51 protein-coding genes (2 of these 51 cut by a window edge) are annotated in these 57,671 nt (G+C 61.5%); 24 read left to right on the forward strand and 27 right to left on the reverse strand.

Features of this window, described 5'->3' with window-relative positions; all coding sequences use genetic code 11:
- On the forward strand, nt 1-130 hold the 3' end of the coding sequence (gene metK, locus BG455_RS02450) for a methionine adenosyltransferase (protein ID WP_071468380.1). Its footprint begins 1,037 nt before the window's first position; 130 of the gene's 1,167 nt are visible here — the last part of the coding sequence; its start codon lies beyond the left edge, outside the window; it ends in the stop codon at nt 128-130.
- Nucleotides 131-241: 111 nt separating this feature from the next.
- Here metK and BG455_RS02455 read toward each other — a convergent pair whose 3' ends face one another.
- A complete protein-coding gene (locus BG455_RS02455) occupies nt 242-448 on the reverse strand; it encodes a YgaP family membrane protein (protein WP_071468381.1) in 207 nt (68 codons plus the stop codon).
- A gap of 166 nt (nt 449-614) precedes the next feature.
- Here BG455_RS02455 and copM point away from each other — a divergent pair, with 166 nt between their 5' ends.
- The gene (copM, locus tag BG455_RS02460; protein ID WP_071468382.1) at nt 615-1,013 is read left to right on the forward strand and encodes a CopM family metallochaperone; all 399 of its coding nucleotides are present in this window, start codon (nt 615-617) and stop codon (nt 1,011-1,013) included.
- A 185-nt stretch (nt 1,014-1,198) separates the two neighbouring features.
- On the opposite strand, the gene BG455_RS02465 is transcribed toward copM, so the two are convergent.
- Both BG455_RS02465 and BG455_RS02470 read right to left on the reverse strand, forming a co-directional pair.
- Entirely contained in the window at nt 1,199-1,873 is a 675-nt protein-coding gene (locus BG455_RS02465; RefSeq protein ID WP_071468383.1) for an NnrU family protein, read from the reverse strand.
- The gene (locus BG455_RS02470) at nt 1,870-3,078 is read right to left on the reverse strand and encodes an NnrS family protein (protein ID WP_071468384.1); all 1,209 of its coding nucleotides are present in this window, start codon (nt 3,076-3,078) and stop codon (nt 1,870-1,872) included. Before BG455_RS02470 ends, BG455_RS02465 begins: the two co-directional genes overlap by 4 nt.
- A 90-nt stretch (nt 3,079-3,168) precedes the next feature.
- Between BG455_RS02470 and BG455_RS02475 the strand changes: the two genes are divergently transcribed.
- Complete coding sequence (locus tag BG455_RS02475; RefSeq protein ID WP_071468385.1) at nt 3,169-3,582, forward strand: RrF2 family transcriptional regulator; 414 nt, start codon at nt 3,169-3,171, stop codon at nt 3,580-3,582.
- Between the two features lie 104 nt (nt 3,583-3,686).
- On the opposite strand, the gene BG455_RS02480 is transcribed toward BG455_RS02475, so the two are convergent.
- Genes BG455_RS02480 through cysG form a run of 5 tightly spaced genes read right to left on the reverse strand, consistent with a single transcriptional unit; the run spans nt 3,687 to nt 8,244 of the window.
- Entirely contained in the window at nt 3,687-4,133 is a 447-nt protein-coding gene (locus BG455_RS02480; protein WP_071468386.1) for a DUF934 domain-containing protein, read from the reverse strand.
- Nucleotides 4,130-4,861 carry a phosphoadenylyl-sulfate reductase gene (locus BG455_RS02485; protein WP_071468387.1) on the reverse strand — a complete coding sequence of 244 codons (732 nt, stop codon included), beginning with the start codon at nt 4,859-4,861 and terminating at the stop codon, nt 4,130-4,132. The genes BG455_RS02480 and BG455_RS02485 overlap by 4 nt, the downstream gene beginning before the upstream one ends.
- The gene (locus BG455_RS02490) at nt 4,851-6,512 is read right to left on the reverse strand and encodes a nitrite/sulfite reductase (protein WP_071468388.1); all 1,662 of its coding nucleotides are present in this window, start codon (nt 6,510-6,512) and stop codon (nt 4,851-4,853) included. Before BG455_RS02490 ends, BG455_RS02485 begins: the two co-directional genes overlap by 11 nt.
- Before the next feature lie 44 nt (nt 6,513-6,556).
- Nucleotides 6,557-6,868 (reverse strand): DUF2849 domain-containing protein, encoded by a 312-nt coding sequence (locus BG455_RS02495; protein ID WP_071468389.1) that lies wholly within the window; start codon nt 6,866-6,868, stop codon nt 6,557-6,559.
- Nucleotides 6,865-8,244 (reverse strand): siroheme synthase CysG, encoded by a 1,380-nt coding sequence (gene cysG, locus BG455_RS02500; RefSeq protein WP_071468390.1) that lies wholly within the window; start codon nt 8,242-8,244, stop codon nt 6,865-6,867. The genes BG455_RS02495 and cysG overlap by 4 nt, the downstream gene beginning before the upstream one ends.
- A 495-nt stretch (nt 8,245-8,739) precedes the next feature.
- Between cysG and BG455_RS02505 the strand changes: the two genes are divergently transcribed.
- The 3 genes from BG455_RS02505 to BG455_RS02515 all read left to right on the forward strand — a co-directional run bounded on the left by BG455_RS02505 (nt 8,740) and on the right by BG455_RS02515 (nt 11,842).
- On the forward strand, nt 8,740-9,756 hold the full coding sequence (locus BG455_RS02505; RefSeq protein WP_071468391.1) for an AI-2E family transporter: 1,017 nt from the start codon (nt 8,740-8,742) through the stop codon (nt 9,754-9,756).
- 34 nt (nt 9,757-9,790) lie between these two features.
- Nucleotides 9,791-10,954: an LBF_2804 family protein gene (locus tag BG455_RS02510; protein ID WP_071468392.1), complete on the forward strand. Its 1,164-nt coding sequence runs from the start codon at nt 9,791-9,793 to the stop codon at nt 10,952-10,954.
- Nucleotides 10,955-11,065: 111 nt separating this feature from the next.
- The gene (locus tag BG455_RS02515; RefSeq protein ID WP_071468393.1) at nt 11,066-11,842 is read left to right on the forward strand and encodes a DeoR/GlpR family DNA-binding transcription regulator; all 777 of its coding nucleotides are present in this window, start codon (nt 11,066-11,068) and stop codon (nt 11,840-11,842) included.
- Between the two features lie 57 nt (nt 11,843-11,899).
- On the opposite strand, the gene BG455_RS02520 is transcribed toward BG455_RS02515, so the two are convergent.
- From BG455_RS02520 to BG455_RS02535, 4 genes are all read right to left on the reverse strand, one after another.
- The gene (locus BG455_RS02520; protein WP_071468394.1) at nt 11,900-14,386 is read right to left on the reverse strand and encodes a GcvT family protein; all 2,487 of its coding nucleotides are present in this window, start codon (nt 14,384-14,386) and stop codon (nt 11,900-11,902) included.
- A 224-nt stretch (nt 14,387-14,610) separates the two neighbouring features.
- Nucleotides 14,611-16,629, reverse strand: a complete 2,019-nt coding sequence (locus tag BG455_RS02525; RefSeq protein ID WP_071468479.1) for an NADPH-dependent 2,4-dienoyl-CoA reductase — start codon at nt 16,627-16,629, stop codon at nt 14,611-14,613.
- A 426-nt stretch (nt 16,630-17,055) separates the two neighbouring features.
- Entirely contained in the window at nt 17,056-18,549 is a 1,494-nt protein-coding gene (locus BG455_RS02530; protein WP_071468395.1) for a CRTAC1 family protein, read from the reverse strand.
- Nucleotides 18,546-19,841 (reverse strand): ROK family protein, encoded by a 1,296-nt coding sequence (locus BG455_RS02535; protein WP_071468396.1) that lies wholly within the window; start codon nt 19,839-19,841, stop codon nt 18,546-18,548. The genes BG455_RS02530 and BG455_RS02535 overlap by 4 nt, the downstream gene beginning before the upstream one ends.
- A 213-nt stretch (nt 19,842-20,054) precedes the next feature.
- On the opposite strand from BG455_RS02535, the gene xylF reads away from it, so the two are divergent.
- The 6 genes from xylF (at nt 20,055) to BG455_RS02565 (ending at nt 27,307) form a co-directional block, all read left to right on the forward strand.
- Entirely contained in the window at nt 20,055-21,080 is a 1,026-nt protein-coding gene (xylF, locus tag BG455_RS02540) for a D-xylose ABC transporter substrate-binding protein (protein WP_071468397.1), read from the forward strand.
- 170 nt (nt 21,081-21,250) lie between these two features.
- Nucleotides 21,251-22,498 carry a sugar ABC transporter permease gene (locus BG455_RS02545; RefSeq protein WP_111361296.1) on the forward strand — a complete coding sequence of 416 codons (1,248 nt, stop codon included), beginning with the start codon at nt 21,251-21,253 and terminating at the stop codon, nt 22,496-22,498.
- Between the two features lie 3 nt (nt 22,499-22,501).
- Nucleotides 22,502-23,248 (forward strand): ATP-binding cassette domain-containing protein, encoded by a 747-nt coding sequence (locus BG455_RS02550; protein ID WP_071468399.1) that lies wholly within the window; start codon nt 22,502-22,504, stop codon nt 23,246-23,248.
- On the forward strand, nt 23,248-24,687 hold the full coding sequence (gene xylB / locus BG455_RS02555) for a xylulokinase (protein WP_071468400.1): 1,440 nt from the start codon (nt 23,248-23,250) through the stop codon (nt 24,685-24,687). Before BG455_RS02550 ends, xylB begins: the two co-directional genes overlap by 1 nt.
- On the forward strand, nt 24,684-25,985 hold the full coding sequence (gene xylA / locus BG455_RS02560) for a xylose isomerase (protein WP_071468401.1): 1,302 nt from the start codon (nt 24,684-24,686) through the stop codon (nt 25,983-25,985). Before xylB ends, xylA begins: the two co-directional genes overlap by 4 nt.
- Nucleotides 25,986-26,281: 296 nt before the next feature.
- Nucleotides 26,282-27,307, forward strand: a complete 1,026-nt coding sequence (locus BG455_RS02565; protein ID WP_071468402.1) for a fatty acid desaturase — start codon at nt 26,282-26,284, stop codon at nt 27,305-27,307.
- 58 nt (nt 27,308-27,365) lie between these two features.
- On the opposite strand, the gene BG455_RS02570 is transcribed toward BG455_RS02565, so the two are convergent.
- A complete protein-coding gene (locus BG455_RS02570) occupies nt 27,366-28,304 on the reverse strand; it encodes a LysR family transcriptional regulator (RefSeq protein ID WP_071468403.1) in 939 nt (312 codons plus the stop codon).
- Nucleotides 28,305-28,454: 150 nt separating this feature from the next.
- Between BG455_RS02570 and xdhA the strand changes: the two genes are divergently transcribed.
- The 5 genes from xdhA to BG455_RS02595 all read left to right on the forward strand — a co-directional run bounded on the left by xdhA (nt 28,455) and on the right by BG455_RS02595 (nt 35,324).
- Nucleotides 28,455-29,906, forward strand: coding sequence for a xanthine dehydrogenase small subunit (gene xdhA / locus BG455_RS02575; protein ID WP_071468404.1), 1,452 nt, complete (start codon nt 28,455-28,457; stop codon nt 29,904-29,906).
- Entirely contained in the window at nt 29,903-32,212 is a 2,310-nt protein-coding gene (gene xdhB, locus BG455_RS02580; RefSeq protein ID WP_071468405.1) for a xanthine dehydrogenase molybdopterin binding subunit, read from the forward strand. The genes xdhA and xdhB overlap by 4 nt, the downstream gene beginning before the upstream one ends.
- Nucleotides 32,209-33,027: a xanthine dehydrogenase accessory protein XdhC gene (gene xdhC / locus BG455_RS02585; protein ID WP_071468406.1), complete on the forward strand. Its 819-nt coding sequence runs from the start codon at nt 32,209-32,211 to the stop codon at nt 33,025-33,027. Before xdhB ends, xdhC begins: the two co-directional genes overlap by 4 nt.
- Before the next feature lie 10 nt (nt 33,028-33,037).
- Nucleotides 33,038-34,336 carry a guanine deaminase gene (gene guaD / locus BG455_RS02590; RefSeq protein ID WP_071468407.1) on the forward strand — a complete coding sequence of 433 codons (1,299 nt, stop codon included), beginning with the start codon at nt 33,038-33,040 and terminating at the stop codon, nt 34,334-34,336.
- 205 nt (nt 34,337-34,541) lie between these two features.
- On the forward strand, nt 34,542-35,324 hold the full coding sequence (locus tag BG455_RS02595) for a hypothetical protein (RefSeq protein ID WP_143079866.1): 783 nt from the start codon (nt 34,542-34,544) through the stop codon (nt 35,322-35,324).
- Nucleotides 35,325-35,370: 46 nt separating this feature from the next.
- On the opposite strand, the gene BG455_RS02600 is transcribed toward BG455_RS02595, so the two are convergent.
- From BG455_RS02600 to BG455_RS02630, 7 genes are all read right to left on the reverse strand, one after another.
- Nucleotides 35,371-37,650 carry a PAS-domain containing protein gene (locus tag BG455_RS02600; RefSeq protein WP_071468409.1) on the reverse strand — a complete coding sequence of 760 codons (2,280 nt, stop codon included), beginning with the start codon at nt 37,648-37,650 and terminating at the stop codon, nt 35,371-35,373.
- Nucleotides 37,643-38,845, reverse strand: coding sequence for an FIST N-terminal domain-containing protein (locus tag BG455_RS02605; RefSeq protein ID WP_071468410.1), 1,203 nt, complete (start codon nt 38,843-38,845; stop codon nt 37,643-37,645). The genes BG455_RS02600 and BG455_RS02605 overlap by 8 nt, the downstream gene beginning before the upstream one ends.
- A 101-nt stretch (nt 38,846-38,946) precedes the next feature.
- Nucleotides 38,947-39,648 (reverse strand): response regulator, encoded by a 702-nt coding sequence (locus BG455_RS02610; RefSeq protein ID WP_084386099.1) that lies wholly within the window; start codon nt 39,646-39,648, stop codon nt 38,947-38,949.
- Between the two features lie 96 nt (nt 39,649-39,744).
- Nucleotides 39,745-40,185 carry a type II 3-dehydroquinate dehydratase gene (gene aroQ, locus BG455_RS02615; protein ID WP_084386100.1) on the reverse strand — a complete coding sequence of 147 codons (441 nt, stop codon included), beginning with the start codon at nt 40,183-40,185 and terminating at the stop codon, nt 39,745-39,747.
- Between the two features lie 41 nt (nt 40,186-40,226).
- On the reverse strand, nt 40,227-40,967 hold the full coding sequence (locus BG455_RS02620) for a lysophospholipid acyltransferase family protein (RefSeq protein WP_071468411.1): 741 nt from the start codon (nt 40,965-40,967) through the stop codon (nt 40,227-40,229).
- Nucleotides 40,967-41,839 carry a cell division protein FtsX gene (locus BG455_RS02625; protein ID WP_245735450.1) on the reverse strand — a complete coding sequence of 291 codons (873 nt, stop codon included), beginning with the start codon at nt 41,837-41,839 and terminating at the stop codon, nt 40,967-40,969. Before BG455_RS02625 ends, BG455_RS02620 begins: the two co-directional genes overlap by 1 nt.
- Complete coding sequence (locus tag BG455_RS02630) at nt 41,836-42,507, reverse strand: cell division ATP-binding protein FtsE (protein ID WP_071468413.1); 672 nt, start codon at nt 42,505-42,507, stop codon at nt 41,836-41,838. Before BG455_RS02630 ends, BG455_RS02625 begins: the two co-directional genes overlap by 4 nt.
- Before the next feature lie 182 nt (nt 42,508-42,689).
- Here BG455_RS02630 and BG455_RS02635 point away from each other — a divergent pair, with 182 nt between their 5' ends.
- Entirely contained in the window at nt 42,690-43,391 is a 702-nt protein-coding gene (locus BG455_RS02635) for a zinc-ribbon domain-containing protein (protein WP_071468414.1), read from the forward strand.
- A gap of 44 nt (nt 43,392-43,435) precedes the next feature.
- Here BG455_RS02635 and BG455_RS02640 read toward each other — a convergent pair whose 3' ends face one another.
- Nucleotides 43,436-45,616, reverse strand: coding sequence for a transglycosylase domain-containing protein (locus BG455_RS02640; protein WP_071468415.1), 2,181 nt, complete (start codon nt 45,614-45,616; stop codon nt 43,436-43,438).
- A gap of 303 nt (nt 45,617-45,919) precedes the next feature.
- On the opposite strand from BG455_RS02640, the gene BG455_RS02645 reads away from it, so the two are divergent.
- The gene (locus tag BG455_RS02645; RefSeq protein WP_071468416.1) at nt 45,920-46,258 is read left to right on the forward strand and encodes a P-II family nitrogen regulator; all 339 of its coding nucleotides are present in this window, start codon (nt 45,920-45,922) and stop codon (nt 46,256-46,258) included.
- Nucleotides 46,259-46,295: 37 nt separating this feature from the next.
- The gene (locus BG455_RS02650; protein WP_071468482.1) at nt 46,296-47,645 is read left to right on the forward strand and encodes an ammonium transporter; all 1,350 of its coding nucleotides are present in this window, start codon (nt 46,296-46,298) and stop codon (nt 47,643-47,645) included.
- A gap of 63 nt (nt 47,646-47,708) precedes the next feature.
- Here BG455_RS02650 and BG455_RS02655 read toward each other — a convergent pair whose 3' ends face one another.
- The 3 genes from BG455_RS02655 to BG455_RS02665 form a co-directional block, all read right to left on the reverse strand.
- Nucleotides 47,709-48,962, reverse strand: a complete 1,254-nt coding sequence (locus BG455_RS02655) for a DNA polymerase IV (RefSeq protein ID WP_071468417.1) — start codon at nt 48,960-48,962, stop codon at nt 47,709-47,711.
- A 44-nt stretch (nt 48,963-49,006) separates the two neighbouring features.
- A complete protein-coding gene (locus tag BG455_RS02660) occupies nt 49,007-50,938 on the reverse strand; it encodes a D-alanyl-D-alanine carboxypeptidase family protein (RefSeq protein ID WP_425438710.1) in 1,932 nt (643 codons plus the stop codon).
- A gap of 197 nt (nt 50,939-51,135) precedes the next feature.
- Nucleotides 51,136-51,840, reverse strand: coding sequence for an HAD family hydrolase (locus tag BG455_RS02665; protein ID WP_071468419.1), 705 nt, complete (start codon nt 51,838-51,840; stop codon nt 51,136-51,138).
- Between the two features lie 98 nt (nt 51,841-51,938).
- On the opposite strand from BG455_RS02665, the gene clpS reads away from it, so the two are divergent.
- Genes clpS through BG455_RS02680 form a run of 3 tightly spaced genes read left to right on the forward strand, consistent with a single transcriptional unit; the run spans nt 51,939 to nt 54,166 of the window.
- Nucleotides 51,939-52,280, forward strand: a complete 342-nt coding sequence (gene clpS, locus BG455_RS02670; RefSeq protein WP_084386106.1) for an ATP-dependent Clp protease adapter ClpS — start codon at nt 51,939-51,941, stop codon at nt 52,278-52,280.
- A 16-nt stretch (nt 52,281-52,296) separates the two neighbouring features.
- Complete coding sequence (locus BG455_RS02675) at nt 52,297-53,346, forward strand: class I SAM-dependent methyltransferase (protein ID WP_071468420.1); 1,050 nt, start codon at nt 52,297-52,299, stop codon at nt 53,344-53,346.
- A gap of 10 nt (nt 53,347-53,356) precedes the next feature.
- Nucleotides 53,357-54,166 carry an SDR family NAD(P)-dependent oxidoreductase gene (locus tag BG455_RS02680; protein WP_071468421.1) on the forward strand — a complete coding sequence of 270 codons (810 nt, stop codon included), beginning with the start codon at nt 53,357-53,359 and terminating at the stop codon, nt 54,164-54,166.
- A gap of 5 nt (nt 54,167-54,171) precedes the next feature.
- Here the strand turns inward: BG455_RS02680 and BG455_RS02685 are convergent, their stop codons facing one another.
- From BG455_RS02685 to BG455_RS02695, 3 genes are all read right to left on the reverse strand, one after another.
- Complete coding sequence (locus tag BG455_RS02685) at nt 54,172-54,540, reverse strand: hypothetical protein (protein WP_143079867.1); 369 nt, start codon at nt 54,538-54,540, stop codon at nt 54,172-54,174.
- 404 nt (nt 54,541-54,944) lie between these two features.
- Nucleotides 54,945-55,502, reverse strand: coding sequence for an ActR/PrrA/RegA family redox response regulator transcription factor (locus tag BG455_RS02690; protein WP_071468423.1), 558 nt, complete (start codon nt 55,500-55,502; stop codon nt 54,945-54,947).
- Between the two features lie 67 nt (nt 55,503-55,569).
- Complete coding sequence (locus BG455_RS02695) at nt 55,570-56,190, reverse strand: SCO family protein (RefSeq protein WP_071468424.1); 621 nt, start codon at nt 56,188-56,190, stop codon at nt 55,570-55,572.
- 115 nt (nt 56,191-56,305) lie between these two features.
- Here BG455_RS02695 and regB point away from each other — a divergent pair, with 115 nt between their 5' ends.
- On the forward strand, nt 56,306-57,671 hold the 5' portion of the coding sequence (regB, locus tag BG455_RS02700; RefSeq protein ID WP_071468425.1) for a sensor histidine kinase RegB. It continues 23 nt past the right edge of the window; only the first 1,366 of its 1,389 coding nucleotides appear in the window; its start codon is at nt 56,306-56,308; its stop codon lies off the right edge, out of view.

Below are 57,671 nucleotides of genomic sequence, written 5' to 3' on the forward strand. Positions count from 1 at the left end.
TCTGGGCCTGAACCGCCCCATCTATGCGCGCACGGCTGCATATGGCCATTTTGGCCGCGCGCCAGAGGCGGATGGCGGCTTTTCGTGGGAACGTACCGATCTGATCGAGGCGCTGAAAAAGGCCGTCTAAGGCCCTGCCCCTCTGCCCTGCACCTGTGATGCGGGGATAAATGAACTAAGCCAAACGCCGCGGGCAATGCCTGCGGCGTTTGCCATTCATGTCAACCGACTTGCGCCGCCGTCACGCTTTGGCGGTGCCATCGTCCTTCAGGCCAAGCTTGCGAAACACCATCGCAGCGGGGCAAAGCCCTGTAAACGCGGATTGAAACATGTTCAGCGCGATGAACACGGTAAACCAGATGAAAAGGGGCGAGATGAACGTGGTCAGCAAAACGCTGATCAACACCATGACACCTGCAAAAGCGAGAACGGCACGATCGACTGTCATTAGAAGCACTCCAATATAATTTCGAGCATCATGGCACGCCGCCCAAATAAATTCAAGTATGCGTATGTGTGTATTTCATCAGACTCCCTACCCATCACGCGCTCGTGACTTCCCTTCCAGTAACTGGAGCATCGTACCAGATGCAAAACAACCACAGGAGAGCTTGATGAAACCCGCCATTCTTGCAGTCAGCCTTGTCTTTGCCGCGGCCATTGGTGCGGGCGGCTACGCAGTCGCATCGAACCACGGCCATATGAATCATGGCGGACATGCCGGCCACGGCGATCATGCCGCCACAGATGCAGATGTCTCTCCCGCGACCCGCGCCTTTATGGATGCCAATGATGCCATGCATGCAGACATGATGATCGAATTCACCGGCGATGCCGATGTCGATTTCATCCGGGGCATGATCCCGCATCACGAAGGTGCCGTTCTGATGGCCGAGATTGTTCTTGAACATGGCACGGATGCAGAAGTTGCCGAATTGGCGCGCGAGATCATTGCCGCGCAAAAAGAAGAAATCGACTGGATGCGCGCCTGGCTTGCAGAGCGCGGACACTAATGTTCTTCAAGCGGCACACATTACCCAGATGAGGGGGCCAAGTGTCGGGCTGCACCGCGGCCCGACACTGCATGGCTTAACACTCTAGAATAAGAGCGTCCGTAAAGCCCGTTGCAACCAAGCCCAAAACTGCTGCCTGACCGCTTTCGCGGCGGCAGCAGGGGATATGTATCAGGTGGCGCGGATCATGGCAGGAAGCGCGGCCAGATTGCCACGCCGGACAGCCCCTGATGGCCCGCAATCAAAGCGCCCAGACAGAGCAGCCCAATCGCAAGACGCAGTGTCGCATTCGGTGGCATGCAAAGCCGTGCATGGCGGCAGCGCGCGCGCAGGGCGTGCCAGTCGGCAAGGCCCATTTCACGTTGTTTGCGCCGGTCGATCAGCACCATGCCAAGCCCTGCAAACCCGGCAAAGCCTGCAAACATCAGCCCATGCGCAAGATCACCATTTGCGATCAGATGTACGCCTGCCCATAACCCAAGCGCCACAAGCACAGGGTGGCGCAGCCATCCTGTCAGCTCGGGCCGGTCAGGGTCGAAGCGGTGGTTGCCTGCGCCACCGAAAGAAAAGGGGTTGGGCCGCCCGAGTGTCAGGCTAAGCAGCACCACCGCAGGCACCATACCTGCAAGCACGATCCAATGCGCGCTTGCGGGCATTGGCCAAAGGGGCACATGCGGCGCATGCGCCGCTGCGATGAACAGCAACGCCAGTACCGCCAGCGACAGGGCGGAATAGGCCCAACCGAAGCCTGTCTGGCCCAGTGTTGCAACCAGCCACGGCTTCACAGGCGCGCGCACAGGCACAGAATGGCTTAGCACAAACAGCGCCCATGCGCCCGCATACAGGCCCCAGCCGCTCATGCAGGGCGCGCGGCGCTCACCGCTTTGGCGGCGCGTTTGGGGCGTGTCAGAATGGGCCAGTACAGGACAGAGAACCCGCCAAAGGCCACAATCCACAATGTGGCGGACAGGTGCAGCAGCCACCCCTCGCCCGGCCAGACCCCGGCCAGCAGGCGCGCGAGTGTCGCGGCGATCAGTGCCAGATACAGGGCTGCGACAGGGCGCGTGGCGGTCAGGGGCAGGCCCGCATGGCCAAGGCTGGCGCGGGTCATCACTGCCAGTGTCATCAGCCCGATGGCACCTGCCAGCCAGACATGGCGCGCGCCCGAATGGGGCAACAGGGCGAATGCGGCGGCCCCCACTGTCACAAACCCCAGTGCAAGCATCGCATAGGCTGCATGCAACACCCAGACCAGCGGTTCGGCACGGGTCTGGTGCCCTTGCCAGCGCGACAGCCGCCAGAAATTCGCACCACCCGCCGCAAGGCACAGACTGGCCGTCAGGCCGCTTTCCGGCAGGGTCACAAAGGCCAACAATGCCGCGCCCGTCAGGCCCAGCACAACGCCATCCGCGCGGTTCATCGCCACCGGCAGGCGCTGGGCCTGCTGCTTGGCCAGAAAGTTGCGGGTAAAACTGGGCACAACCCGCCCGCCGATCAGGGTGATCAGCATCAGCACAGCGCCAAGCCCCAGCCGCAAGCCATAGCCGTCATGTGCTGGCCCTTGTGCTGCCTCAAGGTGAAAGAGTGCATTGGCCAGCGCGAAAAGCACGACCAACCCAAGCACCGGCAGGTTGCGCCAGTTGCGCCCTGTGACAATCTCTCGGGCCAGAAACCCGATCAATGCCAATGGCAGCGCCAGATCAAGTGCGGCGACAAGCCCTGCGGGCCAGTTGGCCCCCACCAACAGGGCCACCCGCCCAAGCGCCCACAGCGCCACCAACCCCGCCAGCGGCCAGCCGACGACAGGCAGCCGCCCTGTCCAATTTGGCACTGCGGTCAGCAAGAAACCGGCGATGACAGCCGACAGATAGCCGAAGACGAACGCATGCACATGCCAATCCATGGGGGCAAAGGCTATGGGCAACGGGTCTGCCCCTGCCAGCAACACCACCCAGAACGCCATCGCAAAAGCGGCCCAAACCCCCGAGAGCAGGAAAAATGGCCGGAACCCGTAGCTAAGCAAGGCCGGTCCGGTCCAGTTGCGGCTGGCAGTGGCAGTGTTCATGGCGTCCGGTCCTTGGCTGAATGAATGCCTTGACGGTATGGCGCTCAATAAGTATTGTAAATACCAATTCAACTGAAACAGTCGGAAATCATGCGCCTGACATCTTTCACCGATTACGGTTTTCGTGCGCTGATGCGCATGGCGGGTGCGCCGGGCCGCAGCTTCTCTACAGCCGAACTGGCTGCGGAATTCGCCATTTCGCGCCACCATCTGACAAAGATCATCCAGCAATTATCCGCAGCCGGGATTGTGACAACACGGCGCGGCGGTGGGGGTGGGGCGCAATTGGCGTGTGACCCTGCGCAGCTTACGCTTGGGCGCATTGTGCGCGTGCTGGAGGCGGGGCAGGCGCTGGTGCAGTGCTTCGATCCGACGGACAAGCGCTGCACCCTTTTGCCGGGGTGCCGATTGCGCGCAGAACTGGCCGGGGCCGAGGCCGCGTTTCTGGCGCATCTCGATCACAGCACTCTGGCCGATATCGCATGGCCTGCCGCGCCAAGGTGATCAGCCTGCAATAGCGCCGTTCAAGGCCGGTGCCGCCCCCACCCTGACCTGCCCGCATTGCGCAAAGGCTGGCACAACAGGCGTGGGGCTATGGGTTTTGGGCGTCACCCTGCCCTGCGCGAGGGCACGCCCCCCTCGCGCAGGCGCGACTGGTAATGCGGCTCTGCCCAATTCGCGCGAGAGAGCCATTCCGCGGCCGGTTGCCGCTCTGCCAAAGCATCCGAGATTTCGACCTCATCAAAGCCCGAGCGCCGCGCCATCGCGTATTGGTCCGAGATCACATGCCCGCGCGCGCGCAAACGGCCCGCAAAGCCCATCCGGCGCAATTGCCGCGCAACGCTGAAACCGCGCCCGTCTGAAAAGGCAGGAAAATCAATGCGGATGAATGCAATTCCTTGCAATCGCCCCTCTAACGTTTCGGGCGCGATATCTGACGGCAGGTCCAGCGCGAGCGGGCGCTCGTCCGGGTCTGCGTCAAACGCTTCCAGCGGGGTAAAGCCTGCGCGCCAGTCATCTGGCGCAAAGCCGCTATCTGTGACAATCACACTCATGCTGCATCCTCCTGTCTGTCGGGGGTCGGCACGCCCCCTGTAAAATGAATACCGCATTCGGTCTTATTTGTTCCCCGCCACCGCCCCGCGCGCGGGTCTTCGCCTGTATTCACCCGCGTGGTGCAAGGCGCGCACCCGATCGAGGGGTAGCCCTGCGCAACCAGCGGATGGCGCGGCAGATCATGCGCGTCCAGATATGCGCCAACCGCGCCCGCGTCCCACTCGGCCAGCGGGTTCAGGCGAATGCGGCCGGTTTCCGGTTCCACCTCGGCGCGCTGAAGCAAGGCGCGCGTGTCCGCCTGATGACGCTTGCGCCCTGTGATCCAGCCATCATAGCCCGCCAGCGCGCGGGTCAGCGGGTCGGATTTGCGCAACTGGCAGCAGGTTTCCGTGTCGCTGCGGTACAACAACCCATCAGGGTCGCGGGCGAACAGGGCGGAACGATCCGGCGTCAGGGTCTGGATATTGCTTAGCCCCAGATGCGCCGCCAATGCGCGCTGATAGGCGACTGTTTCAGGAAACAGCGCAAGCGTGTCGATAAACAGCACCGGCAAGGCGCGGTCTATCTGGGCAACCATATGCAGCAGCACTGCGGAATCGGCCCCGAAGGAGGACACCATCGCCACGCGCCGCACCGTGGCCAGCCCTGCGCGAAGGAACTCTTGCGCCGGAACCGCGCTGTGTTGCGCCAGAAGCGCTGCGACATGGTCATGCGGATCAGGCAGCATCTGCGCGCCCTCCTGTCTGATATAACGCATCCTTGAACGGCTTGGGGCCAAGCCGGCGGAAGGTGTCGATGAAACTTTCCTCTGCCCCCTCGCGCAATGCCAGATAGGCCGTCACCAGCCGGTCGATGGCCGGGATGATCTGGTCATAGGCGAAACCCGGCCCAGCCCGCTCGCCCAGCGCGGCGGTTTCGGTGCCGTCGCCGCCCAGCGTGATCTGGTAGTTTTCCACCCCTGCACGGTCCAGCCCCAGAATGCCGATATGGCCCACATGGTGATGCCCGCAGGCATTGATGCAGCCTGAAATCTTGATCTTCATCGCGCCAATATCCAGTTCCCGCGCGCGGAAAGCCTGCGCGATGTCCTGCGCCACAGGGATGGATCGGGCGGTCGCCAAAGCGCAGTAATCCATGCCCGGGCAGGCAATGATGTCCGAGATCAGGCCGATATTGGCCGTGGCCAGCCCCGCCGCTTGCAGGGTGGCATGCACGCGTGGCAGGTCGGATTTATGCACATGCGGCAGAATGACATTCTGTTCATGGCTGATGCGCAATTCATCATGACCAAATTCCGCCGCCAGATCCGCCATGACGCGCATCTGCGCGGCAGTCGCGTCACCGGGCGTTGCGCCATGCGCTTTCAGGCTGATCGTGACGATGGCGTAATCGGGGTGGCGATGCGCCGCCAGATTGGTATCGGCAAACGAACGGAACACCGGATCATACGCATAGGCGGCGTCATATGCGGCAGTTGGCGCGCTGCGAAAGGCAGGCGGCGCGAAGGCTGCGCGCAGATCATGCAAAACGGCTTGGTCTGCCCCGCCCCATTCGGCGCGCAGCGTCTTGAACCGGCTGTCAACACGGGCGCGCACCTCGTCCAGACCCAGTTCGTTTACCATGATCTTGATGCGCGCCTTGTATTTGTTATCGCGTCGCCCGAAGCTGTTATAGGTGCTGAGGATCGCTTCGATATAGGGCAGCAGATCATCTTGCGGCAAGAACTCTGCCAGCACTTTGCCGATAACCGGCGTGCGCCCCAGACCGCCGCCGATGATCACCTCATAGCCCTGCGCGCCGTCACGCGTGACCATGCGCAGGCCAATATCATGCGCGCGGGTCACCGCGCGGTCATTGGGGCTGCCGGTGATGGCAATCTTGAACTTGCGCGGCAGGAACTGGAATTCGGGGTGATCGGTCGACCATTGGCGCAACAGTTCTGCCACAGGGCGCGGGTCGGCAATTTCATCTGCCGCAGCACCTGCGAAATGATCGGCTGTCACGTTGCGCACGCAATTGCCCGAAGTCTGGATCGCGTGCATTCCCACCTCGGCCAAAGCGTCCAGCATATCGGGTACGTCGCGCAGACGCGGCCAGTTGAACTGGATGTTCTGGCGCGTGGTGAAATGGCCATAGCCCTTGTCCCACCGCTCGGCAATCTCGGCAAGCTGGCGCATCTGCGCACTGTGCAAGGTGCCATAGGGGATCGCCACGCGCAGCATATAGGCATGCAGTTGCAGATACAGCCCGTTCATCAGGCGCAATGGCTTGAATTCATCTTCTGTCAGGGCACCGGAAATGCGCCGCTCCACCTGTGCGCGAAACTGGGCGTTGCGGGTTTTCAGAAATTGGTGGTCAAAGGTGGAATAGGCATACATGGCGGGCAATCCTTGTGGCTTTGGGGCATGTGCAGGGCGCGGTGTCAGGGGCGACACATGCCCTGTGCCTGCTTGCCATACCGGTAGTTGGACGGGCCGCGCGCGCGAAACCCCTCGCGGAAATGGACAGGCCTTGGGCCTTGGGGGCCGGACTGCGCGGGGGCCAGATAGGGGCCGACAAGCCGGGCTGGCTGGGCTTGGGCGGCGGCCAGCGCTTCCCCCGCTGCCGCCGCGTCTTGAAACAGCAGCGCATCGCCATGCGCGCGCGACCAGTGGCCTGAGGCAGTCAGATACACGACATCACCTTCAAAAAGATCATTCGCGGTCAGAACCGAGGGCAGGAACGCGCGGCTCATTGGGCGACCTCCTGCAAGGACAGGGCTTGCTGCCCCTGCCTTGGCGCCAGCCCCAGCAAGATCACGGCAGGCCCGTCAAGGCGCGCGGCTGATTGTGGCAATGTGGCCAGCGTTGCCCCCACAACCCTTTGACCGGCGCGCGAGGCATTTTCAACCAGCGTCACCGGCATGTCAGCGGCAGCGCCATGCATCAGCAGCCGCCCCTGCACAAACCGCGCCGCGCGCTTGCCCATATACAGCGCCGTCACCGCACCCTGTGCGGCCAGCCCTTGCCAGTCCTGATCTGCAAACCCATGCATGTCATGCGCTGTGACCAGCCGCAGCGCATGGTTGCGCCCGCGCGAGGTCAGGCTCTGGCCAATACTTGCCGCGGCACTGGAGGCCGCAGTCACCCCCGGCACCACCTGCCACGGAATGCCTGCCCCATCCAACGCGGCGGTTTCTTCATCAAGCCGCCCGAAAACCGACGCATCGCCCCCTTTCAGCCGCACCACATGCGCGCCGCGCCGGGCATGTGTGAGCATCAGCGCATGAATCGCGTCTTGTGCGGTAGATGGCCCGAATCCTTCCTTGCCAACAGAAATAATCACTGCCTCGCGCCGTGCGAGTTCCAGAATTTCAGGCGTCACCAGACGGTCATGGATCACGACATCGGCGCGGTCCAGCAGCTTGCGCGCCTTGAGGGTCATCAATTCGGGATCACCCGGCCCTGCGCTGACAAAATCGACATGCCCCTGCGCGACAGGCGCGCAAAGGTGGCGCGCCAGCAACTCATCCAGCGCCCGCGCAACGCCGCCCTCGCCATGCGCGTGCAGCGCGCGCGGGCCTTTCGCGTCATAATACTCTGCCCAGAACGCACGACGGCGCGGCCCTTGGGGCAAAGCCTCGGCCATTTTGCGAAATGATTTCCCGATCCGCGCAAGCACACCCAGCGAAGGCGGAAGGCTGTCTTCCAGCTGCGCCTTGATCTTGCGGGCAAGGACAGGGGCCGCCCCTTCGGTGCCGATCGCCACGACCACCGGATCACGGTCCACAATGGCAGGGGTGATGAAATCGCTCTCTTGCAGATTATCGACGATATTGACCAGCGCGCCCGCCGCGCGCCCCAGCCGCGCAATCCGGGCATCTTCGCCCATATTGCCGGTTGTGGCATAAACCAGCCGCGCATTGCCCAGATCACAGGCCAGCACAGGGCGCTGCACCAGCGTGACCTGCGGGCAAAGCGCTCTGATCTCGGGCAAGATGTCAGGGGCGCAGACAGTTATCTTCGCTTCAGTCTTCAGCAGCAGGCGCAGCTTGGCCAAGGCCATCTCCCCGCCACCGCCAATGACGACATGCGCTTGGGCAAGATCAAGAAAAACCGGAAAATGCTGCATGGTGCGACTCCCTACACTACACCCGCATATTAGGATAATTTCCCATATAATTGCCATATGTCAAAAACTATAAGGAATTTGTCTTGTTATGTTGCATCGATATGGGAATATTTAATCGAAAGCTTTGTGCAGGGCAGACATGAAAGCTTGCATGGCGCGAAATGCGAGAGTTCTGTTTCGCCCCTGCACACTCGACTCGTGCAAAGCCAGAGACCCCGGAGCAGGTCCGGGGTCACCGCGCGACGCGCATCCGGTGTGCACAACACCCCAGACAGCGACACCAGCAAAACGCAGCGGTGTCGGGGCGGCAAAGGGGTCGGGTATCTGCGGGTGGCAGGTAAAACAACGCAAGCCCCGCACCTGTTGCGGGGCCTCTCGGCGGCACAGCGCCCCATGCTTTGGGGCTTGATTTGGGCCTTTGGGGAACGGGTTGGCGGCTGAAACGTTGCTTTCTGAATGCAGGCGCTGATCCGTGCCACAGGGAGACCCAGACGCATGGACTCAGGGCGTATTGTTCAGACAAACACCATTCTTCTGACAGCGGGCCTGCTTTTGCTGGGCTATCTGCTGGCCGAAGTGCTGCTGCTGGTATTTGCAGCGGTGCTGCTTGCGGTCGGGCTGGACGGTCTGGCGCGCGAAATGGCGCGGCGGCTGCCGCTGTCGCGCGGTTGGGCGCTGGTGGCGATCGTGGTCGCAATCGCTGCACTGTTCCTCACCACGCTGGGCGTCTCGGCGGCGCGGCTTGTGCGGCAGTTTCAGGATCTTGGCGAGGCGGTCATGGATTTTGTCGCACGCGCGCAAGACTGGCTGGAGGAGTTGGGCGCTTTCGCCCTGATGGAGGATATGAGCGGCGAAGAGGGCGATCTGGCGGGCGCCGCAGGGGATATGGCAGGCCATGCCATGACCTTCGGGTTATCGGCAGCAGGGGCTGTCACCAGCTTTATCATCCTGATCGTGCTGACGCTTTTCCTTGCCGCCAACCCGCCGCTCTATCGGGGGGGTGCGGTGCGTCTTGTCCCCCCTGACACGCGCCCGGTTGCGCAAGACACGCTGTCGGCGCTGGCGCATGCGCTGCGCTGGTGGTTTCTGGGCCAGCTTGTGTCAATGCTGCTGCTGGGGGTAAGTGTCGGGCTGGGGCTGCTGGTGCTTGGGATCGAGCTGTGGTTGGCGCTGGGCGTGCTGACAGCGCTGCTGACCTTCATCCCGTTCCTTGGCCCGCTGATCGCAACAGTGCCGATTGTTGCAGTGGGTTTTGCCGAAGGCACGCAGACCGGCCTTATCGTGCTGGCAGGCTATATCCTCATCCAGAATATCGAGGGCAATATTCTGGTGCCCTTGATCCAGCATAAGGCCGTCAACCTTGCGCCCGCGCTTTTGATTGCAGTGCAGGTGCTGCTGAGCCTTGTGTTCGGGGTGGTGGGCCTGATCCTGGCCGCACCGCTGACCATCGTGGGAATGGTTGCTGTGCAAAAACTGTGGGTCGAACATACGCTGGGCGAGAAAGTCACATGACAGCCGCGCGCGCGGCGACAGATGAGAGGTGACAATGCCTGCGGCTGATATCTACTCGCCAGAACCGAACCTGCTGGAGCGCAAATTTGCCGCCTATCTGGCGCGGCATGGCGCAGATGACAGCACGCCGGAACATCCCACAGCGCAGCGTGTGCAAAAAATCCGCCGCATCACCCGATGGAGCATCGGCTTGTCCGCGCTGGCGGGTATCCTCTCGGGCGGGATCATCGGGGGGGCGGAGATCTGGATGCGGTACAGCCTTTTCGATGGCATGGATGATCTTGGCTGGCGCGACACCTGGCCCTATTGGGCGGGCTTCTATGCTTTTGTCGGTGTCATCAGCGCGATTGAGATTGCGCTTCTCTATGCGCTGGCGCTGGGGGGCATTGCGCGCATCACCCGCCATTCCGGCCTTGCACTGTCGCAGGACGGGGGGCACGCGCTCTTCTCGCACAGCCTTGCGCGCGCCGCGCTGGAATTTCCCAGCCCGCAGGTCACGATTTACGGGATCGACCCCTATGCCTATGTGGCAAACTGGAAGCTGACAGCGCTGAACATCGCCTATAAGCTGAAGGTGGGGGTCAGCAGTTTTATTTTGCGGGTATTTTTGCGCAGGGTTGCCGCGCGTATGGCCATTCGCGGCATGGTTCCGCTATTTGCAGGCCCGCTTTATGCAGTCTGGAACGCCTATATCATCGGGCGCATTATGTCAGAGGCACAGATGCGCACGCTGGGGCCCTTCGCCGTGGACACCCTGATGTCAGAACATTTCGACACTGCACAGGGTTTGGACGCCACCGAGAAACGGGTAATCCTGCATGCCGCGGGCGAGATGCTGACACGCGGGCGCGATGCGCACCCCAATCAGATTTATCTGATCAGCCGTTTGCGCCATGCGCTGGACCACCGAGAGGATATCTCGCTGGACTGGGACGCCTTGCGCCATCACCTGCCTGAACTGGACGCAGACGGGCAGGCGCGCGTGCTGAACCTGCTGACAGTGTCTTGCGTGATCGGCCCTGGCATTCACCGCCACCAGTTGGCGCTGTTGCGCAGTGCCTGCGCCGATTGCGGCGCAAGCTTGCACGCGGACCGCGTGAAAAAACTGCGCAAGGCGTTGATGCGCGGCGAGCCTGTCACCCGCGCCGCAGTGTCGCGCGCCCGTTCCCCTGCTGCCGGTATTTCGCACGCGTCTTGATTGCGGCCCTGAAAGCTGGGGTTGAAACACGCATCGCAATTTGTAGAACTGGCGGGGCGCGCATGTCTGCGCAAGCTGCGAATTGTCAGACCCGGATCAAGGATCGTCTTCATGTCTCAGGCCGAACGACTGCGCGATATCCAGATCATCGCGCGCCGCGACGGACGCGTCACCGTCGAGGGGTTGGCCGCACATTTTGACGTCACCATGCAAACAATCCGCCGCGATCTGGGCGATCTGGCAGAGCAGGGCAAATTGCAGCGCGTTCATGGCGGCGCGATCCTGCCGTCAACCGTTGCCAATATCGGCTATCAGGACCGGCGCGACCTGAACGAGGCCGCCAAGGCCGCCATCGCGCAAAGCTGCGCGCGCGACATTCCCAACGGGTGTTCGCTGTTCCTCAATATCGGCACGACCACCGAAGCGCTGGCGCGCGCGCTGTTGGGGCATCGGGATATCATGGTGCTGACCAACAATCTGAATGTGGCCAATATTCTGGTCGATAACCCGAATTGTGAAATCATTGTGGTGGGGGGGCTGTTGCGCAGGGTCGATGGCGGTTTGGTGGGCACAGTGACCACGCAGGCCATTCAACAGTTCAAATTCGACATGGCGGTTATCAGCTGTTCAGCGCTGGATGACGATGGCGATATGCTGGATTACGACATTCAGGAAGTGGGCGTCAGCCAGACCATTCTGAAACAGGCCAGACGCAGTTTCCTAGTTGCGGACCAGTCCAAATTCCGGCGTCGGGCACCTGCGCGCATCGGCTCGCTTGCGCAGATTGACCGCTTTTATACCGATGCCCCTTTGCCAAACCTGCTGGCAACCGCCTGCGCGGGGTGGGGCACCTCTGTCAATGTGGTGGAGGCGGGCAAGCCCCAATAACCCAAAGACGTCACGCATCAGAGGGGGCCAGCCCGCAAGCCACGCTATCCGTGCGCTTCAGCCATCCTTGCGGATCGTGGCGTTTGCAGGGTCATAGGGGCTGTCACAGGTGACTGTGGCATCCCAGAGTTGGTCGAGCATGCGCACCTTCAGGCGTGTCCCCTCAACCGCCAGTTCTGGGCGGACATAGCCCATGCCGATGGATTTTCCGAACGCCACCGAATAGCCCCCCGATGTCAGGCGCCCCACTTTCGTGTCACCCTCATACAGCGCTTCGCGGCCCCAAGGGTCGGCATCCGCTGGCCCGTCAATCAGCAGGGTGCAGCATTTCGCGCGAATGCCGGTTTGCTCCATCGCGGGTTTGCCATGGAACGCCTTGCCCATATCGACAAAGCGCGGCAAATCCGCTTCCAGAGGGGTTGCATCGCGGCCCAATTCATTGCCGAATGCGCGGTAGCTTTTTTCCTGCCGCAGCCAGTTCTGCGCCCGTGCGCCCACCAGCTTCAACCCCACCTCCTCGCCTGCGGCCATAAGCTGGTCGAACAGGTAATTCTGCATCTCGATAGGGTGGTGCAATTCCCAACCCAATTCGCCGGTATAGGCCACGCGCACTGCGCGCACTGGGCACATGCCCAATTCGATATTGCGCATCGACAGCCACGGGAAGCGTTTGTTCGACAGCACAGTTGCGGGGTCTGCATCTTTGACCAGCTTGCCCAGCAGATCGCGCGATTTGGGGCCAGCCACCGCAAAGACACCCCATTGCGTGGTCACATCGTGAATGTCGATCCAGCCGAAATCGGCCAGCTTGTCTTCTGCCGTCTTGCGCAGATAGTCGCCGTCATAGGCGCTCCATGCGCCTGCCGAAATCAGGTAATATTCATTCTCGGCCAGCCGCACGATGGTGTATTCGGTGCGCACTGTGCCATTTGCGGTCAGCGCATAGGTCAGGTTGATCCGGCCCACCTTGGGCAATTTGTTGCAGGTGAACCAGTCCAGAAACGCCGTTGCACCGGGGCCACGCACCAGATGTTTGGTAAAGGCTGTGGCATCGATCATGCCCACGCCTTCGCGGATGGCGCGCGCCTCATCCACCGCATATTGCCACCAGCCGCCACGGCGGAAGCTGCGCGATGCGTGATCGTCAAACCCTGCGGGCGCGAAGTAATTGGGCCGCTCGAACCCGTTGACGCAGCCGAACTGCGCGCCTTGTGCCTTCATCCGGTCATAGCAGGGGGCTGTACGCAGAGGGCGGCAGGCTTCGCGTTCTTCATCCGGGTGATGCAGAATGAAGACATGCTCATAGGCTTCTTCATTCTTGCGCGCGCTATAGTCTGTGGTGATCCAGTCGCCAAAACGCTTGGGGTCCAGCGATGCCATGTCGATTTCAGCCTCGCCCTGCACCATCATCTGCGCCAGATAATGGCCAGTGCCCCCGGCGGCAGTAATGCCAAAGCTGAACCCTTCGGCCAGCCACATGTTGCGCAGGCCCGGTGCAGGGCCGACCAGCGGATTGCCATCGGGGGTGTAGCAGATGGGGCCGTTGTAATCATCCTTCAGCCCCACAGTTTCCGAAGACGGAATCCGGTGGATCATGGACATGTATTCTTCCTCGATCCGGTCCAGATCGAGCGGGAACAGATCGGCGCGGAAGGATTGCGGCACGTCATATTCAAAGCACGCAGGCGCACCCCGTTCATAGGGGCCAAGAATCCAGCCGCCGCGTTCTTCGCGGACATACCATTTGGCATCGGCATCGCGCAGAACAGGGTGTTCGGGGTGGTTTTTGCGGTATTCCACCAACATCGGGTCAGGTTCGGTGACGATATATTGGTGTTCCACCGGAATGGCCGGAATTTTAATGCCCAATAGCCGCGCCGTGCGCTGGGCATGATTGCCTGTGGCGGTAACGACATGTTCTGCGGTGATCTCGAATCTCTCCTCGGAGGGCACCAGATTGCCGCCCTTCTCCACCATTCTGGTGCAGGACACGACCCATTCGCTGCCTGTCCAGCGGTAGCCATCCACCTGCACGCGGCGCAGGATTTCAGCACCATGCTGGCGCGCGCCCTTGGCCATGGCTTGGGTCACGTCAGCGGGGTTGATGTAGCCATCTGTGGGGTGATACAGCGCGCCGACCAGATCTTCGGTGCGCACCAAGGGCCAGCGGTCCTTGATCTGGGCAGGGGTCATCCACTCAAAAGGAATACCCACCGACTCGGCGGTCGAGGCATAGAGCATATATTCATCCATGCGCGCCTGCGTCTGCGCCATGCGCAGATTGCCCACAACATAGAAGCCCGCATTCAGGCCGGTTTCCGCTTCCAGCGTTTTGTAAAACTTCACACTGTAATCGTGAATATGGCTGGTCGCATAGCCCATGTTGAACAGAGGCAACAGACCAGCAGCATGCCAGGTCGAGCCAGAGGTCAGCTCGTCGCGTTCCAAAAGCAGCGTGTCCCAACCGGCTTTGGCCAGATGATAGGCGATTGAGGCACCGACGGCACCCCCGCCAACAACAAGCGCTTTGACATGGGTTTTCATTGGCAGGACTCCGGCTGGGTTGCGGCTTGGCCTGTCATGACAAATCTGGCGCGCATAAGATCAGGCGCGCGCGACGTGACAGAGTGCAAATGCGACCTTGCGTGGCGGGCAGGTGCGATGTGAGGGGGGGGCGCGCCATCCAGATGCCGCGCGCCGCGCGCCCCATATGGCAAGCGGCGCGGAACGCGGCGCGGGGGTGGGCGGGTGGGCCATATGGGGCGCGCTTAAAGCGTTGCCGCCAGTCGCGCGGCTTGATCAATGGCGCGTTTCGCGTCCAGTTCGGCGGCGACATCCGCGCCCCCGATCACATGGACCGGCCTGCCCGCGCCCGCCAATGCGTCAGCCAGTTCGCGCAACGGGTCCTGGCCTGTGCATAGAACAATCGTGTCGGCTTCCAGCAACTCTTCCTGCCCGTCGCGCAGCACCAACAGCCCCTCGCGCGTGATTGCGCGGTAGTCCAGCCCGCCGATCATGCGCACCCCTTTCGCGGCAAGACCCGCGCGGTGAATCCAGCCTGTCGTTTTACCCAAACCCTTGCCCGGTTTGCCGGTTTTGCGTTGCACCAGTGTAACTTGGCGCGCAGGGCGTTCGGGCTGTGGCCCATCGGGCGCAAGCCCCCCCGGCGCATTGGCAGGGTCCGTGACCCCCCATTCGCGCTGCCACAGATGCAGGTTTTCGGTGGCACTCTCGCCCTCATGCACCAGATATTCCGACACATCAAAGCCGATCCCGCCCGCGCCCACCACAACCACGCGCGCGCCCACATTGGCCTTGCCTTTCAACACATCACTATAGCGCAGCACATGTGGCGCATCCTGCCCTTTGATGTGCGGGTCGCGGGGGGTGACGCCTGTGGCGATGATCACCTCGTCAAAGCCTGCAAGGTCTTGCGCGATGGCGCGGGTGTTCAGGCGGAGCTTGATGCGCGAGCGGGCGACTTCCCCCTCATACCACTGCACCAGACCGTGAAACTCTTCCTTGCCGGGGATCATGCGCGCCATGTTCAGCTGCCCGCCAATCTGCCCCTCCCCCTCGAACAAGGTCACGTCATGGCCGCGCTGGTCCGCAACCAGCGCGGCCATCAGCCCCGCAGGGCCAGCGCCGACCACAGCGATGGATTTGCGCATGGCGGCGGGGTTATAGCGCAGTTCGGTTTCATGGCAGGCGCGCGGGTTGACCAGACAGGACGAGACCTTGCCCTGAAAGGTATGGTCCAGACAGGCCTGATTGCACGCGATGCAGGGCGCGATCTGGGCCGCGCGGCCCGATGCGGCCTTGGCCACGAAATCGGGGTCGGCCAGAAACGGGCGGGCCATCGACACCATGTCGGCCGCGCCCCCTGCCAGCAGGGTTTCCGCCACATCGGGCGTGTTGATCCGGTTAGAGGTGACCAATGGAATACCCACCTTGCCCATCAGCTTTTGCGTGACCCACGCCCATGCCGCGCGCGGCACCGAGGTGGCAATAGTGGGCACGCGCGCTTCGTGCCATCCGATGCCGGTGTTCAGGATAGTTGCGCCTGCGCCCTCAATCGCCTGTGCAAGGCGGGTGACTTCGTCAAAGCTTTGGCCCTGTGGCACAAGGTCAATCAACGAGATGCGATAGATCAGGATCGAGTCCGGCCCAAGGGCCGCGCGCACACGCGCGACAATCTCGACGGCCAAGCGCATGCGGTTGTCATAACTTCCACCCCAGTCATCGTCGCGCTGGTTGGTGGCCGCGCACAGGAACTGGTTGATGAAATACCCCTCCGACCCCATAATCTCGACCCCGTCATAGCCCGCGTCGCGCGCGCGAGATGCGGCGGTGACAATATCTGCGATCTGCTTCTCGATACCTTCCGCATCCAGCGCGCGGGGCTTGAAGGGCGAGATGGGCGATTTCAGCGCCGAGGGGGCCACGCAATCGGGGCCATAGGCATAGCGGCCTGCATGCAATATCTGCATGGCAATCTTGCCCCCTTCGGCATGGACGCGGTCAGTGACAAGGCGGTGGTTGATAATATCCTGCGCAGTGTAAAGACCCGCCGCACCGGGAAAGACGCCGCCCTCTGGGTTGGGGGCCATGCCGCCGGTGACCATCAGCGCCACCCCCCCCCGCGCACGCGCAGCGTAATATTCCGCCACACGGGACCAGTCTCCGCGTTCTTCCAGCCCTGTATGCATGGACCCCATCAGCACGCGGTTTTTAAGCGTGGTAAAGCCCAGATCCAGCGGGGCAAGCAGATGGGGGTAATGCGTCATGGGTTCCTCCTCAGCGGTCAGGGACAGAGATACGCGCCCCCATGCGCCCATGTCACGCAAGACGCGGCGTCACTCTGGTTTGGCGGGGCAAGGTCGGGTGCAGGACATCTGATCTGTGTGACTATGACGGCTACGAGGGCTTTTCAGATATACCCTGCGCGGAATCGAGGGCCGCAGGCCCGCCGCGCCCCAAAGTGCCGCACCCACGGCACGGCGATTTGGCTTGGCTACGCACAAAGCGCTGATCTTTCGCGGATTTGGCTGGCACAAAGTGCTATAACCCACAGCGCCGATCGCCGCTGCGCAGCTTTGCACCAGAAAAGCCAGCATCCGCAAAGTCCCGCACAGCCGACCCACCAAAACCCCGCCCTGTAAGCTGAAGCTAAAGTCACAAAAACTATGTGTCGGGTGGCGCGCGCCCGTCGGTCAGCCGTCTGGTGTCAGCACAACCCGCTGGTTCAACCTGTCAATCTCGACGCGGCTTGTCTGGCCATCTGGCCAGTCCACCGCAATCACCGCGTGCGTGGCCTGCCCCAGCCCGAAATGCAGCGGCCCCGCCTGCCCGCCCGCATGGCCACCGCCCACGGACAGCTCTTGCCATTGCGCGCCCTGCGCAGTCTCGACATGGACGCGCGCGCCAATGGCGAAGCGGTTGCTGCCCCCCTCCATGCGCAATTCGACCGCCAGCCAGTTGCCTATATCTTCGGTCACATTGCGGTAAAACCGCGCGGGCGCGCGGCGGTTGACCACCACCAGATCCAGCCGCCCGTCGCCCGTCAGATCAACCAGCGCCGCCCCGCGCGAGCGCGCAGGGTCAGCCACCCCCGCCAGATGCGCGGCTTCTGTAAACCGCCCATCTGTGCCTTGCAACAGCAGGTTGTTGGGGTCTGACATGGCCAGATCGGGCATCTGGTCCACATTTCCCTTGGCGACGAACAAATCCGCCCGCCCGTTATTTGTCACATCCCCCCATTGCGCGTGCCAGCCCGTTGACGGGCGGCCATCATCGCCCTGAAAGGGGCGGTGGGCGGTATGGCCCATCTCGAACGGTGCGCTGCGATAGGTGCCATCTTCCTGCGCCAGTTGCAGAAGTTGATCGGCCATTGAGGTCAGATAGACATCTGCCAGCCCGTTGCCGGTAATGTCGCGGCTGGCAATGCCCATGCCCCACAGCATCTGTTCCTGCCAGCCATCTTGCGGGCCAAGATAACGCGCATCCGCAATATCCCACATCTGCTCATAGCCGCCGCGCACATAGTAGTGGCGGTCATTCGACAGACGCAACGTCTTGCGCCCCCGCGCATCGCGCGCCGCAAGGGCCGAGAGCGGGCAGAACCCCGGCGTCATCGGGGAAGAGGCATAGCCCTGCCCTATGGGGCGCAAAATCTGGTTGTCGTCACAGGCGAAAAACGGGCCATCGGGGTTTTCAAGGTCTACATAATTGCCCACGAACAAGGTGGGGCGCGCCTGCCCTTCATCCCACCACGCAGTAAAGGCCGTAGACCAGCCCTGCCCCGCATCAATGCCCAGCGCTTCTGTCGCATCCTCGAACGCGCAATCACCCAAGCCGCGCAGCACCACATTCGGCCCCACGCGCAGCACGAACAGATCCAGCACGCCATCGCCATCCACATCCAGCGGGTAAGCGCCGGTCACGCCGGTAAGCGGCACATCTTCGGGTGCAAACTGCATATCGCCTTGGTTGCGCAGCAAAAGCGACGGGCCTTCGCCGCCAGCCAGAAACAGATCGGGCAGGCCATTATCGCTGCAATCCAGCACGGCCACGCCGCCGCCCACAAAATGCTGCCATCCGCCCGCGTAATGGTGTTCGGGGAAGTTATGGCCCATATCTTCGAACATTGGCACCTGCGCCGCCACGGGCGCGGCCCCCAGCAGCAGCGCCAGACATGCAGCCTTCATGCCGCGCTGCCCCGCGTGGCCGCATGACCCAAGAGTTGCTCTGTCAGCGCGCCAAGTGCCAGCGCCACCGCCCCCTGCGCCCAGACCAGATCGCCCCATGAATGAATTTCCACCCGCGCGGGCGGGCGTGCGCCGGTCAGCGTCATGGCCTGCATCTCGCTTAGCACCTCGCGCGCATAGAGGTAGTCATACTGCATTCGCCCACCCGACAGGATAATCACCTCCGGGTCGAACAGCTGCGCCACATTCGACAGGCCCAGCGCCAGATAGCGCCCCGCGCGGCGAAAGATTGACAAGGCAGCCTCGTTGCCGCCACGCGCTTCGGCAAACAGCGCCTCCAGCAGCGCAAGCGGGCTTTCAGACAGGCTTTCATGCTGGTCCAGCGCGGTCGCAGCCTCGCGCGCCAGCGCATAATCGGCGACATAGGCTTCCAGACAGCCGCGTTTGCCGCAACGGCACAAAGCACCATCCAGTTGCACCTTGGTATGGCCCAGTTCCATACCAACCCCGCGCGCGCCGCGATAGAGCTGGTTGAACAGCACCAGCCCCATACCAACGCCATGTTCAATCGTTACCACTGCGAAATCGGATTTGCTGCGCCCGCCGCCGAACCACAATTCGGCCAGTGTCAGCAGGTTGGCGTCATTGTCCAGCCATGTCGGCACGCCAAAGGCCGTTTCAAACTGCCCGCGCAGCGCGGTTGAGGGGGCATCCAGCATCGGCGACCATGCCACACTGCCAGTGGCGAAATCCACCATCCCTGCCATGCCAACGCCCACACAGCTGATATCGCGCGACGCCATGCCTTGGGCGGCCAGCAACTTGTGCATCAGCGCGCGCGCCTCGGCGATCAGGATGGCGGCGCATTTGCGGTTGGGGCGGGTGGGCATGCTGGCCTCGGCAATGCGGCGGCCTGCAAAATCACTCAGCACGGCTGTATGGCGCAGATCGCCCAGCTTCATGCCAATGACATAATGCGCTTCCGCCGCAACCTGCAATTCCACAGGGGGCCGCCCGCGCCCGATGCGCGGATTGTCCAGATCGGCCACAGGGCTTTCGCGCAAGAAACCATCTGCAATCAGATCACTTGTCACTGCACTGACCGACGCCGCGCTGACACCCAGCGCGCGCCCCATCTCGGCGCGGGTGGTGCTGCCTTGGGCGCGCACATGGTCAAACAGGACAAGGCGCAAGGGGCGCGCAACAGGGGCCACATTGCTCAGCAGCGGGCCACAGCCCGCAAGCGTGCCCCCATACCCCGATTCTGTGCCGCCTAAGCCTGTCGCAAGCATGACCCGGCCTCCCCACCAAGTTTAAATTCGCGCTCTGAACAAAATAAGCCAGAATATCTGGGGTCACGCAAGAAAAAACCTTATCGCATGCCTGTTTCGGCAATCATTCCCCAGTAAATCCATAAATTTAATTTGACAGCCGAAATTTATATGGCATGATTTACGCGTCTGGCCAAAAATAAATCGGGCCTGATTTCGTTCAGGGAGGAACACATGAACAAGCTACTTACCGCGGCCGTGGCCGCGACCATCGGCTTCAGCTCTGCCGCTTGGGCAGATTCGCTGACCATCGGCGTCAGCTGGTCAAACTTTCAGGAAGAACGCTGGCAGACGGATGAGGCCGCGATTCGCGCCGCACTTGACGCGGCAGGCGCAACTTATGTGTCTGCGGATGCGCAATCCTCGTCTTCCAAGCAACTGTCCGACATTGAAAGCCTGATCGCGCAGGGTGTCGATGCGCTGATCGTTCTGGCACAGGATGCCGCCGCCATTGGCCCCGCGGTTCAGGCCGCCGCGGATGAGGGGATTCCCGTCATCGCCTATGACCGCCTGATCGAAGACAACCGCGCCTTTTATCTGACCTTCGACAATGTCGAAGTCGGGCGCATGCAGGCGCGCGCTGTGCTGGAACAGGCCCCAAGCGGCAATTATGTCATGATCAAAGGCTCGCCCACCGACCCGAACGCGGATTTCCTGCGCGGCGGCCAGCAAGAAGTGTTGCAGGCCGCGATTGATGCAGGCGACATCACCATTGTGGGCGAGGCGTATACCGATGCATGGCTGCCCGCCAATGCCCAGCGCAATATGGAACAGATCCTGACCGCGCAGGACAATATGGTAGACGCAGTCGTTGCCTCGAATGATGGCACAGCAGGCGGTGCCGTGGCCGCGCTGACCGCGCAGGGCATGGAGGGGATTCCCGTCTCTGGTCAGGATGGCGACCATGCCGCGCTGAACCGCATCGCACTTGGCACGCAAACTGTATCGGTGTGGAAAGATGCGCGCGATCTGGGCCGCAACGCCGCTGAAATCGCCGTGCAACTGGCAGGCGGCACCGCAATGGCCGATATTGAAGGGGTCGAGATGTGGACCTCGCCCGCAGGAACAGAAATGGTTTCCATGTTTCTGGAACCTGTGCCGGTCACGCGCGACAACCTGAGCCTTGTTGTCGATGCAGGCTGGATCAGTCAGGAAGCGCTATGTCAGGGTGTCAGTGACGGCCCCGCGCCGTGCAACTGACCTGATCTGCACCTTCTCCGAAGGGGCGGCCCTGTGCCGCCCCTCTCTTGCCCGTGCGTGACTGTGGCGCGCGGCGCCGGTTCCCTGACAGGACGGAACATATGAGCACCCAAAACACTTCGACCAGCCCCGCCGCCGCGAAGGCCAAACCAGCCCCGCGCGCGAAACTTATGGACACGCTGGAACTGGACACCCGCCTTCTGGGCATGATCGGCGCTTTCATTCTGGTGACAGTCGTTTTCAACGTGCTGACCGATGGCCGCTTCCTGACCCCGCGCAATATCTTCAACCTGACAATCCAGACTGTCAGCGTGGCGATCATGGCAACCGGCATGGTGTTTGTCATTGTCACCCGCCATATTGACCTGTCGGTGGGCGCGCTGCTGGCCACATGCTCTGCTGTGATGGCAATGATGCAAACCGCGTGGCTGCCGCAACTGCTGGGCCTGCCGCTGGGCCACCCGCTGATCCCGTGGCTGGCGATTGCCGCAGGGCTGGTGACGGGCGGGCTGATCGGGGCGTTTCAGGGCTACTTGACGGGCTATCTGCTGATTCCGGCTTTCATTGTCACGCTGGGCGGCTTGCTGGTCTGGCGCAATGCGGGGTGGTATCTGACCAATGGGCAAACCATCGGCCCGCTGGACCCGACATTCCAGATGTTTGGCGGCATCAATGGCACCTTGGGTGAATTCTGGTCATGGGTGATCGGCATTGTTGCCACGCTGGCCGCGATGGGCGCGCTTTGGGCGAAACGGCGCGACAAGATCCGCCATGACTTCCCCGTGAAACCTGTCTGGGCTGAAATCACGCTGGGCGCGATCATTGCCGCCGCGATCATGGGGTTCATTGCGATCCTGAATTCCTACGAAGTGCCCGCAGCCCGTCTGCGCCGCGAGTTCGAGGCGCGTGGCGAGGTTATGCCCGAAGGCTACACTGCAGCCTATGGCCTGCCCATCTCGGTGCTGTTGCTGATTATCGTGGCCGTTGTCATGACGGTTGTCGCACGCAAGACGCGGCTGGGGCGGTATATCTTTGCCGCGGGTGGCAACCCCCAAGCGGCAGAGCTGTCGGGCATCAACACGCGCATGCTGACCGTCAAGGTGTTTGCGATCATGGGCGTGCTCTGTGCGATTTCAGCGGTCGTGGCCTCGGCCCGTCTGACCAACCATTCCAACGACATCGGCACGCTGGATGAATTGCGCGTCATCGCTGCCGCTGTGATTGGCGGCACAGCGCTGGCAGGCGGGATCGGCACCATTTATGGCGCAATCCTTGGCGCGCTGATCATGCAATCGCTGCAATCGGGCATGGCGATGGTGGGCGTCGATGCGCCGCTGCAAAATATCGTCGTGGGCAGCGTGCTGGTTCTGGCCGTGCTGATCGACATCATCTACCGCCGCCGCACAGGAAAGGGTTAACCGATGCAACCACTTGTGGAAATGCGCAATATCTCGATAGCTTTTGGCGGCGTGCAGGCGGTAGATGATGTGTCCATCGACCTGTATCCGGGCGAGGTGGTGGGGCTGCTGGGCCATAACGGGGCCGGTAAATCCACCCTGATCAAAATCCTCTCGGGTGCGTACCGCGCCGATAGTGGGGAAATTCTGATTGATGGCAAGAAAGTCACCATCAACAGCCCCCGCGACGCCCGCGCCCAGAATATCGAGACGATCCACCAGACGCTTGCGCTGGCCGACAACCTGCCCGCGCCCGCCAACCTGTTTCTGGGGCGCGAATTGCGCACCATGTTCGGGTTTCTGGATGACAGCCGCATGGAATCCGAGACGCGCAAGATCATGGCGCGGCTGAACCCCAATTTCAAGAAAGTGGCCGAACCTGTCAGCGCGCTGTCAGGCGGGCAACGCCAGTCGGTGGCGATTGCGCGCGCGGTCTATTTCAACGCGCGTATATTGATCATGGACGAACCCACCGCCGCCTTGGGCGTGCATGAAACCAAGATGGTGGCTGACCTGATCATGGAATTGAAGGCGCAGGGCTTGGGCATTTTCCTGATCAGCCATGACACGCGCGAAATGATGGCGCTGTGTGACCGCGTCAGTGTCATGAAAAACGGCCAGCTTGTGGGCACCGAACGGGTCGAGGATGTGACCGAGGATGACATCCTGTCCATGATCATCATGGGCAAGAAGGCAGAGAAGGCCGCATAATGTATCTTGGGCTTGATCTGGGCACCTCTGGCCTGAAAGGGCTGGTGATTGATGCGGCGGGCCGCGTGGTGGCGCAGGCCAGCGCGCCGCTATCTGTGGCGCGCCCCCATCCCGGCTGGTCAGAACAAGACCCGGCCGAATGGATACGCGCCGCCATGTCGGTGTTGCGCGATCTGGCAGGCCAGATCGACATGGCCGCGATTGCGGGGATCGGGCTGTCGGGCCAGATGCATGGGGCAACCGTGCTGGATGCCGCCGATCAGGTCTTGCGCCCCTGCATTCTGTGGAATGACACCCGCGCCAGCGCGCAGGCCGCACAGCTGGATGCCGACCCGCGCTTTCGCGCGATCAGCGGCAATATCGTCTTTCCGGGCTTCACCGCGCCCAAACTGGTCTGGATGGCGCAAGAAGAACCCGCCCTGTTTGCCCGTGTGGCCAAGGTGCTTTTGCCCAAGGACTATTTGCGCCTGTGGCTGACCGGCGCGCATGTGGCCGAAATGTCGGATGCGGCAGGCACAAGCTGGCTGGATGTGGGCGCGCGCGACTGGTCGGATGACCTGCTGGCCGCAACTGGTTTGACACGCGACCAAATGCCCGCACTGGTCGAAGGCTCTTCGCCTTCCGGCGGGTTGCGCGCTGCCTTAGCTTCCGAGTTCGGTCTGACCAGCGGCATTCCCGTTGCAGGCGGCGCGGGTGATAACGCGGCTACGGCCATCGGGCTTGGTGTGGCGCGCGGCGGGCAGGGCTTTGTCAGCCTTGGCACCTCTGGTGTGTTGTTCGCGGCCACTGACCGCTATGCGCCCGCACCCGAAACGGCAGTGCATAGCTTTTGCCACGCGCTGCCGCAGACATGGCACCAGATGGGGGTCATTCTGGCCGCGACCGATGCGCTGAACTGGTTTTCCGGCATTGCAGGGGCAAGTGCGGCAGAGTTGACCGCCAATTTAGGCGCATTGCAAGCCCCCGGCCGCGCCCTGTTCCTGCCCTATCTGGGTGGCGAGCGTACGCCACTGAACGACGCCGCCATTCGCGGCGCTTTCATCGGGCTGGACCATGCCACCGACCGCGACGCCGCAACCCGCGCCGTGCTGGAAGGCGTGGTCTTTGCCCTGAAGGATTGCCAGCAGGCACTTGCCGCAACAGGCACACGGCTGGACACATTGATCGCCGCAGGCGGCGGCGCGCGCTCGGACTATTGGCTTGGGGCGCTGGCCACAGCGCTGGACCTGCCGGTTTCTGTGCCACAGGCCAGCGATAACAGCGCAGCCCTAGGGGCGGCACGCTTGGGCCTGATGGCCGCAACCGGGGCGGGCGCACAGGCCATGCCCCTGCCCCCCATCGCGCGCGAATTCACCCCCGACCCCCGCCTTGGCGCGGCATTCGCAGACAGCTACGCCCGCTTTCGCGCGGCACAACAGGCAATCAAGGAACTGACATGACCGAATTTTTCGCAGGCATCCCGCAACTGACCTATCAGGGCGCTGACAGCGACACTGATTTTGCCTTTCGCCATTATAACCCCGATGAAATCGTGCTGGGCCGCCGGATGGAAGACCATCTGCGCTTTGCCGTATGCTACTGGCATAATTTCGCATGGCCCGGCGGTGACCCGTTCGGCGGGCAGACATTCCAGCGCCCTTGGTTTGGCGACACGATGGCGCATGCCAAACTGAAAGCAGATGTGGCGTTTGACATGTTCCGCATCCTGAATGCGCCCTATTTCTGCTTTCACGATGCCGATATGCGCCCCGAGGGCGAGAGTTTCGCCGAGAATACCCGCAATCTGGAAGAAATGACCGAGTATTTCGCCGCCAAGATGGAAGCAGGCGGGCCAAAGCTGCTTTGGGGCACGGCCAATCTGTTCAGCCATCGCCGCTTTATGGCGGGTGCGGCCACCAACCCTGACCCCGATGTGTTTGCCTTCTCGGCGGCGACGGTCAAAACCTGCATGGATGCGACCCACCGCCTACAGGGTGAAAACTACGTTCTATGGGGCGGGCGCGAAGGGTATGAGACGCTGCTGAACACCGACCTGAGCAAGGAATTGGACCATATGGGCCGCTTCCTGTCGATGGTGGTGGAATATAAGCACAAGATCGGCTTCAAGGGCGCAATCCTGATCGAACCCAAACCGCAAGAACCCACCAAGCACCAGTATGACTATGATGTGGCGACCGTGTTCGGGTTCTTGCAGCGCTTCGGGCTGGAGAAGGAAGTAAAGGTCAATATCGAGCAGGGCCATGCCATTCTGGCAGGCCACAGTTTCGAGCATGAAATCGCGCTGGCCTCCAGCCTTGGGATTTTCGGGTCAATCGACATGAACCGCAATGACTACCAGTCCGGCTGGGACACCGACCAATTCCCCAATAACGTGCCCGAAGTGGCAATGGCCTATTACGAAATCCTGCGCGCAGGCGGCTTTACCACGGGCGGCACCAATTTCGACGCCAAGCTGCGCCGCCAGTCGCTGGATGCCCAAGACCTTATCCTTGCCCATGCAGGCGCAATGGATGTCTGTGCCCGCGGGCTGAAAGCCGCCGCCGCCATGCTGGAAGGTGGCAAGCTGGAAGCCGCGCGCGCCGCGCGCTATGCAGGCTGGGACACACCACAGGCGCAAACCATGCTGCGCAGCGATCTGGACCAGATCGCAGCCGATGTCGTGAACCGCGCCCTGACCCCGATGCCGCGCTCTGGCCAGCAGGAACGGTTGGAAAACCTGGTAAACCGCTACATGTGACATTATGCGCATCTTGCACCGGCAGGGGGCGCAGCACCCCGCGAAACGCGCCCATACCCCGCTATTTGCTGGGTATGGGCGCGAAAACTTGCTTGCATTCCCGCGCCAGCACGACCCCTTGGATTGAATTGACACGGAATTGTTCGATCCTGCCCGAAAGACCTGATCAATGTTATTGAAATGCTGCGGGATACCGCATAATCCTTCGGGGCTGGAATAGGTCGACCGCTTTGTGGCTTCCTGCCAAGGCAAGGCGAAACCCGCCGGATAATTCCGGCCTCGACTGACAGGCTCTGATGCTCGACAACACATTGCCCCCCCGCACTGCGCGTACCTGGCTTAGTACTCTGGCCCGCTACCGCGAGCCAGCGACACATCGCAGCCTGTTTGAACTGGCCGCGACCCTTGTGCCGTTTTTCGCGCTTTGGGCGCTTGCATGGATGGCGCTGTCCATCAGCCCATGGCTGGCGCTGGCGCTGGCGGTGCTGAACGGCACATTTCTGGTGCGCATCTTCATCATCCAGCATGATTGCGGGCATGGCTCTTTCCTAAAGAACCGCACCGCACAAGACTGGGTCGGGCGCATTCTTGGGGTGCTGACGTTGACACCCTATGCAGTATGGCGGCGCACCCATGCGATTCACCATGCCCATCATGGCGATCTGGACCAACGGGGCATTGGCGATGTCACCACCCTGACGGTCGAGGAGTATCGCGCGCGCACGCCTTTCGGGCGGTTCATGTACCGGCTATACCGGCACCCTGTGGTGCTGTTCGTACTGGGGCCAAGCTATCTGTTCATCTTGCAAAACCGTCTGCCCATGGGGCTGATGAATGCAGGCTGGCGATACTGGACATCTGCCATGGGCACCAATGCCATGATCGGCATCGCGCTGGGGCTAATTATCTGGTTTGGCGGGCTGTTGCCTGTGCTGCTGGTCTTCCTGCCCACATCCGTGATTGCGGCCACGATTGGTGTGTGGCTGTTCTATGTCCAGCACCAGTTTGAACAAACGCATTGGTCCAAGGGCGACGAGTGGCAGTTGCATGACGCCGCATTAGAGGGCAGTTCGCATTATGTGCTGCCCCAACCGCTGCGCTGGCTGTCGGGCAATATCGGCATTCACCATGTCCATCACCTGTATTCGCGCATTCCCTTCTACCGCCTGCCCGAAGTGATCCGCGACTACCCCGAACTGGCCGAGGCGCAGCGCCTGACCATTGCGGAAAGCCTGTCTACGGTCAAACTGCACCTGTGGGATGAAGCACGCGGCAAGCTGATCTCCTGCGCGGATGCGCACCGCCATTACGGCATTGCCTGACCTGACGGGTGCCGCATGCGGCACCCTGCGCCCGCATCCTCCAACGCGCCCCTGAAGCTTAGCGCGCGGTGGCGACGGCCCCCGGCAAGGCAACTGCCCCTTTCGACAAGGCCCCCTTGCACGCCCGCACCATGTAATCTGCAAAAAGCCTGATTTTCGGGTCTTGCTGGCGTCTGTGTGGATAAAGGCAGGCGAATGTCGCAGGCAGCGGGGGCGTATCGGGCAACAAGGCCACTAGCGCGCCAGAATGCAGATGCGCCGCCAACTCGAACACGGGCCGGTTGACAATGCCCGCACCCGCCACGGCCCAAGCGATCAGGACACTGGCATCATCGCAATCCAGCCGGCCTGCCAGATCCAGCCGCAACGCCCCCTCGCCGGTTCGCACGGTCCAGAAATACTCGGGCGAGCGGGGATAGCGCAGCAACAGGCATTCATGGGCCTTCAACTCTTCTGGCATATGCGGCGTGCCACAACGTGCCAGATATTCGGGGCTGGCGGCAATGACCCTTGGCGCATCCATGATCTTGCGTTGCTTCAGGCTGGATTCGGGCAAATCCCCCAGCATGAAGGCCATATCGATCTGGTCTTCCAGAATATCCACCCGCTTGTCGGACAGCCGCAGATTGATGCGGATTTCGGGGTAATCCTGCCCGAAGCGATGGGCCAGCGGCGCAATCAGGCTGCGCCCGACACCCAAGGGCGCGGCCACGCGGATGGTGCCGCGCAAATGCCCCGACAGACCAGAGACTGCCGCCTCTGCATCTTCCAGCGCGGTAATGACGCGGCGCGCATGTTCATAGAAATCGCGGCCGATCTCGGTTTGGGTCAGTTTGCGGGTGGTGCGGTTGAACAGGCGCACGCCCAGACGCCCCTCCAATTCCTTGATCCGCTTGCTGGCCACTGCGGGCGTCAGGCGCAAATCGCGCCCGCCTGCGGTGATCGACCCCAACTCGCTTACACGCACGAACACGCGCAAGGATTCGAGATAGGACATGACGGCCCCTTTCCAGCGGAACTGCACAGGAATTTGGCATAATTCCCAACACTGCGTTGAAACAGTCTAACCGTTTTATCGTATCCGTTGAAAGTGACATTACAACAAGATTTCCTATGTTAGGATCATATGCAAACAAGGACAGTCCCGATGGCTCTGCGGCGCACACTTCGATTTCTGCTGAATGATCGCACTGTCACCCTGTCTGCGGTGGCGGCAACCGATATGCTGCTGGACCATCTGCGGCTGGACCAATCCTTGCGCGGCACGAAAGAGGGCTGCGCCGAGGGCGATTGCGGGGCCTGCACAGTGCTGGTGGGCCGGATTGGCGCGAATGGGCTGGTGTACGAGCCGGTGAATGCCTGCATCCGCCCGCTGGCCACGGTCGATGGCTGCCATGTTGTCACGATCGAGCATTTGCGCGGCACAGATGGCGGCTTGCACCCTGTGCAACGCGCCATGGTGGACCACCATGGCAGCCAATGCGGCTTTTGCACACCGGGCATTGTGATGGCGCTTTATGCCCTGTGGATGGAACACCCCCACCCAACCGAGCCGCAGATCGAGTGCGCCTTGCAAGGCAATTTGTGCCGCTGCACCGGCTATGCGCCGATTATCCGCGCGGCATTGGCGATGGGCGACTATGGCACCACTGACCCGCTGATGGAAGAACGCGCACAGGTCGGCGCAACCCTGCGCGACTGGCAAGACGGCGTGCGGGTGGATATCGCCAAGGGCGACAGCCGCGCAATTTTGCCTGCATCGGTCGATGATCTGGCGCGTGTGCTGCAAGACCACCCCGACGCGCGCATTATCGCAGGGGCCACGGATGTGGGCCTATGGGTCACAAAATTCCTGCGCGATCTGCCGCTGGCAGTGTTCATCAGCCATCTGGACGATCTGCGCGCGGTGACCGAGACGGATGACGCCCTGCATATCGGCGCGATGGTCAGCTATGAGCAAGCCCGCGCCCCCCTGCTGGCGCATTTCCCGCATATGGCCCGCTATTGGGACCGCATCGCAGGCTGGCAAGTGCGCGCCATGGGCACGCTGGGCGGCAATATCGCCAATGGCTCTCCCATAGGTGACACGCCGCCCCCGTTCATCGCGCTTGGCGCAAGGCTGGTCTTGCGTCACGGCGACAAACGGCGCGAGATGCCCTTGGAGGATTTCTTTCTGGATTACGGCAAGCAAGACCGCGCGGCGGGTGAATTTGTGGAAACCATCATCCTGCCCAAACCCGCGCCCGACACCCTGCATGCCGCCTATAAGCTATCGAAACGCCGCGATGAGGATATCTCTGCCGTTGCCGCCGGTTTCAGCATCACCGTTGTGGGTGGCACCATCACCGCCGCCCGCATGGCCTTTGGCGGCATGGCCGCAACCCCCAAACGCGCGCACCATGCCGAAGCCGCCTTGACGGGCCAGCCCTTTACACTGGGCACACTGCAAGCCGCCGCGAACACCCTGCCGCAGGATTTCACGCCGCTGTCAGACATGCGCGCCAGTGCGGATTACCGCATGCGTGCCGCGCAAAACCTGTTCACCCGCTTCTGGCACGAAGCCCAAGGCACCCCCGCCACGCTGGAGGATGTGTTATGAAAGACGACCCCCGCATCAAGGGCGCGGCCCATGACAGCCTGATCCATGACAGCGCCATCAAACATGTGACGGGACGCGCCGAATATACGGACGACATCACCGAACCGATGGGCACGCTTCATGCCTATATCGGCGGGGCAAGCATTGCCCATGGGCATATCACGGCGCTGGACGTGTCTGCAGTGCGCGCCGCCCCCGGTGTGGTGGCCGTGCTGACCGCCGCCGATATTCCGGGCCGCAATGACGTATCGCCCACAGGGCTGATGGATGAGCCGATCTTCACCGAAGCTCTGGTGCAATATCACGGCCAGCCGGTTTTCGCCGTCGTGGCCGAGACGCGCGATCAGGCCCGCCGCGCCTGCGCGCTGGCCAAAATCGACTACGCCCCCCTGCCCCATGCCACCGATATCGACGCGGCCGAGGATGCAGGCTACCCCGATGTCACCGCGCCCTTGAAGCTGGAACGCGGCGATGTCGCGCCCGCGCTGTCTGCTGCCCCGCACCGGATTAGGGGCCGTATGCGCGTGGGCGGGCAGGATCATATGTATCTGGAAGGGCAAATCGCGCTGGCCATTCCGGGCGAAGATGACGAGGTGTCGCTTTTCGCCTCCACCCAGCACCCGAGTGAGGCGCAGCATATGGTCGCCCATGCGTTGGGCGTGCCTGCGAATGCTGTGGTCATCAATGTGCGCCGCATGGGTGGCGGCTTTGGTGGCAAAGAAACCCAGATGAACCTGTTTTGCGTCATCGCCGCGATTGCCGCCAAGAAACTGGGCCGCGCGGTCAAACTGCGCCCCGACCGCGATCAGGATATGGAAATCACCGGCAAGCGCCATGATTTCCGCATCGACTACGATTTCGGCTTTGACGATCAGGGCCGCATTCTGGCTGTGGACGGGCTGTTTGCCGCGCGCTGCGGCTGGTCGGCAGACCTGTCCGGCCCTGTCACCGACCGCGCGCTGTTCCATGCAGACAATGCCTATTTCTACCCCCATGTGCGGCTGCAATCGCGCCCGATCAAGACCAACACTGTCTCCAACACCGCCTTTCGCGGCTTTGGCGGCCCGCAAGGCGTGATCGCGGCAGAACGCATGATCGAGGAAATCGCCTACACGCTGGGGCGCGACCCGCTGGATATTCGCAAGGCCAATTTCTACCGTGCGGGCAGCGACATAACCCCCTATCACCAGCGTGTGGAAGATAACATTCTGTTGCGGCTGGTCGAGGAGTTGGAAACCACCGCCGATTACCGCGCGCGCCGCCGCGCTGTGCTGGACTGGAACGCCAAAGGCGGGATCATCCGCAAGGGCATTGCGCTGACGCCGGTCAAGTTCGGTATCAGCTTCACCGCGACATGGTACAATCAGGCCGGTGCCTTGGTGCATGTCTATAATGACGGCTCGATCCACCTGAACCACGGCGGCACGGAAATGGGTCAGGGCCTCTATACCAAAGTGGCCCAAGTGGTGGCAGAGGCGTTTCAGGTGGATATTGACCGCATCAAAATCACCAAAACCACGACCGAGAAAGTGCCCAACACCTCTGCCACCGCCGCCAGTTCCGGCACCGATCTGAACGGGATGGCGGCCCTTGACGCCTGCGAGCAGATCAAGGCGCGGCTGGTGGACTTCGCCGCGCGCCATTGGGGTGTGGGGACGGATGCCGTGCAATTCCTGCCGGGGCGCGTGGCAGTGGGGCCGCAGATGATGGGCTTTAGCGAGTTCATCCATGCCGCCTATATGGCCCGCGTCCAGCTTTCGGCGGCGGGGTTTTACAAGACCCCCGAAATCTATTGGGACCGCGCGGCAGGCAAGGGCCAGCCATTCTATTACTTCGCCTATGGCGCGGCCTGTTCCGAAGTCAGCATCGACACGCTAACGGGCGAGACGCGCGTGGACCGTGCCGATATCCTGCATGATGTGGGCAAATCCCTGAACCCTGCGCTGGATCTGGGGCAGGTCGAGGGGGCCTTTGTGCAGGGCATGGGCTGGCTGACCTCTGAAGAACTGGCGTGGGACGATCAGGGTCGATTAAAGACTCATGCGCCTTCCACCTATAAAATCCCCCTCGCCTCCGACCGCCCGCGCATTTTCAACGTCACACTGGCGGATTGGTCGGAAAATGTGAAACCCACGATCAAACGCTCCAAAGCCGTGGGCGAGCCGCCCTTTATGCTGCCGATTTCCGTGTTTGAAGCCATTGGCATGGCCGTCGCCTCGGTTGCCGATTACCGCGAATGCCCAAGGCTGGACGCGCCCGCCACGCCCGAACGCGTGCTGATGGCGGTGGAGCGGTTGCGCGGATGAGGGGCGCGCGCGACATCCTGACAGGCGGCGCATCGGTCATTCATGCCCGCATCAGTCGCGTACAAGGCTCCAGCCCGCGCGAGGTGGGGGCCGAGATGTTCGTCACGGCCAGCGCGGTTGCCGGCACGATTGGCGGTGGTCAGGCCGAATGGCAGGCGTTGCACCGCGCGCGCGAGATGCTGGCGGCGGGCGAGATGCGCGACACGCTGCACATCGCGCTGGGGCCGGAAATCGGCCAATGCTGCGGCGGGCGCGTCACTGTGGAACTGGCCCGCCTTGGCGAGGGCCAGCGCAGCACCCATCTCGACCGGCTGGACAGCGCCGCCCTGCCCCATCTGCTGATCCTTGGCGCAGGCCATGTGGGCCGCGCGCTGGCCCGCGTCGCCCTGACCCTGCCGTGGCGCGTGATCCTTGTTGATACGCGCGCAACCGAACTGGCACTTGCACCAAGGGGCGCAGACACCCGCCTGACGCCGCTGCCAGAGGCCGAAATCGCCAGCGCCCCCCACGCCAGCGCCTATGTCGTCACAACCCATGACCACGGACTGGATTTCCTGCTGACCTTGGCCGCCCTGCGCCGCGGCGATGCCGCCTATGTCGGGCTGATCGGATCGGCCACCAAACGCGCGCGGTTTGAACGCTTTGCGCGCGACACAGGCGGCGTGGCGACAGAGGCCCTGATCTGCCCCATCGGCGCGGCGGGTCTGGGCGACAAGCGCCCCGAAGTGATCGCCTTGATGACAGTGCAGGAAATCTTTACCACCCTGCGCAACGCAGCCCCGGCGCAGGCCGGGGCCTCTGCCGCGCACCACTGAAAGCAGTTTCATGACCAAAGAGATTATCCGCGCGCGACTGCTGAGTTTCGAGCGCGAACCCCAAACCCCCGATGACACCGCCAGCTTTCGCTATATCGAAGATGGCGGGCTTTTAATAGAAGGGGGCCTGATCCGCGCCTTTGACGCATTTGACCGGATCGATGCGACAGGCGCGCGCATCATCGACCACCGCCCGCATCTGGTCATGCCCGGTTTCATCGACACCCATCTGCATTTCCCGCAAACCCAGGTCATCGCGTCATGGGCCGCCGAATTGCTGGACTGGCTGAACGACTACACTTTCCCCGAAGAAACCCGCTATAGCGACCCAGCCCTCTGCGCGACAATGGCGCGCGCGTTTCTGGACATGCTGAGCGCGCATGGCACGACGACCGCAGTCGCCTATAGCTCTGTCCATGCCACATCGGCCGAGGCGCTGTTCGCCGAGGCGCATAGGCGCGATATGCGCCTGATCACCGGCAAGGTCATGATGGACCGCAACGCGCCAGATGCGCTGTGCGACACCGCGCAATCAAGCTATGATGACAGCAAGGCGCTGATCACCCGCTGGCATGGGCGCGGGCGGCTATCCTATGCGATCACCCCGCGCTTTGCCATCACCTCGACCCCTGCGCAGATGGAGGCCGCGCAAGCCTTGGCGGCAGAGCACCCGGACTGCTACATCCAGACCCATCTGAGCGAGAACCACGCCGAAATCGCGCTATCGTGCCAGCTCTACCCCGATGCGGTGGATTACACCGATATCTACGCCCGCTACGGGATGTTGCGCGAAAACAGCCTGCTGGGCCATGCGATCCATTTGTCGGACCGCGAAATCGGCGCATTGGCCGAGGCAGGCGCGAAGCCTGTGTTCTGCCCCACCTCTAACCTTTACTTAGGCTCTGGCCTGTTTGACGACGCGAAATTGCGCGCCGCCGGTCTGACCAACGCCATTGCCAGCGATATTGGTGGCGGCACCAGTTATTCCATGCTCCAAACCCTGTCCGAAGGCTATAAGGTGCTGCAACTGCAACGCCAGCGCCTGCACCCCTACCGCGCGTTTCACTGGATTACGCGCGGCAATGCTGCTGTCTTGGGGCTGCAAGACCGGATTGGCACGCTGGAGGTCGGCACCGAGGCGGATCTGGTCGTGCTGGATGCCCGCGCCACCCCCGCAATGGCCCTGCGCATGGAGCGTGCGCGCAACCTGATGGATGAATTGTTCACCCTTCAGATCATGGGCGATGACCGCGCGGTTGTGCAAACCTATCTCGCGGGTATGCCGCAAAAGGCCGTGGCATTCCGCTAGTTCGCGGCATTTCAGACATAGCATCCGAGGCGTAAGGGGGGATGGCTGCTTTGCGGGACAATGGGGACAGTTGAGATTGCTTGCTCTCATGCCTTGAAGGCCGTTTCACTTGAGCAAAATTAAAGCTATTCATTCAAGGTATTCTGCCTTGGATGGAACCATAGATGATGCTACCTTAAAAATTAAGTAGCATCGGAGGCAATACGTGTTTGCGAATTTCAAAAATGGCGTTTTTGCCTTAGGTATTTTTTTTGGCTGCATGATCACATTATTTGTTTACCTAGGCACTTCTTTTTTTGATTTTTCTACTCTTGACGTATTCTCAACAACAATTTTCGGTGTTTTTCTTGGTGCATCTATATCGTTGCTTACTACAATATACATTAGGACAAAGGAAATACATGAAAAATCCGCTGATATTGCAACCGTAGTCCAAATTCGTTTAACCACAAATTGGCATACGCTATTCATCATGTCGAAAACCATATCCGCCCCTAGAGATAAGATTTATGCAACTGAATCCTTGAAGTTACTTCCAGTTCAGTTCCGCTGGATCATTGAATTCCAGCCTATTTCAGATAATATAAAGTTAGACTTTTCGAAACCTGAAGAGCTTGCATTTTTAATGAGGATTTTGCCCCGAGACCTTAAGGAAAGGGCAATCACAATTTGGCGTGAAGCCGCTTTTATAGAGGGCAGATACAGAGAACTTAGTGCTGCTATACGGGGGTTGCTAAGAAAATTTGGATTACCACAGGAGGATATACTTCGCCGTGGTGTGTTTGAAATTTCAATAGAAGAAATCGACCCACTCATTAGAGAGGTTCAGCTACTAGATGCTGAGGCTACTAAACTCTTGCGTCAAATAGAATCGATTAGCATACAGCATTTTGAGCTACTTGATGCGCTACAAAATAGTTTGCAGGCCGAACTTGGTGTGAAGGCCAACTACATACATATTCAGAAAAATGACGCCGACTCAACGTGAAGTCCGCTATGGGCTCAACGCGCCATCTCGTGCCCTGTTGCACGCCCTAATCCTCATGCGCGGGGTCGCGCAGCCAGTAGCTGTGATCGCCCCGTGCCGCAGGCTGCGCCCCCGCCCCATCGCCGTCGCGCGCATAGAGCGGCACTTGCTGCAACAGGCGGCGCAGGCGGCGCAGGCCCAAGGGCTTGGTCAATAACAAGATGCCGGAATCTTCGGCCTGTGTGATCAGATCGGGGCTATGGTTGGCCGTGATCAGCACCGCCGGAAGCGGCCCGTATTGCGCGCGCAACGCGCCGATCAGGGCCAGTCCGGTTTCCCCGCCATCCAGCTGGTAATCCGCAAGAATCACATCTGGCGGCACCCCAAGTTCTGCGATCTGGGTTTGGGCCTCTGACAGGGTGGTGGCCTCTATCGGGCTGGCCCCCCAATCTTCCAGCACACCCATCATGGCGCTGCGCACATCGGCGTCATTCTCGACCACCAGAACCAGCAGGTCATCCAAAGCGCCGCGCGGCTCTGGCGCGGGGCGGGCTGTGGGGTCATCTGCGGGCGCGCTGACTTTGGGTACAGTGACGCTGAACATCGTCCCGCGCCCAAGCACCGAGCGCAGCGTCAGCGGATGGTGCAACAGCGCACAGGCCTGTTCCACAATCGCCAGCCCCAGCCCCATACCCCCGTCACTGCCTGTCGGGTCCAGCCGCGTGAATTCCTTGAAAATATCGGTCTGCTTGTCTTCTGGAATGCCCGGCCCGGTGTCCCACACCTCGATGCGCAAAACGCCACCACGGCGGCGCACACCAAGCGTCACGCGCCCCCGGTCGGTGTAGCGGATCGCGTTGGACAGCAGGTTTTGCAAGATCCGCTTCAGGTAAATCTGGTCACTGGTCACATGGGCGCGGCAAGGCATCACCCGCAGCTGCAACCCGCGCGCCTGTGCCACAGGCGTGAATTCTTCGCGCAGCCTGTCCAGCAGAGGGGCCAGCGCAAGGGTTTCGGGTTTCGCGCGCGCAGCCCCGATGTCGAATTTCGAGATGTCGAGAAGCGCGCCCAATATCTGCTCGACCGACCCGAAGGCGCTGGTAATCCGTTCGGTCAGCCGTGCCTGCGCGGGCTGTTGGTCCATCGCCGAGAGCGAGGCAAGAAACAGCTTTGCCGCATTCAACGGTTGCAACAAGTCATGGCTGGCCGAGGCCACAAACCGGGATTTCGTGGCATTCGCGCGCTCTGCCTCGTCGCGGGCGGATTCCAGCTCGACCGTGCGGGCGCGCACGCGTGCTTCCAGCGTTTCATTCAGGCGGTGCATTTCTGCAATCGCGCGGCGTTCCTTGGTCATGTCGGTGAAGGACATCACAAAGCCACGGTCGGGCATGGCCTGCGCGGTCAGTTCCAGCACGCTGCCCTCATCTTGCACGATTTCCAGCGTCAGGGGCGGGCGGAACGGGGGACCATTGACCCAATCGGTCAGCGCCGCACGAATATTGCCGCGCCCCAACTGCCTGCGCCGCATCAGGTTGTTGAGCAGCGCGGTAAAGGGGGTACCGGTGGCAAGCAGGTCCACAGGCGGGGAAAACAACTCCCTCAGGCGCCGGTTCCAGCCTGCAAGGCGGGCTTTCGCGTCAAAGATCATCACGCCCTGGTCAATATGATCCAGCGTGGCGCGCACCATTTGCGCCTGTTCATCCAGCAGTTTCGCATGCTCGATGCGTTCATTGCGCACCATGCCTGTCACATCTGTCTGGGTAACAGCGGTGCCGCCAGAGGCCATGCGCTGTTCGCTGACCTGAAGCCAATGATCCTCGACCAAGGGCACAATGAAATTCACATCGCGTTTGCGGTGGCTGTCCATCCGCTGGGCGACCCATCTTTGGCGGGCCTGCATATCGGGCAGGTTCAGCGCGGGGCTGTCGGAGACGATGCGCACATAATCCCGAAAAGACAGCCCCGGCCCGATCCGGCGGCGCACATCGGGCAGGTCGGCACAAAAGCGCGAATTCCACATGGTCAGCGTGTCTGTCGCGTCAAACATGGCGAAGCCTTCGCCCATCGCTTCCAGCGCATCGGCCAGATTGTTGCGTGCATTCACCGCATCGCGTTCGGCCTGCGACAGGCGGGCATTGGCCACGCGCAAGCGGTCGAGTGTTTCGGCCAGATCACGGGTGCGGGTGCGGATTTGCTGTTCCAGCGCCACAACATGGCTAAGTTGGCCCATCGGTCGGCCAGAGCTTTGCGCGCGCTCTGATCTGTCCATCAATGCCAGCACAACGGCGCGCAGGCGGGCATTTTCTTCCTCTGGGGTCAGCCCGTCTGTCAGGATGGTTTCAAGCATTCTCGGGCGCTCCGGTCTGGCGGGGCAGGAACGCGGACACTTCCATTGCATCGGTATCGTCATCGGGCGGATAAAAGGCCAGTCCGGTAAATGTCTGGTTCACATGCACAAGGTTGAACTGCTCGCCATAGGTATTGAAGCCGGTGACGCCATATTTGTCCAGAATATGCGATATTTTGTGGCGCGACTGGGTGTTTTCGGCCTCTAGCCGGCGCAGGATGCAATCGCAGGCCAGAATCGTGGGGGTTTCCCCTTTTGGCGCAATGCGGGACAGTTCGCGTTCCAGATGCGCGCCCAGATCCGTGCTTTGCGCAAGGCGCAGCACAAGGCCCGTCTCGATTGCAGAGAAAAAACGCAGCGTGCCATCGGGTTCCACCCGCTGGATTGCCAGAACATGATGCTCATCCCCGATCTTGGACACAACCGGATTGGCCGCAAAAATAAAGGGTGAAAGTTGCTGCGGGTCTTTGCCAAGGATGCGCGCATATTCCGGCCCGGCGGCCATGCCGTTGATTTCGCGCACCAGACGTTGCGCGGGGCAGGCATCTGTCACCACCATGCGCTGGTCGGTGGGTTCCAGATGGTCAAACCGGAACGCCGTGATGCGGCAAGGCGTGCGCAGCACCGCCAGCACGGCGGCATCGGTCATGAACTTGCCCGCATGCAGCACAAATGTCTTGCCAAAGCGCAACCCATCGCCCGCCGAGCCGCCGACAAGCGGGCTTTGGCCCAAGGCCTCGGACAAGGCCCAGACAAGCTGATCTTCCATCAGGGACAGGCCATCTGTCAGCAAAAAGGCCACTTCATTGGCCCAATCTGCGGTGGAAAACGTGACTTCGGCGCGCAACTCAAAGGCCAGATCGCGCGCGGCTTCCGGGGTGAAGCGGCGCAAATCGCCAAGGCACCCTGTCGCCACGCGAAACAGGCTGCGCGGCAGGCCCAGCGCCACAATCTGCCCTTCCAGATACCCGCCTGCGGCAATCTCGCCTGCGGTGGTGCAGCCGATGATCTGTGTTGTCGCAGCAACCGTGGCAAGCGCGCGCTCTAGCACGGGCAGATCATGCCCGTCGCCTACAAACAGAATTATCAGCGCAAGCTCTTGGCCCGCAAGCTGGCCCAGCACGTCGGCGGCGGCGCGCGCTGTGTCCGGATCGGCGGATTGCGCACGCGTGATAAAGGCTTTGGACCGCAGCATCTGGCACCCCTCCCTATGGCCATCAGCGGGACTGCTGCCTGCAAGGGCAACCAAACCAGTCTAGCGCAGGTTTTGCAGATTGCGCAAAGGGTTTGGCCGGTTCAGGGTTTGCGCAGAATTTCGGCATAGCTGGCGGAATTGGCAATCCGCACCGCCTGAGTCCGGCTTTGCGCGCCAAGTTTGCGCAAAATCGCCGTGACATGCGCTTTGACCGTGGTTTCGCTGATCGACAACTCGAAGGCGATTTGCTTGTTCAGATACCCTTCGCAGACCAGCGCCAGAATCCGGCCCTGTTGCGGGGTCAGTTCCGACAGGCGGTCAATGACATCGCGCTCGGCGTCGGGGTGGGCATCGGTTGCGGGGGGCGTGTAATCGCGCGGCAGATAGCTGCCGCCCTGCGACACCGCGCGGATGGCCGCGACAAATTCTTCGCGGGGGCTGTGTTTGGGAACAAACCCTGCCGCGCCTGCATGCAGCACGGCTGTGATGATCCGGTCTTCGGACATGGACGAGACGACAATGACAGGAACGCCCGGCGCGGCATTGCGCAGGCGCGCCAGACCATCAAGCCCCGCGACATCGGGCAGGTTGAGGTCCAGCACGATGGTATCTACTTCCAGCCCACCACGAAATGCCTCCAATGCTGCCCCAAGCGAGCTGCGCGTCTCTACCTGTGACAGGCCCAGCGCATCGGACAAGGTCATTTGCAGGGCTTCGCAAAATAGCGGGTGGTCATCGATCACCAGTATCATCTCGCCCCTCTCTATGGTGACCGCATCCATTGTAATCATTGTTTCACGCATCACATACTCGTTCGCGCAGCTTTGACCATGGGACGAATCATAGCATCAATCGGAGCGGGGAATACCCCCTCCATAGGTCTTACAAGGCGCGCGGCCTTAGCCCAGCAACAGCGCCATATGCCGCAGCGCCAGCAGGTAGCCCTGCGTGCCGCAACCTGCGATCACGGCATCGGCGCGGGTGCTGACATAGGAATGGTGGCGAAACGCCTCGCGCTTGTGGATGTTGGAGATGTGCACCTCGATCACTGGCCCCTCGAATGTGTTGAGAGCGTCCAGAATGGCGATTGATGTATGGGTATAGGCGGCTGGGTTTATGATGATCCCCTGCGCGGCAAGGCGCGCGTCGTGGATCATGTCCACCAGCGCACCTTCGTGGTTGGATTGCCTGCACTGGGTCTGCAACCCCAGTTCCTGCGCAAGCTGCCCACAGGCGCGCGCGACATCGTCCAGCGTCTCATGGCCATAAATCTCTGGCTGGCGCTGGCCCAGCAGGTTCAGATTGGGGCCATTCAGAATTTCAATCATCGGCGTTGCCATTATCGCCCCTTTTATGTGCTGCGTCGGGTGTCATATCACATCTATGCGTGCGGGCGTAGCTGTTCGCGCGCTTCATCGGCCAGCTTGTCTGACGTCGCCTCGACAACTGCCTCCAGTTCGGCAAGAAAGTCGCGGGGCGGCATGCCCGCCGGAATGGGCGGCAGGAATTCGACCACGGCCAGACCGGGCTTGCGAAACAGGCTGTGGCGCGGCCAGAACATGCCAACATTGGTGGCCACAGGCACGCAATCTTGCGCAAGTTCCTGATAGAGCACCGCAGTGCCAATCTTGTAGGGCATCTTGACGCCGGGGGCGACGCGGGTGCCTTGGGGGTAGATAATCAGCTGGCCCACGGCCTCGGTGCCTGCCTTGACCCGCGCGGTCATCTGCTTGATGGCCTGCCCGCGCTTGCCGCGATCGACCGGCACACAGCCCACACGCAGCGCATACCAGCCCAGAATGGGCGCATAGACCAGTTGCTTTTTCATAATGAATCGCGGGCGTGGAAGTGCGCCAAAGATCATGATGATATCCAGAAACGACTGATGCTTGGCCGCGATCAGTACGCCCCCTTGCGGCACCTCTCCGCGAATTTCCGAGTGCAGCCCCGCGATGACCGCCGCCGACCAGCGCACATAGCGGCAATAGACATGCATCGCCATCAATGCCCCCTCGCGCCGCACAAGCGCATAGGGCAGGAACACAACCGCCAGAACCAGCATCGCCAGATACATCTGCCCGATAAAGGTGACAGACCGCACCCATTGCACTGCATGACGCATCAGGTCACCCCTCTGAGAACGTGAAAAGCCGTGGCCATGCTGGCCATCCACGAAAGTGCCACCACCAAGGCGGGAATGACAAGTGGCAACAGCCAGCCCGCCCCCTGAAAGCCGATGCCGGCCAGCAGATGCGCGGTCCCTTCCAGTTCGGGCATGCTCAGAAGCGCGGCACAGGCCACAAGCGTGCCTGTGCTGGCCCCAAGTGCTGCCCTGCGCGTGATCCGGCGCACGAAAGCGCGCGCGATGAAGCGGTCCTTGGCCCCCACCAGCCGCAACACCTTGATGACCTGCCCGTTGGAGGCCAGACTTGCACTTGCCGCCAGCGCGATGATTGCGGCTGTCACGGCACCAATCAGCACCAGCGAGAAGACCGCGAAACCGCGCATGCGCGCCGCCGCCTGCGCCAAGGGCCTGCGCCAGCGGGTGTGGTCGTCATAGACCGCGCCCGGGGCCTCGGCGCTTAGGCGCAGGCGCAGGCCCTGGCGGTCTGGCCCTTCCTCTGTCTCGTACAATTCTATCAGGCGGGGCAGCGGCAGGGCATCCAGCGGCAGGTCAGGGCCAAGCCATGCTTCCAGCAACGCCGCCTGATCTTCGGCCACCATGACACGGGCCTCGGCGATGCCGGGGGTTGTGCGCAGCACATCCAGAACGATGGCGGTTTGTGCATCCAGCTCGCCCGCCGCGGCGGAAATCCGCACTGTGGCCGTTTGCGCCAGCGAGGCAGACCAGCCGCGCGCAAGATTTGCAGATGTCACCGACAGTGCCAGTGCGAACACCGCCAGAAACCCCATTGCGGCAGCACTGAGGGTAATCAGCCAGATGCTTTGGCCAGACCGCGGGACCACCAGATCAGAGATGTCGCGCGCGCTCACAATTCCGCCCCCGCGATTTGCAGCTTGCGCCCCGAGAACCGCAGCACACGCGCATTCACATGCGCTTTCGCAAAGCGGATCAGGTTCAGGTCATGCGTGGCAATCACAATGGCAGTGCCCATGCGGTTCAGTTCCACCATCAGCATCAGCAGGCGTTGCGACATGTCCCAATCCAGATTGCCTGTGGGTTCATCCGCCAGCAGCAAGGTCGGGGCCACGATCACCGCGCGCGCAAGTGCGGCGCGCTGACGCTCGCCGCCCGACAAGGTGGGCGGAAAGGCGTTAGCATGCCCGCCCAGCCCGACCCACCCCAGAAGGTCTGACAAATCGGTCTCGGTCAGGTCGCGGCCTGTGGTGGTCAGGGGCAGGCCCACATTCTGCGCGACACTCAAATGGTCCAGAAACTGGCAGTCCTGATGCACCACGCCAATGCGCTGGCGCGTTTCGGCCAGCTGGTCGCGGGTCATCTCGGCCAAGGCGCGCCCCATGACGCTGACCTTGCCGGAACTTGGCTGCAATTCGCCATAACACAGTTTCAGAATGGTGCTTTTGCCTGCCCCGGAAGGGCCGGTCAGGAAATGAAAACTGCCCTGCTCCAGCCGCAGCGTGACATCCCGAAACAGCGGCCCGCCGCCGTAATCATGCGATACATCCTCGAAAGCAATCATGCGCGCCCCGATGCCGCGCGACAGCGCACGCGGTCCAATGTATAACTGCCACGCAGATAGACCATTTTGCGTGTTCCCATCACAATACCTGCTAATAAACTTGGAGAACGCCTTGACGCTTGCTACATCATAAGGAATGCCACGCCAATGCCCCGCGTCGCGGTTTTGCTCAAGGGAAGATCATGCGTTTAGTTTGCACCGAATGTAACGCCCAATACGAGATTGACGCCGCGTTATTGCCCGATTCTGGGCGCGAAGTACAATGCTCGGCCTGCGGGCATGTGTGGTTTCAGGAAAAGACACCAGCAGTTGCGGCAGCGGCGCCCGCGCAGGGACATATGCCCAAACCCACAGCGGATGCGCCCCTTGCAGAGGCAGCGCCAACACCACGCAAGGTTGATGACAAGGTTCTGGAAATCCTGCGCGAGGAAGCAGAGTTTGAATCCCGCCAGCGCGCCCGAGAGGCAGAGGCGCTGGAAACGCAGCCCGATCTGGGGCTGTCGGGTGCTGCCCCTTGGCCCAGCGGCGCAAAGCATACCGCGCCCGCCCCCCCGAAAGACGCGCCAGACGCGACACCAAAGGCCAACACACAGGCCGCATTCCCCGATATCGAAGATATCAGCGCGTCACTGGAACCCATCAGCCAAAGTCGCGCAGGGCGCAGCACCACCGAATTCGACCTGCCTGCCACCGCGAACGAGCGCAGACGCAGTTTTTGGGGCGGGCTGGCCGTGCCATTGGTGCTGGCCGCCATCCTGATTGCCCCATATCTGATGGCCTCTGAAATCATCACAGCGCTGCCTGCGTCAGAACCTGCGATGACAGGTTATGTGAATACTGTTGACGGGATGCGCATACGCCTTGCGGCGCTACTGAACGGTTAAGGTGTGGCGCGCCCTACCTGAATTGCGACAGGTGGGCGCTGCACTTAATTGCCCCCGAAGATTGATCCCAAAACCCCTCTGATCGTGTCTTCCAGCGAAGTGCCGCTGCTTTGGGCCGAAGAGGGCTGAGAACTTTGGGATGGCGAGGATTGAGGTGCCTCCAGAACAGGGCGCTGCGGCTCGATCATCGGCAGGGGGCGCGATGGCAGGCCTTGATGCACCCGCACCATCGTTTCGCGCCAGATATCGGCAGGCAAGCCGCCCCCTGTCACGCCTTGCAACGGAGAATTGTCGTCATATCCCATCCAGACGCCGGTGACATAATCTGCGGTAAAGCCAATGAACCATGCATCGCGTGCGGCCTGTGTCGTGCCTGTCTTGGCAGCGGCCTGCCTGCCGTCAAGGCGCGCGCGCCCGCCCGTACCATCGGCGATCACCTGCGTCATCATCCATGTCAGCACCTGCGCCGACCGTTCCGAGATGACCCGATCGCCAATACCGCTACGGGCCTCGAACAAAGGCGCAGCTTCTTGCAACAGGCGAAGCTGCTCGATCCCGTAGGGGCGCACGGCGCTGCCACCGTTCAGAATGCCCGCATAGGCGGCGGTCATTTCCAGAAGGTTGGATTCAGACGCCCCCAGCGCCAGCGCGGGGCCTTCGGCAAGATCACTGTGCAATCCGAACTGGTTTGCCACTTCGCGCACACGCTCGCGGCCCATCGCCTCGGATATCCGCACGGCAGGCGTGTTCAGCGACCGCGCCAAAGCTTCGGTCAGGGTGACGAAGCCCCGAAACTCGTTGTCATAATTGCGCGGCGACCATGCCCCGGAGCCGGGTGTGTTGATCGTCAGCGGCGCATCTTCGACAATGTCAAACGGCTCGAACCCGTTTTCCAGCGCGGCAGCAAACAGGAACGGTTTGAACGCAGACCCTGTCTGGCGCATAGCCTGCGTGGCGCGGTTGAACCCGCCAACACTGGCCGCGCGCCCGCCAACCATGCCACGCACCGCCCCGTCAGCGGACATGACAACCACGGCCACTTCCGCCTCGGACCCGTCGCGCACGCGGGTGTCAAAGACATGGGCCACGGCCTCTTCTGCGGCAGTCTGGATGCGGGGGTCAAAGGTGGTGCGCATCATCACATCTTCGGTGGTGTCGCGGGTCAGATAGGCAGGGCCGGATTGCATCAGCCAGTCGGCAAAACTGATTCCGCGCTGCGCCTCGGCGCTGCTGGAAAGCGTCGCGGGGTAAGAGCGCGCCTCTGCGAATTCGTAGTCCGTCAGATAGCCTTGTTCCTGCATCAGGCCGATAACGACATTCGCGCGCGCCTGTGCGCGGGCAAGGTTGCGAGTGGGCGCATACAGCGATGGCGCAACCAGCAACCCTGCCAGCATGGCCCCTTCAGCCGGGCCAACCTCGTTGGCAGAGCGCCCGAAATAGCGCTGCGCCGCAGCCTCGAACCCGCGCGCGCCCGCGCCAAGGAAGGCACGGTTCATATAGATCGTCAGGATCTCATCTTTGGAAAACTTTGCCTCCAGCGCGAAGGCGAAGGGCAATTCCTTGATCTTGCGCCAGATGGTGCCACGGCGGCAATCGGCTTCATAGGCGGCTTCGGAACTCCATGCATCAGGGTCGAACGGCACCCCAAGGCAGAGCAGCTTGGCCACCTGCTGCGTGATGGTGGACCCGCCCGCGCCGGAAAACCCGCTGCGCCCCGATTGCAGGTTTGTCCGGATCGCCCCTGCTATCCCGCGCGGCGATACGCCAAGATGGCTGTAGAATCGCCGGTCTTCAGTGGCGATGATGGCGTTTTTCAGATGGGGTGACACGGTATCTGCGGTAATGATTCCCCCGAAGGTTTCGCCCCGCCACGCAAAGACATTGCCATTGGTGTCCGTCATGGTGACAGAGCCGCGCGCGCGCGCATCCAGCAGGTCGCCCAAGGGCGGCATGATCATGTAATAATAGGCAGATGCCAGAAATAGCAGCATCGCCACTGTCGCGCCAAAGCGCCATGTCACGCCCCAAATGATCCGCCACACCAGCGCAACAGTGGCGGAAATAAACCGCACAACAATGTTGCGTGATTTGCGCTTGGCGGGTGCGGCCTTGCGCGCGGATGTCTGGCCCGACCGCGCGCTGGCCCGCGGCTTCGCAGGTTTTGCGCTCCGCGGGGCGCGCCGGTCGGCAGTCAATTTACCTTTGTTTCCACCAGAACTGGCCATACCCCGAACCCTTACATCTGCCTGCGTGCTTGCTCAAAATCTCGATCACTATTGTGGCTGTGTTTGCCACTCTCGCTGCGAAATTGCTACCTCAATCGCGGTAAGTTGTACGGGGCTGCGCATCTTGGATATTCCCAAAATGCTTAATTTTTAGTCACTGCCACAAAATTGTGCACATTTTTTCCGTTTTCGCGCCAGAACCCCGCCGCAACGCGGCAAAATAATGGAACTCTGGCGGTCCAGACCGCTGATTAAGACCGTGCGGTCCAATGGACTCTCGCTCTCGAAGAAAGGGGATGACCTGTGAAATACATCATAGCGGCAATTAAACCGTTCAAGCTGGAAGAGGTCCGTGAAGCGCTGACATCGATCGGCGTGCGCGGGATGATGGTTACCGAAATCAAAGGGTTTGGCGCGCAATCGGGCCATACCGAAATCTATCGCGGCGCAGAATACGCGGTAAATTTCGTACCCAAGCTGAAGCTGGAAATCGGCGTGTCCGATGCCATGGCAGAGCAGGTGGTCGAAACACTGCAAAAGACAGCGCGCACCGACAAGATCGGGGATGGCAAAATTTTTGTGCTGGACCTTGCAGCCGCAACGCGGGTGCGCACGGGGGAAACCGGCGATGACGCGCTCTGACATGATGGCGGGACAAATTCAAAAAGGACAAATGCTGATGCAACTGAAAAAAACTCTCCCACTCGCGGCCTCAGCGATTCTGCTGCCAAGCCTTGCGCTGGCACAGGAGGCAGAGGGCGTGGTTGAAGCGATGGAGGCAGTCGCCGCGTTGAATACCGAGATGGTGTTCATCATGAACTCGCTGCTGTTCCTTGTCGGCGGCTTTCTGGTGTTCTTCATGGCTGCCGGTTTCTGTATGCTGGAAACGGGCCTCGTACGCTCGAAGAACGCAACCATGCAGGCCACCAAGAACGTGGCGCTGTTCTCGCTGGCAACGATTGCCTATTTCCTTGTTGGCTTCAACCTGATGTACCCCGGTGATTGGGTGCTAGAAGGCTGGCTGGGTGGCATTGCCCCAACTGTGCTAGAGCCTGTGGGCGTTGCGCTGGAAGATGTCGGGGACATCGAATACGCGTCGGTCGGGTCGGATTTCATCTTTCAGCTGATGTTCTGTGCGGCTGTCGCCTCGATCGTGTCGGGTGCTGTTGCAGAACGCATCAAGCTGTGGCCCTTTCTGGTGTTCGTGGTCATCCTGACAGGCATCATCTACCCGATCCAGGCCAGCTGGAGCTGGGGCGGAGGCTTCCTTGACGAGATGGGTTTCTCTGACTTTGCAGGCTCTTCCATCGTGCATGCCGCAGGCGGCTGGGCCGCGCTGGCAGGTGTGATCGTGCTGGGGGCGCGCTATGGCAAATACGGCAAGGATGGTCGCGTCACAGTTATGCCCGGCTCGAACCTGCCACTGGCAACATTGGGCATGTTCATTCTGTGGCTGGGCTGGTTCGGCTTCAATGGCGGCTCTCAGCTGGCCATGGGCACGATTTCAGATGTCGCAGACGTTAGCCGCATTTTCGCCAACACCAACACGGCGGCTGCCGGTGGCGCTATTGCAGCATTGATCCTGTCAACTGTCCTATACAAAAAGCCTGACCTTACCATGGTGCTGAACGGCGCGCTGGCTGGTCTGGTGTCGATCACAGCAGAGCCGCTGACCCCCTCGCTGGGCGCTGCAACGCTGATCGGTGCTGTCGGTGGTGTGATTGTTGTTCTGACCATTCCGCTGCTGGACAAGCTGAAGATTGACGATGTGGTGGGTGCGATCCCTGTGCACCTGTTCGCAGGTCTATGGGGCACGATGGCTGTGCCGCTGACCAATAGCGACGCAAGTTTTGTCACGCAGTTCATGGGCATGGCCGCAATCGGTATCTTCATGTTCTCGGCCTCGCTGGTGGTCTGGCTGATCCTGAAAGCCGTGATGGGCATCCGCGTCAGCGACGAAGACCAGGTTACAGGTCTGGACAAGTCCGACATGGGGATGGAAGCCTATCCAGAGTTCAGCAACAGCTGATCCTCTCAGTAAGACAAAGAAAGGCCCCGCATCTGCGGGGCCTTTTTTCATGGCTTGGGTGTTTCAGCGCAGGCTGCGCCCCTTGACTACACTCTGGGGGCCGAAGCGGGCGCGCAAACGGTCCATCGCGCGTTCAGCCTCGGCGCGGCGGGCGGCATCGGGGTCCAGCAGGTCGGCGCGAAAGCCCGCGCCCTGATCCTCGGTCAGGTCCGAAATGCCAACCCCTATCAGCCGGAACGGGGCCGCCGCCATGGCCTGCGCCAGCAGCGGGCGCGCGCTGCGGTAGATCACATCCGCCAGCGCTGTCGGGTCATGCAGGCTAAGCCTGCGGGTCAGGATGCGATGATCGGCGCGTTTGAGTTTCAGCGTGACCACGCGCCCCGCCAGCCCCTTGGCCTTGGCCCGCGCAGAGACTTGATCGGCCAGCCGCCACAGATGGCCGTCAAGTGCTGCTTCATCATGCAGGTCAGTAGTGAAGGTCGTCTCTTTCGAGATGGATTTCACCTCTCTGTCAGGGGCCACGCGCCGCGTGTCCTGCCCGCGCGCCAGATGCCAAAGCCGCGATCCCATCGCGCCGAATCGCGCGACAAGATCTGCTTGGTCCCAGCGTTTGAGATCGTCAATCGTGGCGATTCCCACGCGCTCCAACTGCCCGCGCATGGCCGCCCCTACCCCCCAGATAATACTGACAGGCTTGCCGCGCAGGAACCCTTCGGTGGCAGCTTTCGAGATCACCGAAAACCCGCGCGGCTTGTCCAGATCCGAGGCGATCTTGGCCAGAAACTTGTTATGCGACAGCCCCACCGAGCCCGACAGGCGCAACTCCTTCTCCATGCGCCCCAGCAGTTTTGCCAGCATCACGGCAGGCGGTGCGCCATGCAGGCGCGCGGTGCCTGTCAGGTCCATGAACGCCTCATCCAGCGACAGGGGCTCGATGGCCGGCGTCAGGTCTTCCATCATCGCGCGGATCTCGCGCGAGGCTGCGCTATAGGCGTCAAACCGCGGCTTTACGATAACCGCCTCAGGGCACAGTTTCAGCGCCTTGAACATCGGCATGGCAGAGCGCACGCCATGAATGCGCGCGATATAGCAGGCCGTGGTCACAACCCCGCGCTGCCCGCCCCCAACGATAACAGGTTTGTCGCGCAAATCAGGATTGTCGCGTTTCTCGACACTGGCATAGAAGGCGTCGCAATCCATATGCGCGATCGACAGATCGAACAGTTCCGCATCCGCCACAACACGCGGCGAATGGCAGGACGGACAACGCCGCCCTTCAGGAAAACAAGTCAGACAATCGCGGCAAAATGCAAGCATAGGGGCAGTATACCGCGAAGATATGGCCGCTGGCTATGGGGCCGTCAGGGATGTGCGATAGAGCAATCCATACTGCGCGCGGACAGGCGCAGGCAAGCGCGTTCCGCCTCGGACTGGGTCAGGCCCGCAACACTGGCCTCGAACCGGCCACTGGTCTGGCGAATCCGGCTGACACCATTGCCCAAAGCCGCCGCCTCTGCCATCTTGACAGTGATCAGGCCACGCTCGGCTGCGCTGCGTGAATTGAACTGGCCCAAGGAAACCCCCCAAAGCCGTCCGCCATCCGATGTGGACAAGCGGGTTACGATTTCGGGGCCGCCGGATGTTGCCGCGTCCAGATGCGCCTCGACCGCCGCCGCAAGGGCTTGGGGGCTGGCATCATGGGATTGGGTCCGTGGGGTGCTGGTCAGGATAATGCCGGATGTATCCGGGCGGCCAGCGCCCTGATCCAGCGACGCCAGTTGAACCTGCTCCTCGGCACTTAGAATCAACGCATCATCCGCCACGGCTTCGGCCAGCATCGATTCGGAGGCGCCGATCCATGTGACATCGGACTCGTCTGTGAATTCCGCCATCTCAACGGGGGCCTGTGCACTTTGCACTGGGGTGGTGTCGCCCTCATTGGTGTCTATCTCTGCCGCTTCTGTATCAACGACTTCGGCAAGGAGCATGTCCATAGCGGGCGCGGTGCTGTCTGCTGCAACAGCGCTGCTTTCGTCATGTGTGGGGCCATCGAAGCTGTCCAGCTCTGCCACATCATCTGGGTCGGCGATGGTGAAGCCTGCCGCAATGGCCGCATCAAGTGACACATCTGCCGGTGTTTCCGATTCCGCGCGCTCGGGCCTTGGAGGAGGGGTCACGATCAAGGCTTCCGGCGCAAGGGCGGCAACCTCGGTCTCGCCCACCTCTGCCGCGACAGCCTCGGCAATGCCTGCAATGTCCGAAACGACAGCATCCACGCTTTCGCGCACTGCCAGCAAAATCGCATCATCGGGTGCCTGAACCGCGCGTGGTGCTGGCCGCGGGCTGGTGCGCACAGCGGTTTGCAACCGGATCGTCTTGGCCGCAGCACTTGGGTCATCGTCGCCATTGCGTGTGGGCGCCTGCGCCACAGCCACCGCCCCGCGCCCCTGATAGGCAGGTGTTCTGGGCGCGACCGAGGCAACACGCGTGGCCGCACGGCTGAAACCGATATCCATCAATTCAGCCACATGCGCATTACGCGCCGCCGTGGAACTGCCGCCGAACATGGTCGAGATGATGTGCTTGCCGCCCCGCTTGGCCGATGCGGTTAGGTTGAAGCCAGCAGCACGGGTATAGCCGGTCTTGATGCCATCTGCGCCCGAATAGGCGTCCAGAAAACGGCGGTTGGTGTTGGGCACATTGCCCACACCGGCAAAGTCGCTGCGGCGCGAGAAAATATTGTAATATTGCGGATAATCGAAATACAGTTGACGCCCCAGAATGGTCATGTCGCGCGCGGTCGATAAATGGCCCGGTTGCGTCAGGCCATGCGGGTTGCGAAATGTGGTGTTTTCCATCCCCATGGCGCGCGCAGTGCGGGTCATGCGTTCTGCAAATGCCTCGACCGAGCCGGAAACCCCTTCGGCCAACACCACGGCGGCGTCATTGGCAGAGCGCAGCGCCGCCGCCCGTATCAGGTAGCGCACCGAAATTTTCTGGCCGGGCCGCAGGCCAAGGCACACGCAGGTTGTCTGTGTCGCCCCCCGGCTGACGGTAAACTGGGTATCTAATGTGATCTCGCCATGCTTGATCGCCTCGAATGTGACATAGAGGGTCATCATCTTGGTCAGAGACGCGGGATGCAATTTTGTGTCATGGTTGCGTGCGAAAATAACCTCGCCGTTGCGCGCATCCATCACCATGGCAGCATAGGGCGCTGCGTGGGAAAAACCCGCAGCAAGCATTGCGGCCATAAAGAACACCGCCGCCATGGCATGGCGAAACGATCGCATGGGGTGCGTCTGCATTCTGTGCCTCGATTTTCGCCCGCGTTTGGTTTTTATTCGGGCTTACTGCTCGGACAGATCGTAGCACGATGAACGCTACAGGAAAAGCATGAATTTTCAATGTGCTTTTAAGTTATCTTAATCCAAATTCTGGCGTATTTGGTAGGCAATAGCGGGGTATTCTACCATATCCGGCATGCCGCTTAGCTGCCGTCGATCCAGCCCACCAGCTCGGTCAACTCGCCCAGATGCGCGATGCTACGATAGCGCGGATGATCGCCCGGTGTTTCCGCCCATTCTATTGCCCATTCGATTCCATGAGGCACATGAACCCCCCAACCGCCTGCAATTATGGGAGGAATCACATCCGAACGCATGGAATTTCCAACCATCAAAGCGGCCTCTGGCCCGTCGCCATGGCGCGCGAAAATGCTGGCATAGACAGGCGCTGTCTTGTTCGACACGATCTCGACCGCATCAAACAACTCGCCCAGCCCCGATTGCGCCAGCTTGCGTTCCTGATCCAGCAGATCGCCCTTGGTGATCAATACCAGCTTGTGCGAGGGGGCCAGCGCTGCGATGGCGTCTTGTGCATGGGGCAGCAATTCGATGGGGTGGCGCAGCATTTCTTGCCCCGCCGCCAGCAATTCGGCAATGACGCGGGCAGGCACACGCTCTTGTGTGACCTCGATTGCGGTTTCGATCATCGACAGCACAAACCCCTTAATCCCGAAGCCATATTGCCCCAGATTGCGCCTTTCTGCCGCAAGCAGACGCGTCATGAGCGTGTCCTTGTCGGTGTAATCGGCCAGAAGTGCTGCAAAATGTTCCTGCGTCATGCGAAAGAACCGCTCGTTATGCCAAAGCGTGTCATCGGCATCGAATCCGATCGTTGTGATGCGGGTCATTGGCTTTGGCCTTGCAAGAGGGGGTTTTCAGGACGATGTGATACGCTATATTGCCTTTTGGACCTGCAAACCAGCCTTTGAAAGAGTCGATGACCTATATGAACCGCGCCCCACAGATGACCGACCGTGACCCGGACGGGCCACAGGATGATGGCGCTGTCGTCACCAAAACACGCACCCGCAGCCAGCGCCCGCCCATGTACAAGGTCATGTTGCTGAATGACGATTACACGCCGATGGAATTCGTGGTGCATGTGCTGGAACGGTTCTTTGGAATGACCCATGCCATGGCCTTTGACATCATGCTGACCGTGCACAAGAAAGGGGTGGCAGTTGTCGGCGTCTTCTCTTATGAGGTCGCGGAAACCAAGGTTGCGCAGGTCATGGATTTTGCGCGGCGACACCAACACCCGCTGCAATGCACGCTGGAAAAAGAGTAAGGCGCGGCGCGCCATCATGGCACCGATTTCCCCCATCCTAAGTGATCCCGCCCCACGCGAAGCCCGTTTGACACTGGCCTTCGATGAGGGTCTTTTGCTGCCCGAAGGCATAATTTCCGTCCTCCGCCCCCGCGCAGGAGAGCGGTTTGACCCGCTGGACCCGCAGCGCCTGAAACTGGCGCAGGGGTTCCGGCCTGACCATGACGCGCTGTTGCAGGCCGGCTGGGATGTCAGCACCACGGCTGCGCCCGCACCCCTCGCGCTGGTCTGCCTGCCGCGCGCCAAGGCCGAAGGGCTGGCGCTGATTGCGCAGGCGGCGCAACTGGGGGCAGAGTGGATTATGGTGGACGGGCAAAAGACCGATGGAATCGAATCCGCCCTCAAAGCCGTCCGCGCGCGGGCAGAGGTTGCGGGAACTGTGTCCAAAGCCCATGGCAAACTGTTCTGGTTTGCAACGAAAGACGCGGATTTCAGCGATTGGCAGGCGCGGCCCCATATTATTTCCGATGCAAAGTTTGGGAAATTCCAGACCTTGCCGGGGGTATTCTCCGCCGATGGGATTGACCCCGGATCAGCGCTTCTGGCGCAGCATCTGCCCGAAACCCTGCCCGCGCGCATGGCCGATCTGGGGGCGGGCTGGGGCTATCTGTCTGCCGCCTGTCTGGCACGCAGCGGGGTCGAAGCCCTGCATCTGGTCGAGGCAGAGGCCAGCGCGCTGGAACTGGCGCGCCAGAACATCACCGACCCGCGCGCGCAATTCCACTGGCATGACGCAGGCAGTTTTGCCCTGCCCGGCCCTGTGGACGGGGTCATCATGAACCCGCCCTTCCACACTGGCCGCAAGCCGCAACCCGAACTTGGGCTGGCCTTTATTGCGACGGCCGCGCGCATGTTGGGCGTGCGCGGCAAGTTGTGGATGGTGGCGAATCGCCACCTGCCCTATGAAGCGGCCTTGACCAGCCTGTTCAACACCCATGAAGTCATCGCCGAAACCGGCACATTTCGTGTCTGGCAGGCGCAAGGCCCGCGCAAGAAACCGGCCTCTGTGGCGCGGGCACGGCGATAAGGACAAAACCATGAGCTATTCCATTGCAGGCAAGACCGCGATTGTAACAGGGGCCGCCAATGGCGTCGGTCTGGCAATCGCACGTCATTTTGTCGATCAGGGCGCGAATGTTGTGCTGGCCGACCGGGACGAGGTGCGGCTGAAAGCGGAAGTTGCCACCATGTCGGGCGCCGAGGATCACGCTATTTTCTTTGCAGGCGACCTGCGCGAACGCCTGACATTGGCGAATCTTCTATCAGCAACCATAGATGCCTATGACCACATCGATATCTTGGTGAATGCGACACGCCAATGCACGGCTTCGGACCCGCTGGACGACCAGAGCGACACCGTGCAAGAAGCGCTAGAGCAGAACCTGATCGCCAGCCTGAAGCTTAGCCAGCTTGTGGCCAAGCGCATGATCACACAGGCCGAAGGCGCGGACGCACGCAAGAATGCCATAGGGTCCATCATCAACATGTCATCTATCGCCGCGCGGCGCACACAGCCAGAGTTGATGGCCTATTCCATCGCCTCTGCCGCGCTGGACCAGATGACGCGGTCCATGGCCGTGGCCTTTGCGCAGCACCGCATCCGCATCAATGGTGTGGCCCTTGGCAGTGTGATGAGCGCCAATCTGAAAGAACAGATGCACAGCCATGACAATTACCGCGAGTTGATCCTGCGCCAAACCCCGATGGGTCGTATTGGCGCGGCGTCAGAAGCCGCCGAGGCCGTGCAATTTCTGGCATCAGATGCGGCGGCTTTCATGACAGGCCAGATCATGACCATTGATGGCGGGCGCACCTTGCTGGACCCTGTATCCGTTCCGGCGCATTGACCGGCTCAGGCCCCGCTGCATTGTGCGACACGCGCAATGCTTTGCGCAGCCACTGCGGCACGAGAGCGGCGTAAACTGTCCAGATTGTCCTGCTCAACGTCCCTGTCCACCGCCACGCGTGCCGCGCTGGTCGCAGGCGTGTGGCGGGTGCAGAACAAAACCGGCTCTTTCGGCCATGCGCAGATATGCAGGGTTGTGCGCGCCTCTGATGCGGCGGTCACACGGTAGCCGCGCGCAAGTGCTTGTTCTGCGTCCAATATCTGAGCGTCCAGCGCATGCAATTCAGCCTGCGCCTGACGCATACAGCGGTCTTGTGGCGACGCGCAGGCCGCAAGAGTTGTTGCAGAGACAAGCAGTATCAGAATCGCACGCATCATCTCTCCCTTGCGAAGCCCGTTTATATGCGCCGCCGGACAAACCGTCCTTGAGGGAAGCGGCGGATCAGGCCTTTGTATAGCACCTTCTGGCGAAAGGTGCAGATGATGGTTTAGAGGGGCTTGGGGGATATTGGAGAGGTGACGCAAGCCGCGCAGCGTCGGGCCGTGGTGCGGCGATCCTCGCCCTCTGCTACAGCACTTTATGCTGGCAAAATCCGCGCAAGATCAAGGCTTTGCGCGTAGCCAAGCCAAATCGCCGTGCCGGGGTACGGCCCGGCTATGCGCGGCGGGCCTGCGGCCCTTTGTTCCGCGCAAATGGCTGAACAGCCCCACACTGCGGCCCCTCAAACCATCACTCCGACAACCGATGGCAACCGCACCCATCCCTTAGCCAAGACACATCAGCGCGGCGAGCGTTTGGCCAGAATGCGCTGCAATGTCCGGCGGTGCATGCTCAGGCGGCGCGCTGTCTCGGACACGTTGCGGTCGCATTGCTCGTACACGCGCTGGATATGTTCCCAGCGCACACGGTCTGCGGACATCGGGTTTTCGGGTGGCAGGGGCAAGGCATCTTCGCCTTGTACCAGCAACGCGCGTACAACCTCATTCGCATCTGCTGGCTTTGACAGATAATCTGTCGCGCCAATCTTGACGGCTGCAACCGCCGTGGCAATTGCGCCGTACCCCGTCAGAACCACGATCCGCGCATCCGCCCGCGCGGCGCGCAATGTCTCGACCACGTCCAGCCCATTGCCATCTTCCAGCCGCAGATCGATCACGGCATAGGCAGGCGGGCGGGCGCGGGCGATGGCTTTGCCGGCCACTACGCTGCCTGCTGTCTCGACCGAGAAACCACGGCTTTGCATGGCGCGGGCAAGGCGCTTGAGAAATACCTCATCATCATCGACCAGCAAAAGCGACGGGTCGGGGCCAAGGTCCAAGGCGGGTTGTGTATCCATATGCGCTCTCACTTTCGTTAGGGGTTAGGTAGAGCGGTAAGTACCAAAGGTCAATTTCAACAAAACTTCAGGCATTGTTCATGTAGCAGGCCAGAACATCGGCCACCTGTTCAGGGGTCTGGTCGCGGCGGATGACATCGACGAACCCATGACCGGGCAGCAGAAAATAGCTGAAGGTGGAATGGTCGATCAGGTAAAAATCATCATCAGACTCGTGAATTGCGAAATATACGCGGTAAGCCTGCGCGGCTTCGCGGATCTGCGCCTCGCTGCCTGTCAGCCCGATCATCTGGGGGTGCATGAAGCGGACAAATTCGGCCAGCGCCTCTTGCGTGTCGCGCTTGTGATCGACCGAGATGAACACTGGCGTCACATCAAACCCCTGCGCCGCCAGCAAATCGACGGCCTGCGCATTGCGCGCGGTGTCAAGCGGACAGACATCGGGGCAGAAAGTGTAGCCGAAATAGATCAGCGTGGGTTTACCTGCAAATTCAGCCTCGGTCACCACGCGGCCGGTGTGGTCCACCAGTTCAAACGGGCCACCAATGGCCCCCGCCCCGCCAGAAATCGCAGTGCCACGACATTGCGCGAATTCCGTCTGGCCCTGCCCTGTATAGACCATATACCCCAGCCCGCCCAAAAGCGCTGCTATCAGACCAACTGCCAGCATCGAATACAATCGAATCATGATGAACCTCTTTTCGCGGGATTGCGCCCTTGATGCAGCAAGGCTTGCGCCCTAACAATCCCGTATAGCAGAACTGTGACATCGCGTCCTGCCGCACCCCGCAACCGGAGCTTGCATGACCAACCCCACATTTGGCGAAATCTCTCAGGAACATCGGGGCGACTGGGTGCGGCTGCGCACCATGACCTATGTGCGCGTGCTGGCCCTGACAGGGCAGGCAGCGGCCCTGATTGCGGCACATTACCATTTCGGGTTGCGGTTCAATGTCACGCTGGTGTGGCTGGTCATGGGGGCGGCGGCGCTGTCGGTGTTCCTGTCGCTGCTGCTGTTTCCCCAAACCAAGCGGCTTAGTGATACCGAAGCGATGCTGACATTTTTGTTCGATATCGCGCAGCTTGTCTGCCTGCTCTATCTGACAGGGGGCATTACCAACCCGTTCAGCCTGCTGATACTGGCGCCTGTGTCTGTTTCGGCAATGGCGCTGAAGCCACGCTCGACACTGCTGCTGGCGGTGATCGCGGTGGCGCTGGTCACGCTGATTGCGCTGGCCTATCAGCCCCTGCGGTTTCAGGATGGCACGGTTCATGTCGTGCCGCCCATCTTTGCCTTCGGGTTCTGGGCGGCAATCATCATCGGGATCGTGTTTCAGGCATTCTATGCCCATCGTGTCGCGGCCGAGGCGAACTCGATGGCAGATGCGCTGCTGGCCGTGCAGATGGCCCTGTCACGCGAACAGAAACTGACCGATCTGGGCGGGGTTGTGGCCGCAACCGCGCATGAACTGGGCACGCCGCTGGCCACGATCAAGCTGATCAGCGCGGAACTGGTCACAGCGCTGCGCGACCGGCCCGACCTTGCCGAGGATGCGCAAATCCTTGTTGAACAGGCAGACCGCTGCCGCGATATTCTGCGCTCTATGGGGCGGGCGGGCAAGGATGACACCCACCTGCGCCGCGCCCCGCTAGAGGCCGTGTTGCAAGAGGCCGCAGAGCCGCATCTGGACCGTGGCAAGCAGGTGCATTTCGTGCTGAACCCCGCCCGCAACGGCGCGGCAGAGCAGCCCGTGATACAGCGCAGACCAGAGATTATTCACGGGCTGCGCAACCTGATTCAGAACGCCGTCGATTTTGCTAAAGAAGAGGTGTGGGTACAGGCCGAATGGACCGACCAGCGCCTGACAATCCGCATATTGGATGACGGGCGGGGGTTTTCACCGCAGATTCTGGGCAATATTGGCGAGCCGTTCATCAAGCACCGCCGCGACCCCGCCCGCCCGCGCCGCCGCCCTGCCTATGAAGGGATGGGGCTGGGCCTGTTCATTGCCAAAACCCTGCTGGAACGCAGCGGAGCGCGGCTGGATTTCGACAATAGCGACGGGGCTGACATGGGCCTGCCAGAGGGGCGCAAGCTGACCGGCGCAAGGATCACGCTTGTCTGGCCCCTGCCCCGCATCACTGCCGACACGCAAACCGCCCTTGCCC

Origin of the sequence: Roseinatronobacter thiooxidans, from assembly GCF_001870675.1 — a bacterium.
In the GTDB taxonomy this organism is placed as follows: domain Bacteria; phylum Pseudomonadota; class Alphaproteobacteria; order Rhodobacterales; family Rhodobacteraceae; genus Roseinatronobacter; species Roseinatronobacter thiooxidans.

Bases quoted from the DNA above. Each gene is read 5' to 3' on its own strand.
- guaD (WP_071468407.1), top strand. From the start codon at position 33,038: ATGACCAAAGAGATTATCCGCGCGCGACTGCTGAGTTTCGAGCGCGAA.
- BG455_RS02690 (WP_071468423.1), bottom strand. From the start codon at position 55,502: ATGGATACACAACCCGCCTTGGACCTTGGCCCCGACCCGTCGCTTTTG.
- BG455_RS02620 (WP_071468411.1), bottom strand. From the start codon at position 40,967: ATGCGTCATGCAGTGCAATGGGTGCGGTCTGTCACCTTTATCGGGCAG.
- BG455_RS02655 (WP_071468417.1), bottom strand. From the start codon at position 48,962: ATGCTTGCATTTTGCCGCGATTGTCTGACTTGTTTTCCTGAAGGGCGG.
- BG455_RS02480 (WP_071468386.1), bottom strand. From the start codon at position 4,133: ATGAGTGTGATTGTCACAGATAGCGGCTTTGCGCCAGATGACTGGCGC.
- BG455_RS02465 (WP_071468383.1), bottom strand. From the start codon at position 1,873: ATGAGCGGCTGGGGCCTGTATGCGGGCGCATGGGCGCTGTTTGTGCTA.
- BG455_RS02545 (WP_111361296.1), top strand. From the start codon at position 21,251: ATGGACACGCTGGAACTGGACACCCGCCTTCTGGGCATGATCGGCGCT.
- xdhA (WP_071468404.1), top strand. From the start codon at position 28,455: ATGGCTCTGCGGCGCACACTTCGATTTCTGCTGAATGATCGCACTGTC.
- copM (WP_071468382.1), top strand. From the start codon at position 615: ATGAAACCCGCCATTCTTGCAGTCAGCCTTGTCTTTGCCGCGGCCATT.
- xdhC (WP_071468406.1), top strand. From the start codon at position 32,209: ATGAGGGGCGCGCGCGACATCCTGACAGGCGGCGCATCGGTCATTCAT.
- BG455_RS02520 (WP_071468394.1), bottom strand. From the start codon at position 14,386: ATGAAAACCCATGTCAAAGCGCTTGTTGTTGGCGGGGGTGCCGTCGGT.
- BG455_RS02605 (WP_071468410.1), bottom strand. From the start codon at position 38,845: ATGCTGCGGTCCAAAGCCTTTATCACGCGTGCGCAATCCGCCGATCCG.
- BG455_RS02675 (WP_071468420.1), top strand. From the start codon at position 52,297: ATGGCACCGATTTCCCCCATCCTAAGTGATCCCGCCCCACGCGAAGCC.
- BG455_RS02630 (WP_071468413.1), bottom strand. From the start codon at position 42,507: ATGATTGCTTTCGAGGATGTATCGCATGATTACGGCGGCGGGCCGCTG.
- aroQ (WP_084386100.1), bottom strand. From the start codon at position 40,185: ATGGCAACGCCGATGATTGAAATTCTGAATGGCCCCAATCTGAACCTG.
- BG455_RS02570 (WP_071468403.1), bottom strand. From the start codon at position 28,304: ATGTCCTATCTCGAATCCTTGCGCGTGTTCGTGCGTGTAAGCGAGTTG.
- BG455_RS02485 (WP_071468387.1), bottom strand. From the start codon at position 4,861: ATGCTGCCTGATCCGCATGACCATGTCGCAGCGCTTCTGGCGCAACAC.
- cysG (WP_071468390.1), bottom strand. From the start codon at position 8,244: ATGCAGCATTTTCCGGTTTTTCTTGATCTTGCCCAAGCGCATGTCGTC.
- clpS (WP_084386106.1), top strand. From the start codon at position 51,939: ATGAACCGCGCCCCACAGATGACCGACCGTGACCCGGACGGGCCACAG.
- xylA (WP_071468401.1), top strand. From the start codon at position 24,684: ATGACCGAATTTTTCGCAGGCATCCCGCAACTGACCTATCAGGGCGCT.
- BG455_RS02660 (WP_425438710.1), bottom strand. From the start codon at position 50,938: ATGCGATCGTTTCGCCATGCCATGGCGGCGGTGTTCTTTATGGCCGCA.
- xylF (WP_071468397.1), top strand. From the start codon at position 20,055: ATGAACAAGCTACTTACCGCGGCCGTGGCCGCGACCATCGGCTTCAGC.
- BG455_RS02640 (WP_071468415.1), bottom strand. From the start codon at position 45,616: ATGGCCAGTTCTGGTGGAAACAAAGGTAAATTGACTGCCGACCGGCGC.
- BG455_RS02685 (WP_143079867.1), bottom strand. From the start codon at position 54,540: ATGCGTGCGATTCTGATACTGCTTGTCTCTGCAACAACTCTTGCGGCC.
- BG455_RS02665 (WP_071468419.1), bottom strand. From the start codon at position 51,840: ATGACCCGCATCACAACGATCGGATTCGATGCCGATGACACGCTTTGG.
- BG455_RS02695 (WP_071468424.1), bottom strand. From the start codon at position 56,190: ATGATTCGATTGTATTCGATGCTGGCAGTTGGTCTGATAGCAGCGCTT.
- BG455_RS02565 (WP_071468402.1), top strand. From the start codon at position 26,282: ATGCTCGACAACACATTGCCCCCCCGCACTGCGCGTACCTGGCTTAGT.
- xylB (WP_071468400.1), top strand. From the start codon at position 23,248: ATGTATCTTGGGCTTGATCTGGGCACCTCTGGCCTGAAAGGGCTGGTG.
- BG455_RS02510 (WP_071468392.1), top strand. From the start codon at position 9,791: ATGCCTGCGGCTGATATCTACTCGCCAGAACCGAACCTGCTGGAGCGC.
- BG455_RS02550 (WP_071468399.1), top strand. From the start codon at position 22,502: ATGCAACCACTTGTGGAAATGCGCAATATCTCGATAGCTTTTGGCGGC.
- BG455_RS02490 (WP_071468388.1), bottom strand. From the start codon at position 6,512: ATGTATGCCTATTCCACCTTTGACCACCAATTTCTGAAAACCCGCAAC.
- xdhB (WP_071468405.1), top strand. From the start codon at position 29,903: ATGAAAGACGACCCCCGCATCAAGGGCGCGGCCCATGACAGCCTGATC.
- BG455_RS02610 (WP_084386099.1), bottom strand. From the start codon at position 39,648: ATGCGTGAAACAATGATTACAATGGATGCGGTCACCATAGAGAGGGGC.
- BG455_RS02530 (WP_071468395.1), bottom strand. From the start codon at position 18,549: ATGAAGGCTGCATGTCTGGCGCTGCTGCTGGGGGCCGCGCCCGTGGCG.
- BG455_RS02600 (WP_071468409.1), bottom strand. From the start codon at position 37,650: ATGCTTGAAACCATCCTGACAGACGGGCTGACCCCAGAGGAAGAAAAT.
- BG455_RS02535 (WP_071468396.1), bottom strand. From the start codon at position 19,841: ATGCTTGCGACAGGCTTAGGCGGCACAGAATCGGGGTATGGGGGCACG.
- BG455_RS02635 (WP_071468414.1), top strand. From the start codon at position 42,690: ATGCGTTTAGTTTGCACCGAATGTAACGCCCAATACGAGATTGACGCC.
- BG455_RS02505 (WP_071468391.1), top strand. From the start codon at position 8,740: ATGGACTCAGGGCGTATTGTTCAGACAAACACCATTCTTCTGACAGCG.
- BG455_RS02495 (WP_071468389.1), bottom strand. From the start codon at position 6,868: ATGAGCCGCGCGTTCCTGCCCTCGGTTCTGACCGCGAATGATCTTTTT.
- BG455_RS02470 (WP_071468384.1), bottom strand. From the start codon at position 3,078: ATGAACACTGCCACTGCCAGCCGCAACTGGACCGGACCGGCCTTGCTT.
- BG455_RS02455 (WP_071468381.1), bottom strand. From the start codon at position 448: ATGACAGTCGATCGTGCCGTTCTCGCTTTTGCAGGTGTCATGGTGTTG.
- BG455_RS02475 (WP_071468385.1), top strand. From the start codon at position 3,169: ATGCGCCTGACATCTTTCACCGATTACGGTTTTCGTGCGCTGATGCGC.
- BG455_RS02650 (WP_071468482.1), top strand. From the start codon at position 46,296: ATGCAACTGAAAAAAACTCTCCCACTCGCGGCCTCAGCGATTCTGCTG.
- BG455_RS02525 (WP_071468479.1), bottom strand. From the start codon at position 16,629: ATGACGCATTACCCCCATCTGCTTGCCCCGCTGGATCTGGGCTTTACC.
- BG455_RS02680 (WP_071468421.1), top strand. From the start codon at position 53,357: ATGAGCTATTCCATTGCAGGCAAGACCGCGATTGTAACAGGGGCCGCC.
- BG455_RS02515 (WP_071468393.1), top strand. From the start codon at position 11,066: ATGTCTCAGGCCGAACGACTGCGCGATATCCAGATCATCGCGCGCCGC.